Source organism: Streptomyces sp. SID5469, from assembly GCF_009862865.1.
Taxonomy (GTDB): domain Bacteria; phylum Actinomycetota; class Actinomycetes; order Streptomycetales; family Streptomycetaceae; genus Streptomyces; species Streptomyces avermitilis.
Genome location: NZ_WWIN01000001.1, coordinates 8,511,926 through 8,569,596 on the forward strand (window position 1 = coordinate 8,511,926; position 57,671 = coordinate 8,569,596).

Here is a 57,671-nt window from a genome sequence, read left to right on the forward strand (position 1 = left end):
GGGCGACATCCAGTTCGCGGTCGACCAGCAGCCGTACCTTCAGGGCTACTTGGCGGTCGACTCCCTGTGGCTCTACAAGAACAACGGCAATTACAGCGGCGGTGGTGAGCAGCCGGTGCTGACCGGCCCTGCCTTCGTCGACAAGACCAACGTCGAGACGGTCGCCGAGTTCGCCGCGAAGGGCACTCGGTGATCTGAATGACTCAAGCAACGGCACCGGCGACGAGTCCCTCGTCGCCGGCCTCGCCGGCCGCCCCCAAGGACGGCCGTACCGGCGAACGCTCGTTGGGGCGGCGGCTGCTGGCCCGCCCCGAGGTCGGCGCGCTGATCGCCGCCGTCGGTGTGTACGTGTTCTTCTTCGCGGTGGCCCCCTCCTTCCGCGACGCGAGCGCCCTGTCCACCGTGCTCTACCAGGCGTCGGTGATGGGCATCATGGCGCTGCCGGTGGCCCTGCTGATGATCGGCGGCGAGTTCGACCTGTCGGCGGGTGTCGCCGTGACGACCTCGGCGCTCACCGCCGCCATCCTGAGCTTCCAGCTGACGATGAACGTGTGGACCGGCGTCTTCGTCGCGCTCCTCGTGTCCCTCGCCGTCGGCGCGTTCAACGGCTGGCTGCTGATCAAGACCGGCCTGCCCAGCTTCCTGGTCACGCTGGGCTCGTTCCTGGTCCTCCAGGGCGCCAACCTGGCGGTCACCAAGATCTTCACCGACAACGTCGCGAGCGACTCGATCGCCGACATGGACGGCTTCGAGCAGGCCAAGAAGGTCTTCGCCTCCGAGTTCGACATCGGGGGAGTGAGCTTCAAGATCACCATTGTCTACTGGCTGGTGTTCGCCGCCGCCGCCACCTGGCTGCTGCTGCGCACCAAGTTCGGCAACTGGATCTTCGCGGTCGGCGGCAACAAGGACAGCGCCCGCGCGGTCGGCGTCCCGGTCGGCCTCACCAAGATCGCGCTCTTCATGGGCGTCGGTGCCGGCGCCTGGTTCGTCGGCATGCACCTGCTGTTCTCGTTCAACACCGTGCAGTCCGGCGAGGGCGTGGGCAACGAGTTCCTGTACATCATCGCCGCGGTCATCGGCGGCTGTCTGCTCACCGGCGGCTACGGCTCCGCGATCGGCCCGGTCATCGGCGCCTTCATCTTCGGGATGGTGTCCCAGGGCATCGTCTACGCCAACTGGAACCCCGACTGGTTCAAGGCCTTCCTGGGAGCGATGCTCCTCGTCGCCGCCCTCGTCAATCTGTGGGTCCGCCGCCAGGCGACCCGGAGGTGATCTGATCCCATGACAACCAACGGAACCCCGCCCGACGGAACCCCCGTCGAGGAGACCGGGCCCGCGGACGCCGAGCCGATCGTGGAACTGCGCGGCGCAGGCAAGTCGTACGGCAACATCCGCGCCCTGCACGGCGTTGACCTGAGCGTCCGCCCGGGCCGGGTGACCTGCGTCCTGGGTGACAACGGCGCGGGCAAGTCCACCCTCATCAAGATCATCTCAGGGCTGCACCAGCACACCGAGGGCGAGTTCCTCGTCGACGGCGCACCGGTGCACTTCAACACCCCCCGCGAAGCCCTCGACCGCGGCATCGCCACCGTCTACCAGGACCTCGCCACGGTGCCGCTGATGCCGGTGTGGCGGAACTTCTTCCTGGGCTCCGAGCTGACCCGCGGCCCCTGGCCCGTGCGCCGCCTCGACATCGCCCGCATGAAGCGGACCGCCGACGACGAACTGCGCAACATGGGCATCGTCCTCGACGACCTGGACCAGCCCATCGGCACCCTCTCCGGCGGCCAGCGCCAGTCCGTGGCCATCGCGCGCGCCGTCCACTTCGGCGCCCGCGTCCTCATCCTCGACGAGCCCACCGCCGCCCTCGGCGTCAAGCAGTCCGGAGTCGTACTGAAGTACATCGCCGCCGCCCGCGACCGCGGTCTCGGCGTCATCTTCATCACCCACAACCCCCACCACGCCTATATGGTCGGCGACCACTTCAGCGTGCTGCGCCTCGGCACCATGGAACTCAACGCCGCCCGCAGCGAGGTCAGCCTCGAGGAGCTGACCAACCACATGGCCGGCGGTGCCGAACTGGCCGCGCTCAAGCACGAGTTGGCGCAGGTCCGCGGCGTCGACGTCGAGGGGCTGCCGGATGCGGACGACCTCCAGGCACCGGTGGCGGCCGCTTCCGAAGGGACTTCCTGACATGACCCCTGCCCTGGACCGCATCCGGGTCGGATCGGCCCCGGACTCCTGGGGTGTCTGGTTCCCGGACGACCCCCAGCAGGTCCCCTGGCAGCGCTTCCTCGACGAGGTCGCCGAGGCGGGCTACCAGTGGATCGAGCTGGGCCCGTACGGCTATCTGCCGACCGACCCCGCCCGCCTCACCGACGAGGTGGCCCGGCGCAACCTCCAGGTGTCGGCCGGCACGGTCTTCACCTCGCTGCACCGGGGACCGTCCGTGTGGGACGCCACCTGGGAGCACGTCGGGCAGGTCGCCGCGCTCACCCGGGCGATGGGCGCACGGCACCTCGTGGTGATCCCGTCCTTCTGGCGCGACGACAAGACCGCCGAGATCATCGAGCCGCCGGAGCTCACGGGCGAGCAGTGGGCCCATCTCGCCAAGGGCATGGAGCGGCTCGGGCACGAGGTCAAGGAGACCTACGGCCTCGACATCGTCGTCCACCCGCACGCCGACACGCACATCGACACCGAGGCCCATGTCGAGCGCTTCCTCGACTCGACCGACTCCGGACTGGTCAACCTGTGCCTGGACACCGGGCACTACGCCTACTGCGGCGGCGACAGCGTCAAGCTCATCGAGACCTACGGCGAGCGCATCGGCTATCTGCACCTCAAGCAGGTCGACCCCGACATCCTCGCCGAGGTGCGCGCGGGCGAGGTCCCGTTCGGGCCCGCCGTGCAGCGCGGGGTGATGTGTGAACCGCCGTCCGGCGTACCCGAGTTGGCGCCGGTCCTGACGGCGGCGCAGCGCCTCGGGGTGGAGCTGTTCGCCATCGTCGAGCAGGACATGTACCCCTGCCCGCCGGACCAGCCCCTGCCGATCGCCCGGCGCACCCGCACGTTCCTCCGCTCCTGCGGAGCCTGAACCCCCCGAAGGGACCACGCCCACCCACGCCTGGATCTCGCGGTCGTGGGCGTGCCTGCCGCCTGCCGCCTGGCGGGGCGGGCGGGCCCGAGAGCCGACGGAGCCGTCGTCGCGCGAGGATTTCACGCCGGTCTTCCGGCCTCCTCGCGTCGACGACGGCTCCGTCGTGTTGCCGCGTGGTCCGCACCAGGGCGCGCGGTGTCGGCTCCGCGCCCGGGCACCCGACCGTCAGGGCGTCGGCACGTCCACCCAGGCGCGGCTCTCCGCGGACGCGGCCATGGCCTCCAGCACCGCGGCACTGTGCACGGCGTCCGGCAGCGTGGCCCCGTACGGTGTCTCCTCCGCGATCGAGCGCAGGAAGCGGTACGCCTCGATGACCTTCAGGTCGTCGTAGCCCATGCTGGTCGCCGCTCCGGGCTGGAACGCGCCGTACTCGCCATGGCCCGGGCCGACGTGGACGGTGGTGAGGGGCTGGTCCTGGTAGGAGGTGCCGCGGCTGACGCCCAGCTCGTTCATACGGCGGAAGTCCCAGAAGACCGCGCCCCTGGTGCCGTGCACCTCGAAGCCGTAGTTGTTCTGCTCGCCGACCGAGACGCGGCACGCCTCCAGGACACCGCGGGCGCCGGAGGCGAAGCGCAGCAGACAGGAGACGTAGTCCTCGTTCTCCACCGGACCAGGCTCGCCCCCCGTGGCGAGGGTGTGGCCGGCGGTCGCCCCCGTGGGGCGGGCCCGCTCGGGTACGAAGACCGCGGTGTCGGCGGTGAGCGACGCGATGTCGCCGAGCAGGAACCGGGCCAGGTCGACTCCGTGCGAGGCGAGGTCGCCGAGCACGCCGCTGCCGCCGCGCTCGCGCTCGTAGCGCCAGGTCAGGGCGCCATGGGGGTGGGCGGCGTAGTCGCTGAAGAGCCGGATGCGGACATGGGTGACCGTGCCGATCTCGCCGGAGGCGATGAGCTCGCGGGCGGTCTCGACGGCAGGTGCGTTGCGGTAGTTGAAGCCGACCGTGCCCTGGACGCCGGCCTTGGTCACCGCGTCCGACACCGCGCGGGCGTCCTCCAGCGTGAGACCCACCGGCTTCTCGATCCAGATGTGCTTGCCCGCCTCCGCCATCGCGACGCCGATCTCGCGGTGCAGGAAGTTCGGCGCGGTGATGCTCACCGCGTGCACCCGCGGATCCGCGGCCACCTCGCGCCAGTCCCGGGCGGTACGCGCGAACCCGAACTGCGCGGCGGCCTCCTCGGCCCGGCCCGGCACCTCCTCGGCGACCGTCACCAGCTCCGGGCGCACGGCCAGCTGCGGGAAATGGTGCAGCACCCGGGCGTACGCCTGGGTGTGCACGCGCCCCATCCAGCCGAAACCGACGACCGCGACGCCGAGGGGACGGCGTGCGGCTCCACTGCCCTCGTTCTCCATGAGCCACCTTCTTTGGACCGGTCCAAAATCGCTCAGCCCACCCTGTGTGGACGGAAGAGGCAGTGTCAACACCTTTGACAGCGTCAAATTCACTCTGCGAAAGTGCGAGTCTCTGTCGAGACGCGATGTGGAACGGTCCAAGAGATGTCCGAGGCGCAGTCCGAAGGCCGGCCGACGATCCGTACGGTCGCCGAGCGCGCCGGCGTGTCCAAGTCTCTGGTCTCCCTGGTGCTGCGCGGCTCCGAGCAGGTGCGGCCCGAGAAGCGGGAGGCCGTGCTGCGGGCCATGGCGGAGCTCGGCTACCGGCCGAACGCCGCGGCTCGCAGCCTCAGCGAGCAGCGCACCCGCACGGTCGGTGTCCTCCTCAACGACCTGCGCAACCCCTGGTTCGTCGACCTGCTGGACGGCCTGAACTCACTGCTGCACGACAACGGCCTGCACATGATCCTGGCCGACGGGCGCCTCAACCGCCGTATCGGCCAGGACCTCACCCGCCCGTTCCTGGACCTCCAGGTCGACGGACTGATAGCCGTCGGCACCCTGCCCGACCCGGCCGCGCTCGGCACGGCTGCCGCGCGGATCCCGGTGGTCGTCGCGGGCACCCGCGAACCCGTGCTCCCCGGCGTCGACGTGGTCGCGAACGACGACGAGCACGGGGCGCGGCTGGCCACCGAGCACCTCATCGGACTCGGCCACCGCGCCATCGCGCACATCGCGGGCTACGGCGCCGTCGGCGACCTGCGCCGACGCAGCTTCGAGGCCACGATGCACGCACACGGGCTGGCCGACGACGCGCTCGTGGAGCCCAGCGACATGACCGAGGAGGGCGGCTACCGCGCCACCGTGCGGCTGCTCAGCGGCCCCCGGCGCCCCACCGCGGTCTTCGCCGTCAACGACATCGCCTCCGTCGGCGCGCTCTCGGCCGCCGACGAACTCGGCCTGCGGGTACCGCGCGACCTGTCCGTGGTCGGATACGACAACACCAGCATCTCCCGGCTGCGGCACCTGTGGCTCACCACCGTCGACACCGCCAGCCACGACGTCGGCAGACGCGCCGCCCGCTGCCTCCTGGACCGCTTCACCGACCCCGGCCGCCCCGCCGGGGTACACCTGTCGACGCCGACCCTGGAGATCCGCCGCACCACGGCGGCGCCGAGTTGAGCTGCTGACGGGCATCGGGGCCGCGATCGACGCGCTGGGGGGCGGCTTCACGATGCGCTACGCCGCGTTGGCGGTCACCGCGGCGCGAACCGGTGCTGTCTGACCTGGTCGGCATGGTCTGTCCGCGGCCGAAGGGCGGCGGGTTGCGGTCGCGTACGGCGCCGCTGCGGACCGTGACTCCCCGCGGACAATGTGCCACGGTGAGCGGAGCGGCTGTTCCCGTGGCACGGTGCGCCTGACCGCCCCATCGCCGGGTCCGGCCGGGAAGATGAAATACTGATGTCACAGGACAAGGTCTGGGGGTGGAAGCGTGGAGAGCCCACGCCACAGGGATCAGCCCTGCGGTCAGGCGCAGCACACCGCGGCTGACCTCGAGGTTTCTCCCCTGTCCGACCGGCCGGGTGTGCGGGCCGCCGGGGAAGTCACCCTGACCACGCTCACGGAGTGGGAGCGGGCCCTGGACCAACTGGTCCGGCGGCGTGAGGACGCGCTCTACGTAGAGCTCTCAGCGGTCACCTTCATCGATGTGGCTGGTGCGTCGGCCCTGGCGCTGGCAGCCCAGCGGCTCCCCGCCGGCCAGCACATCCATCTGGACCGGCCACCCTTCGGACTGCGGCGCATGTTCGAAATGTTCTGGCCTGACCTGCTGACGATTGAGATGGTGGCGTGATGAGTACGGCCGCCCCTGCCGACCCGTTTGTGCACCCGGCCCTGTTCTACCGAGGCGATCGGCAGTACGTGGCGGGAACGGTTCCGTTCGTCCTGGACGGTCTGTCCGCCGGTGAGCCGGTGGCAGTGGCCGTTCCGGGCCCCCAGCTCAAGCTGATGAAGACGGAACTGGGCGCGGACGCCGATCAGGTGCACTTCCTCGACATGACCCAGGCCGGCCGGAACCCGGGCCGGATCATCCCCGGAGTCCTGCGGGCCTTCGCCGATGCCCGGTCCACGGCACGGGTACGGATCATCGGTGAGCCCATCTGGCCGGGCCGCACCTCCGCGGAATACCCGGCCTGCGTCCAGCACGAGGCGTTGATCAACGCTGCCTTCCGCGGCCGGGAGGTGACCATCCTCTGTCCCTACGACGCGGATGGGCTGGACGAGAAGGTGCTCGCCGACGCCTACGCCACGCATCCCCTGGTGATCGACGAAGGCCGTGAGCTGGCCAGCGCCGCATACAGCCCCGACACCGTCGTCGCCCGCTACAACGAGCCACTGGCGCCCCCGCCCGCGGCCGTGGCAGCCGCCTTCACCGTCGAAGAGCTTTCCGCCGTTCGGCATTTCATGGTCCGGCAGGCCGAAGACCTGGGCCTGTCCGGCGTCAGGCTGCAGGACCTGGCCTTGCTGGTCGCCGAGTTGACGACCAACAGCGCGGTGCATGGCGGCGGTTCAGGAACGGCACGGATATGGACCGAGGGGGACCAGGTGGTGTGCGAGGTCCAGGACGGTGGACGACTCGTGGATCCGCTGGCCGGCCGGCGCCCCGCGGAGCGTGGTCAGATCGGTGGACGTGGACTGCTGCTGGTTCACCAGCTGTCCGACCTCGTACGTATGCACACGAGCGAGAGCGGCACCACTGTCCGCTGTTATCTGAGCCGCTAGCTCAGGCGGGCACCGCGCGGACCTCGGGGAAGCCGGGGCCGCGCGCGGGGGGTCGGCTTCCGGGTGGCCGTCGGTCATCTCGGCGACGGCCCGGCCGATCGGCAGGGCATGACGGTCGTCCCGTCCGTCACCGGAGCGGCACCGCGAGGTACTTGTACTCCAGGAACTCCTCGATGCCGACCCGGCCGCCCTCCCGGCCGAGCCCGGACTGCTTGACGCCGCCGAACGGCGCGGCGGGGTTGGACACCAGCCCCGTGTTCACACCGACCATGCCCACCTCCAGGCGCTCGCTGACCCGCAGGGCGCGGTCCAGGCCTTGCGTGAAGACGTAGCCGACCAGGCCCCATGGGGTGTCGTTGGCCCGGCGCACGACCTCGTCCTCGTCGTCGAAGACGAGAATCGCCGCCACCGGCCCGAAGATCTCCGTCTCCATCAGCCGGCTGCCGGGGTCGACGTCCGCCAGGACGGTCGGCGGGTAGAAGCGGCCGGGGCCGTCCGGCGCCACGCCGCCGACCAGTACCCGGGCGCCCCGCTCCACCGCGTCGGCGACCAGCTCCTCGACCTTGGCTCGACCGGCCTCGTCGATCAGCGGCCCCACGTCCACGCCGTCCCGGGTGCCGGGACCGACGACCAGCGCCCCCATCCGCTCCGCGAGCCGCCTCCCGAACTCGTCCGCCACCGAGCGGTGGACGAAGAAGCGATTGGCGGCGGTGCAGGCCTCGCCCATGTTGCGCATCTTGGCGGTCATCGCCCCGTCGACAGCCGCGCTCAGGTCCGCGTCGTCGAGGACGATGAACGGGGCGTTGCCGCCCAGTTCCATCGACGTGCGTACGACCGCGTCGGCGCACTGCGCGAGCAGCAGCCGCCCGACCCGGGTGGACCCGGTGAAGGACAGCTTGCGGATGCGTCCGCCGGTCAGCAACGGTTCCACGACCTCCCCGGCCCGGGAGGTGGTGACGACGTTGAGTACGCCGTCCGGCAGGCCCGCCTCCTTCAGGATCCCGGCCAGCGCGAGGCTGGACAGCGGAGTCTGCGGGGCCGGCTTGAGCACCATCGTGCAGCCCGCCGCGATCGCCGGGCCGATCTTGCGGGTGCCCATCGCCAACGGGAAGTTCCACGGCGTGACCAGCAGACACGGCCCGACGGGACGGCGCATCAGCAGCATGCGGTTGCGGCCGTCCGGCAGGACGCCGTAGCCGCCGTCGATCCGTACCGCCTCCTCCGAGAACCAGCGGAAGAACTCGGCCGCGTAGGCCACTTCACCCCGGGCCTCGGCCAGCGGCTTGCCCATCTCGCTGGTCATCAGCAGGGCGAGTTCGCCGGTGCGGGAGACGATGATCTCGTACGCGCGGCGCAGGATCTCGCTGCGTTCGCGGGGCGCCGTACGGGCCCAGCCGTCCTGTGCCTCGACGGCGGCGTCCGCCGCGAGCCGGGCGTCCTTGGGTCCGGCGTCGGCGACGTGGCAGAGGATCTCGCCGGTCGCGGGGTCGTCCACCGGCATGGTGGCGCCGTCGGCCGCGTCCGCCCAGGTACCGCCGATGAACAACTGCTTGGGCACGTCGTTGAGGATGCTCACGGTGTTTCTCCTTACTGGTCGGCGGCCGGGGCGAGCAGTTCTGCGAGAGAGACGGCGCGGACACCCTGGCCGCCGGTGAGACGGTCGGTCCGGGGGTCGGCCCGGGGGTCGGTCCGGGTGGCGCAGCCGAAGCCGTCCGCCACGACCACGGTGTTCCCGTCAGCACCCGACGGCGTCGCCCGCCCCGCTGGTGGCGCCGCCCCGCGCGGTGACGGGGATGCCCGACGCGCGACAGGCCCGCGGCGGAGCGGAGATGTCCTCCGCGGGGCGCGGGCAGGCCACCGCACGAGACGCGAGGCGGTAGGTGGCGGCGTCACAGGCGTAGGGGCCGGTCCGGCCCGCACCGGTCCCGGTCCGGCCCGCACCGGTCCCGGTCCGGCCCGCACCGGTCCCGATCCGCGTTCCCGGCGCCGTCCGGCCGATGCCGGCGCGCGGGCGTGTCAGGCCGTGGTCACCCGTCATCGGGCCGGCACGCCTACTTCCACGGCGGCGGACCACGCCCGCAGTCCTTCGTCGACCTCCGCCTCGTCGATCACCAGCGCGGGAATCATCCGCACCACCTGGTTCCACGCGCCGCACAGCAGCAGGAGCAGCCCCTCGTCCACGGCGGCCCGCTGAACCCGGGCGGCGGTCTCGGGGTCGGGGCCGCCGTCCTCGGTGACGAACTCGCTGGCCAGCATCAGCCCGAGGCCCCGTACGTCCCCGATGGCCGGTGTCGTCGCGGCCACCGCCGCCAGCCCGGCGCGCAGCCGTGCGCCCATCGCCTCGGCGTTGTCCACCAGCTTCTCGTCGCGTACGACGTCGAGGGTGGCGCACGCCGCGGCGCAGGCCACCGCGTTGGCGCCGTACGTACCGCCCTGCGAGCCCGGCCATGCCTTGCCCATCAACTCGGCGGAGGCGGCGATCCCGGACAGGGGGAAGCCGCTGGCCAGTCCCTTGGCGGTGATGAGGATGTCCGGCGTGACGCCGAAGTGGTCGTGTCCCCAGAACCGCCCGGTACGGCCCACGCCGGTCTGCACCTCGTCGAGGATCAGCACAAAGCCGTGACGGTCGGCCCGTTCGCGCAGCCCTTCGAGGAAGGCGCGGGTGGCGGGCACGTATCCGCCCTCGCCGAGCACCGGCTCGACGATGATCGCGGCCGTGTCGTCGGGGGAGGAGATCGTCCGGAGTGTGTAGTCGAGTTCCTGGAGGGCGAAGCGGGTCGCGGTCTCCTCGTCCCAGCCGTAGCGGAAGGCCGTCGGGAACGGGGTGACGACCACTCCGCTCATCAGCGGGGAGAAGCCCGAGCGGAAGCGGGTACCGGAGGTGGTCATGGCGGCGGCGGCCACGGTACGGCCGTGGAAGCCGCCGTGACAGACCAGAACGTTGGGACGGCCGGTGGCCTGACGGGCCAGCCGGAGGGCGGCCTCGACGGCCTCGCTGCCGGAGTTGGTGAAGAACAGGCTGTCCAGGCCGGCCGGAAGCACCTCGCCGAGCCGGTCGACCAGGCGCCGCAGCGGAGGGTGCAGCACCGTCGTGTACTGGCCGTGGACGAGCGTGCCCGCCTGCTCCTGGGCGGCGGCGACCACCCTGGGGTGACAGTGCCCGGTGCTGGTGACGCCGATGCCCGCGGTGAAGTCGAGATAGCGGCGGCCGTCCTCGCCGTACAGATGGACGCCCTCGCCCCGGACCGCGACGACGGGTGTGGCCTGGCGGAGGTGCGGTGACAGTGCGCTCATGGTCGTCTCCCAGCCCCGGGTGCGTGCGTCGTGTTTCGCTTCCGCGTCCCGAGCATCTCCGGCGTGCGGGACCACGGCCACGCGCGAACTGTCCGCCCCACGCCCAAGGTTTGGACGTTGTGTCAACCGCTGGTACGCGCGGTCGGCCCCTCCCGGCCCGGGCAGCCCCGACGGGGACGCTCTTGTACAGGTCAGGGACGCTTGTCACAGTGACCAGGCATGTGACCAGGCATGTGACCAGGCATGTGACCAGGCATGTGAGGAGGCACCGTGAGCGAACCCCACCCCGCGGCCCCGCCGCCACCCGCCGACGAACGGGCCGCCGGCCGCCCGCTCACCGTGGCCGGCGCGCTCGCGCTGCCGGTCCTGGCCGCGGGACAGCCCACGGTCGTCACCGGGGAATCCCAACTCGGCCGGCCGGTCCGCTGGGTGCACGTCACCGAGCTCACGGACCCCGCCTCCTTCCTCAAGGGCGGCGAGCTCGTCCTCACCACAGGAATGCCCCTGCCGGAGGAACCGGCCCGGATACGCCGGTACGTCGACGAGCTCGCCGACATCGGGGCCGCCGCCCTGGTCATCGAACTCGTGCGGCGCTACCACCGCCCGCCCGAGGCCCTCGTCGCCGCCTGCCGGACCCGGGACCTGCCGCTCATCACCCTCTCCCAGGACGTCAACTTCCTGGAAGTCACCCAGGTCGTCCATACGCTCGTCCTCGGCGACCAGACCGACGCGATGCGCAGAACCCAGCGGATCCACGAGGCGTTCACCGCCCTGACCCTGCGCGGGGCGGACCCCGAGGACGTGGTGCGCGCGGCGGCGGAGATGAGCGGCCACACCGTCGTACTGGAGAACCTCGTGCACCAGGCGCTGATCTGCGAGCCCGCCGGCGCCACCGTCGAGGACGCGCTCACCGGATGGGAACGGCGCTCCCGGGCGGCCCCGCCCGGCGACCAGGCCGATGTGCGGGGACCCGAGAACTGGTTGGTGGCGCCCGTGGAGTTCAAGGGCGAACGATGGGGGCGGGTCGTCATGCTCCCCACCCGTCGTGGGCGTCCCTTCGGCCCGGAGCAGGTGACCGTCCTGGAACGGACAGCGATGACACTCACGATCGCCCGCCTCGTCCACACCACGACGTGGGAGCGCAGGGCGCACCGCAACACGCTGCGGGACATCGCCGAGCAACGCCACCGCTCGCCCCACGAACTCCGGTCCCGCGCCGCCGCCCTGGGTCTGCCGACCGAAGACTGCCGCTTCCTCGCCGTGCTGGTGGACATCGGTCCCGACGAGGACAGCGCCGAGTTGGAAGCGCGACTGGCCGAGGAACTGACGGCGGCGGGGATTCCCGCACTCACCGGCACATTGCCCCTCGGACGCGTCGGCAGCCTGCTCGCCCTGCGTCCCTCCCGGACGCCCTGGCGGCAGACGGTCGAACGACTGGCCCGCACCACCCTGCGCCTGCACCCGCACGCGATCGTCAGCGTGGGCTGCGAAGTCACGGACCTCCGCCACGCCGCCCGCTCCTTTCGTGAGGCGGCCCGCGTGGCGGAGGCGGCGCCGCCCGATTCCCCGAGGCTGCCCGGCTCCCCGGAGAGGTCCTTCCACGAACTGTCCGACGTCGGTCTGCGGCAACTCCTGTACGCACTGCGCGAGGACACCCGGATCCAGGACTACGCCGAGCGCAGGCTCGGCCGCCTCGCCGACCACGACACCCGGCACCACACCGACCTGCTGACGACTCTGCGGCACTACCTGGAGGCCGCCGGCAACAAGACGACCGCGGCACGCCGTGACGACCTGTCACGCCAGACGCTCTACCAGCGGCTGCAGACAATCGAGAGACTGCTCGGCTGCGACCTCGAATCCGGCGACCGACGCACCGAACTGCACGTGGCTCTCATGGTGTTCGACATCCTCCGGCCGCGCTGACGTGACGCGTGCCGCCCGGGGAAGCAGCGACGCCGGACCGGAGCGCGGCCGGCGCCGTGGACAGAGCACTTAGGTCTTGCGGTCATGGAACTGATGGTGCTGGTTGCCGTGGTGGTCACCGGTCTGCAGATCCAGCGAACGGCCCCACCGGGTCGGCTGCGCGGGGGAGGACGCCCAGGAACCGGCGGCCACATCGTCGGAGTCGAGCACCTCGTCGCCGTAGAGATCCTTCAGCCAGTTGGTCTGGTAAATGGTGTCGAGGTAGCGCTCGCCGAGGTCCGGGCCGACGGCCACCGCGGTGAGTTCACGCGCGTCGTGCCCGGCCAGCCAGTCCGTCGCGCCGCTGACCACCGTGCCGGTGGAGCCGCCGAACAGGAATCCGCGCCTGGCCAGACGATGGCAGGTACGTATGGTGTCCGCCTCCTCGACACGTATCACCTCATCCACATAGGACTCGTCGAGCAGCGGCGGGCGCATGCTCATCCCCAGGCCGGGAATCATCCGGCGGCCCGGCGGACCGCCGAAGGACACCGAGCCGACGCTGTCCACCGCGACGATCCGCACCGGCCGGTGCCACTCCCGGAAGTAGCGCGCGCAGCCCATCAGGGTCCCGGTGGTGCCGGCCCCGACGAACAGCACGTCCAGCCGCGGGAACTGACGGGCGATCTCCGGCGCCGTCTTGCGGTAATGCGCCTTCCAGTTGCTCGGATTGGTGTACTGGCTGAGCCACACGTACCGGTCGTCGGAGGCGCACAGCGCGCGGACGTACGCGATCCGAGCGCCGAGGAAGCCGCCGTTGGCCTCCTGCCCGGCGATCATGTGCACCTCGCTGCCCAAGGCCTCCATCATCATCCTGGTCGACAGGTTGCCGCGGGAGTCCGTCACACACAGGAACCGGTAGCCCTTGCTCGCCGCGATCATGCTCAGCGCCACGCCGAGGTTCCCGGACGAGGACTCGACCAGGATCGATTCCGGCGTCAGGACTCCATCGCGCTCAGCGGCCTCCACCATCTCGGTCGCGGCCTTCAACTTGATCGAGCCGGCGAAGTTGAAGCCCTCACACTTCAGGAAGAGCGAGTGCCCGAAGATCGACCGGAGGTCGACATAGAGCTCCTCTTCGTTGAAGGCGTAGGGAACGGAAATGACGGGCACGATGGTCTCCTCAATCTGGAGCAGGGCTTTCGGAACGTCCGTCCGGGCGTGGGCGGGAGCCTGTGTCCCACCGGGCCGGACGGGGGCCCTGCGTCAGCGGCCGCTGTCTCGTGCGCCTTGACCTGCGGCGACTAGACCGGTGATCTCTGGGGGTTGGCCCTGGACAAGCCTCCTGGGCGTCGGCCGGCTCATCCGTACCGGCTCAGTTCGTGGAAGAAGTCGTCGACCACGTGCAACTCCCCGCGGCGGACCACGTCGTCGTAGACGTACTTGCCCACCGCGAGGTCGAGCACCCCGAGGCCGAAGGGCGAGAACACCACCGGCCGGTCCGCCGGCACCGTCACCCGCCCGGCCAGCACGTCGTCCAATGTGCCGTGCAGGAAGTCCCGGCTGCCCGTGAGCCGCTCGGCCAGATGCGGCGAGGTGTCGGCCTTCAGGCAGTGCTCGATGTCATCGACGATGTTGGTCGAGGCGAGCAGGATCTCCGGCGCGAGGTCACGCAGTGACACGTGCAGCACCAGCGGATTGTGTGCGAACCAGGACAAATCGCCGACATGTGGCTGCCCGGCGACGGTGGCGAAGACCACCAGGTCGCTGCCCCGGATCAACTCCTCGGCGCTGTCGTGCACGGTGATCCGGCCAGGGGTGCCCGACTGCTCCAGGTAGCTCTGGAAGCCTGCCGTGCTGTCGGCGGACAGGTCGTGCACGCCGATCTCGTCGAACGACCAGCCGGTGCCGACGAGGAAGGTGTGGATGTAGCGGGCGATCAGACCCACTCCGAAGAACCCGACCCGCGTCGGTCGCGGCCGGCCGCGGCTGAGCCGGTCGGCCGCCGACGCCGCCGACGCGGCCGTCCTGGTGGCGCTGATGATCGAGCTTTCCAGACAGGCGAACGGGTAGCCGGTGTCATGGTCGTTGAGGATCAGCACGGCCGAGGCCCTCGGGATGCCGGCCGTCACGTTCTCCGGAAAGCTGGAGACCCACTTCAGGCCGTCCACCCGCACCTCGCCGCCGACCGAGGCGGGCAGCGCGATGATCCGGGAGGACGGGCGGTCGGGGAAACGCAGGAAGTACGACGGCGGGTTCACCGAATCACCGGCGCCGTGCACCCGGTAGGTGGCCTCGACCAGCTCCACGATGTGTTTCTCACGTCCGTGCAGTGCGTGCCGGACCTGGGCGCCGGAGATCACCGCGAACGGTGGCACCGTCATCGGCGCGGACGTCGCGGACTCCGTCGTGGTGGAACCGATGGTGGTCATACGGCGGTCACCTCGACGGTCGGCGAGCAGTCGGCCAGACGCACCGGGTCGGCCATGGCGACGAGCACCTCGCGCGGTCCCTCGTAGGGCTCCCTGCTGTGCGCGGTGCGGATGTTGTCGACGAGCATCAGGTCGCCGTCCTGCCACGGCTCACGTGCGGTGTTGGCCTCGTAGACGCCGTTGAGCAACTGCACGACGTCCTCGCCGATCGGGTCGCCGTTGCCGAAGCGGGTGTTGAACGGCAGCCCGTCGGCGCCGTAGACGTCCACCAGGTACTCGCGCACCTCGGGGGCCATCGTCCACTCGTTGAGGAACGCGATCTGGTTGAACCAGCAGCGCCGGCCGGTGACCGGGTGACGCACCACGGCGCTGCGGCGCTGTCTGGTGCGCAGTCCGCCGTCGGGCTGCCACTCGAACATGATCCCGTTGGCGCGGCAGTAGCTCTCGACGGCGCCACGGTCCTCGGTGCCGAACGCCTCGGCGACGGACGCCCCGATCTCGTCGTTGTAGCTGCGGGTGAGCAGCCAGCCCTCTCGCTCGAACCGCTCGGTCAACTCGGCGGGCAGCGCGTCGAGCACGGTCGGTGAGTCGGCCACCGCGGTCGCCCCGCCGTCGCTGGGCGCGCCGAGGCAGGCGAACATCATCAGGCCCGGGAACTCAAGCGTGTAGCTCAGTTCGTGGTGCATGCACATGGGCTGGTTCGTCGGCCACTTCGTTGAGGAGTACACGCCGTCGGAGTAGGTCTCCCGGGGCGCGAAGACCTCCTTCTCGGTCATCAGGCCGGTGGCCAGCTTCGAGAAGACGGCGCCGGTCCCGGCCGCGTCGCGCAGCCCGAGGCCGCGGACCAGGACGCAGCCGTGCTCGGCGACGACAGCGCGCAGCGCGTCCCGGTGCTCGGCCGCCCAGTGCAGCGCGTCGGCGGCGGCCTCGGCCCGCAGGAGCGGAGGTCTGCCCGGTTTCAGTTCCACGTCGACCGATGACGCTGCGGATATGGACGACATCTCGTTTTCCTTTCCGTTGCCACTCGGGTGCCACTCAGGTGCCGCTCAGGAAGAGGCGGACAGTTCGGCGGAGCGCGGCACGGCCTGTGCCGCCTCGGTCGGACGGGTGCGCAGGACGTTGTGGCCGCCGTCGGCGGCGACATCCCCTCCCCTCACGGTCGCCACGGTGCTGTGGACCGCCGGTCAGCGCGGCGTCGCAGGCGCCGTGGTTTTCTCGGCGGATCGGCGGGCCGGCCCTGTCGCTCGGCCGGCGGGGCATGCTGGTCGAGAGGGTTCAGCGCGGCCTTCCGTCCCAGTGCGACGGGCCGATAGGGGGCGTCTCGCCACTCCGTGGCGGGGTTTCCGCCCCATCGAGCGTGCCTCGGGACTTCCTCGCCTTTCATGAGAAAGGAGTCGGGGGCGAGCACCGAGCCGTCGCCCATCGTCACGCCGTAGTGGACGATCGCGCCGACGCCGAGGGTGCAGCCGTCGCCGATCGTGCTGCGGTCGGACTTGAAGGTGCCGTCCTCCTGCGAGTGGCACTGGATCTTGCTTCCGACATTGAGTGTGCTGTCGCTCCCGATGGTGGCGAGCGTCCGCTCCGTCACGAGGCAGCCGTCGTTGAAGACCCTGCTGCCGACCTGAACACCCAGCAGCCGCCAGACCACGTTCATGAAGGGAGTGCCGTTGAAGACATGGAAGTACTCGATGGGCATTTTCCACAGGCGCTCGTGCAGCCAGAAGTTCGGGTCGTAGATGGAGCACAACTGCGGTTGCAGCGGGCGGAACACCGCGATTCCACGCTCCACCAGTACGAGGTAGACGGCGCTGACCACGAGGGCGAGTGCCAGGGACGCGGTGATCACCACCCAGCCGAACACACCGTGCATGTCAACTGCCGCGAGGCCGAGCACGGTGAGCACGAAGAAGTGCAGCCAGCGCACCAACAGGAACAGGCCCATCGAGCGGAGGTTGTACCGATTCTTCGCGGCGAGGTGGCGACGCAGTTGGTCCCCGGACCGGAGCTGGTCGAACCGGCTGTCGCGTTCCACCGACCGGGGAATCTCGAAGCACGGCGAGCCGAGCAGGCCTACTCCCTCGCGGACCTCGCCGTCGAGCGGGACCATCACCTTCGTCGCGAGAAGGCAGTTGTCACCCGTCTTGGCCCCCGAGGGATAGGCGATGTTGTTTCCAAGGAAGTTGTGTGGACCGATCGACGCCTGGGATACACGGAAGGACGTGCTCGAGAAGTCGGCATTGATGACGGAGAGTCCGTCGGCGATCATCGTTCCGCTGCCGACAGAAGTCAGGTACGGCGTCTCGTGCTGCACTTCGGTACCGAAGTTCGACCCGGTCTGCTCGACATGGGACAAGTCGTATCCGAGGCCACGCAAATAGTGGACGATGTAAGAGCTGTCACCGAGAAGCCATTTGAAGAACTTCAGGTTGGTCATGCGCGCGATCGCCCTGTGCGCCGAGTAATGGAGGCCGTACAGCGGATAGACCTTGTCCGGCTTGACCATCAGACTCAGTAGGCGCGGAACGGTGAACAACAGGGCGAGGCCCAGGACGATGAAGCCGAAGAACAGCACGAGGGACAGGACCAGCGCGTCGATGTAGAGCGTCGGCGACGTGAATCCCACCATGTCCGGGCCCAGCAGGTTCCTCAGTTCCGGAACCTCGGTGATCAGCATGTACGCGCCCCCGACGGTCAGCGGCACGTACAGGAAGAACACTTGGAGCACGCTGATGAGGCCGTACCCGGCCCGGCGCAGAGTGCCGCACGCCGCGGGCGCGATGCTCAGGTAGTCGAACTCCGTGCGCTGTGCCGGGGATCCGTGCCACCGCTGGTCTTCCGGTACCACCTGGCCGCTTTGCAGCGCGGAGGTGTGGCCGAGCTGTGCCCTGTCGCCCATCGACGTGTCGATGTCGAGCACGGTCTTCTCGCCGACGAACACGTCCCGGCCGAGGGTGACGTGGCCGGTCTGGATACGCCCGGCGTGCGCCCGGTAGCAGAGGAAGAACGCGTCCTTGCGAATCACCGTACCGGCGCCGATCGTCAGCAGGTCGGTGCAGACCGGAATGGTGCGGGAGAAGATCGTGACGCCCTTACCGATCCGCGCGCCGAGGGCGCGCAGATACAGCACATACAGCGGATTGCCGACGAAGAAGATCATCGGGTTGGCGTGGACCAGTGTCTTGACGGTCCAGAAGCGCAGATAGGTCAGACCCCAGATGGGGAACTCGCGGGATTTCCAGCGGCCGATGAGGATCCATTTCGCCGCGATCGGGAATATGCACAGGCCGACGAGGCCGGCGCCGCCGAAGAGGACCGCCCGCAGGTAGACGTTGCGCAGACCTGAGCCGGCGGAGACCCACTCGTAGCCCCGGCCGGTGACAAGTCCGGCGAGGCAGCAATATCCGACGAAAATAATGAACTGCAGCGTTCCGCAGAGGAGGTACTGCCGCGTGCTCGCCGGTGTCACCACCTCGGTCGGCGCCGGGACCGACGACTCGACAGGGGTGGGCGCGGCGTCCGCGAGACCCGTCGCCAGACTTCGGATCGTCGGGTGCCGGTAGATGTCCTTCATCGACGCCGAGGGGAGGTCCGCCCGCTTCCTGACCCGTGCGCAGAAGTGGGCCATCACCAACGAGTTGGCGCCGAGGTCATCGAAGAAGTGGCTGTCGACCGACACCTGTTCGACGGACATGACGTCAGCCAGCACCTCGGCGAGGTCTCTTTCGATGCCGGCCTTCGGGCCGGAGTCCCTGCTTTTGTCTCTCGCAGATTCATCCGGCCCGGACGCCAGGACTTCGATGGATTTCTCCTCCATACAAGCTCCTTGAGCAACTTTCGAGCGCCACCGGCCGTGAGCGTCGGCGCCCTGCACTCGCGCTTTTCGATGGCCGGAGCGAGCAATCCGGTTGCCCTGAGGTCGTGATCTCTTGTCCGGTTCAAAACGGTGGCCTCAGTCTCTGCTGTCCACCGTCGGGCTGCCACTCGAACTCGATCGCGTCGGCGGGGCAGTAGCGCTCGACGGCGCCCGGGCGTCCTTGCCGCCGGACGCCTGCCATCGGGAGCGCGGAGTGCTCGCCGCCCGGTTCATTCCTCCTCCTCGATCCCGGCCGACGGGACGGCGACGAGCGGCACACGGGTCACGCCCTACTGCATACGAGTGACGTGTTCCTGACCTGGGAGGGAGCCGGGCCGGGGGCACGCAAGGGTCACCCGTCCTGTAGCCGTCGGAGCGCGGCGATCGGCCCAGGGCCGCGAGGACTGCCGTACGCCTCCGGGGGCAGGGCAGGGCAGGGCAGGGCAGGGCAGGGCAGGGCAGGGCAGGGCAGGGCGGCGCGGGGCGGTCCGACGGCGGCACACTCCGTTGTCGGACCGCCCCACTCGGTCACCTGGCCGGGGGCGGTCCATGCCGGCGCGGCCCGGTCGGTGAACACACGCCGGGAGCGGGCGTCCGGCCGCCGACCGGGTGGCCTCTCCCGGGCAATTAGTCCACACCAGTGACGCTCCACAAGACCGGCCGCGCCAGGCAGGAGAACGTACGAGGAGTGGCTTTGACGAACAACTCCCTTGTCCTGGCCACGATGGGCGGCTCCTGGGGAGCCGGCAGCGGTGACGGCGTTCCGCCCCGCGCGACCCATCGCACCCGACGAGACGTGAACTCGACCATCACTGGAGACCCTTTATGCAGAAACCTTTCCCCCGTGCACCGGCCGTGCGATGTCTGTACCGGACGGCGTGCGCGACCGCGGCGGCCGCGCTGGTGGTGCCGCTGCTGGTCACCGGGCCGTCGAGCGACGCCCAGGGTGAGGCGACGACGCGGTTGCAGCGCGCGTTCGCCGACGCGGCGGCCGAGTACCGGGTGCCGCAGAGCGTCCTGCTCGGCGTGTCGTACCTGCAGTCCCGGTGGGACACGCACGACGGTGCCCCGAGCGTCATCGGCGGCTATGGGCCGATGCACCTCACCGACACACGCACGGCCCTCGCCGAGGCCCCGCATCACGGCGTGACCCGCGACACGGCCCCGCCGCTCGCGGTGGCGGCGGGGCCGCAGCAGCCCGCCCCCCGGCTTCCCGGCCAGCTGACGACTCTGGAGCGGGTAGCCGGGCTGATAGGGGTCCCGGCGGCCCGGCTGCGTACGGACGCCGACGTGAACGTACGGGGCGGCGCCGCCCTCCTGGCGGCGACACAGCGCCGGCTCGGCAAGCCGCTGAGTGCCGATCCGGCCGACTGGTGGAGCGCGGTGGCGCGCTTCTCCGGCGCGGACGACAGCGCGACGGCGGCGACGTTTGCGAACGACGTCTTCGCGGTGATCCGCGCCGGCGCGCACCGCACCACGGACACCGGGCAGCGGGTCACGCTCGCGGCGAGCCCGGGTGTGCGGCCCGACTCCAGGCAGGTGCGGGCCATACGGCCACGTGCGACGGCCGACCCCGATGTCGAGTGCCCCGCGACGCTCGCCTGCGATTGGATTCCCGCCCCGCACACGGAGTTCGGCGACGACCAGTACGGCAATCACGACCTGGCCGACCGTCCCAAGGACCAGCGAGTCGAGTACATCGTCATTCATGACACCGAGGCCACCCGGACCTCCATGATCGACACGGTGCAGGACCCCAGCGAGGCGTCCTGGCATTACACCGTCCGTTCCAGCGACGGCCACATAACGCAGCATGTCAAGACCAAGGACGTGGCCTGGCACTCCGGGAGCCAGTTCGTGAACGCCCGCTCGATCGGCGTCGAGCACGAGGGGTTCCTCACGCAGCCGGACGCCTGGTACTCGGAGCAGATGTACCGGTCCTCGGCCCGCCTGGTGGCGTACCTGGCGAAGAAGTACGGCGTCCCGCTGGACCGGCAGCACATCTTCGGCCACGACAATGTGCCGGCCCCGACCGCCTCGTCGATCCCCGACATGCACGACGACCCCGGCCCCTTCTGGGACTGGCGGCACTACTTCGACCTCCTCGGCGCGCCCCTGCGCGCCACGGCCGGGGCGGACAGCGACCTCGTCACCGTGCTGCCGGACTTCCGCACGAATCAGCCGCTGTACACGGGCTGCAACGAGTCGGGCAAGCCCTGCGCACCACATGGCTCCAGCGCGGTCCGCGTCCACACCGAGCCGCACGAGGACGCCCCGCTGATCCAGGACCCGGGGCGGCGCCCGGACGGCGAGGACTCGACGGCCGACGTCAACGACCTGGGCTCGCGCATCTCCACCGGCCAGACGTACGCCGTCGCCGAACGCCGCGGTGACTGGACGGCGATCTGGTACCTGGGCCAGAAGGCCTGGTTCAAGAACCCGAAGAGGAATCCGACGGCCGTCGGAGCCTCAGGTCTGATGGTGACCCCGAAGGACGGCCTGAGGAGCGTGCCGGTCTACGGGCGCGCCCACCCGGAAGAGGAGGCGTACCCCTCGGAGGTGCCCGTGCAGCCCGACTCACCGCTTCCGTACGAACTCCTCGAGGGCCAGCGGTACGCGACGCAGGGCCGTACGAGCGGCTCGTACTTCCAGCCGTCGGCCACCGACGCCGCACTGAACCACGTGGTGAAGGGAGAAGACCTGTACTACGAGATCCAGTTCGGCCATCGGATCGGATTCGTCCGCGCGGCCGATGTGGATGTGGTGCACGCCGACAAGCGGTAGCGCCTCGTCAGGTTCCGGGGTGGGTCAGGGGAATTCGCTCACGGCGTGTTCCTCTGACTCCCACGGCGGGATCAACGCTGGTCCCGCGCAACGGTGTTGGTGACAGGCCGGCCATTTCAAGCCATGGACCACGGCGTCCCGGACGGGAGCGACTTCCCGGCACGTCGGCTGACTGCGTAGCCCCCGATACCGGCCAGGGCCAGCAGGGTCCCGAGGCTCCCGAGAGGCATCAGCACCGTCGGCACGGCGGAGCCCTCCGGCACTCGTCCCCGCACTCCGCACTCCGGACGCCGCGACGCTGCCTGACCGCTCGCTGAGGTGGAAACGCGAGTCGTCGGCGTCGCTCGCGTCAATCCGCTCGACGAAGAGCCGATCCTCCCGGGGGTACGTGGCTCTCATCGAGTCGCCCATGACGGTGGCCGTCCTGTAGTTCGCGAGGGTGTACACGATGGTTCCCGACAGGAGAGCCAACCCGAGTGGTGCCAACACCCGGGCCGCCTTGGTGAACCAGCAGATCGTTCCTCGCTGCCGCATGAGCATCCCTCCCGTTGCACCGCCCGACGGCTGTGCGGGCCGGCGGAGGCTATGCGGCCGCCGGGGCGGAAACGAGCCCAGCTCCGGCCCGCGCCGGCCACCCGCGGCCGGCGCCTCTCCTGGAAGGCCGCGGTGCAGAAGGCCGCGGTGATCTACCCACACTCCGACGAAGGGCGGGAGCAGGGAAGTTGCCGCCGGGCTGGACGCGAGACGGAGCCTGAGTCCGGGAAAGCCCTGCGCTGTCAGGCCGGACGGTCGAGCGCGCCGACGATGAGGACTTCGAGCTGCTGTGCCACCTGGTCCAGGGGGTCCGTGCTGCGCTTGGCGCGGCACATGGCGATGGCGCCCTCGACGGATGCCACGATGAGGGCCGCGAGCCCCGGAGCCTGGTCGGAGTCGGCGCCATGCGCCCGCAGTGCCTGGGCGAGCAGGTGCTCCCACTCCTCGAACGCCTCGGCGGCGGCGACGAGCGCCGGTGGGATCTCGTCGGCCGGCGGCTCCTCGACCGAGACGGCCAGCACGGGGCAGCCGGCACGGAAGTCGCTCTCGACGACGATGCCGCGCCACAGCGCCAGGAAGGCCCGCAGGCCGGCGACCGGGCCCGCGGCCAATTCCTTGCGCAGGATGCGGGCGACCGCTTCTCCCGCGTAGCGCACTGCCTCGGTGGCCAGCTGCTGCTTGCCCTCGGGGAAGAAGTGGTAGGTCGAGCCGAGCGGTGCCTTGGCGTGTTTGGCCAGCTCCCGGATGCTCGTGGCGTTCAGGCCACGCCGGCTGATCAGGTCGGCGGCACCGGCCACGATGCGCTCACGTGACGGCGCGTTGGATCGAGCCAAGACCGTACTCCTCTCTGGCTATAACGCTCGTCATAGTCTAGCGTGACCTCCGGTTATAACGACTGTTATAGATCCTGTGCGCAGAGCTGTGCCCAGAGCTGTGCGCACAGCTGTGCGCAGAACTGTGCACATCCGAAGGGAGACTTCGCCATGCCGATGATCCGGCTCACCGTCCCGCCCGGTTCCCTGACCGAGGAGGGCCGCAGGACCGTCCAGCGCGACCTGGCGGCCGTCCTGCTGCGCTGGGAGGGAGCGCCCGACACCGCGTTCTTCCGCGCCCAGGCGTGGAGCTACCTCGTCGAGCTGCCCGAAGGGGCACAGACGACCGCCGAGGACGACGCACCCCGCTTCCTCGTGGAGGTGACGGTTCCCCGGGGCGCGCTGTCCGAGCGGCGCAGGGCCGGGCTGGTCGAGGACGCCACCAGGACCGTCCTCGACGCCGCCGGGCTCACCCAGTCGGACGCCCCGCGCGTGTGGGCACTGGTGCACGAACAGCCCGACGGCACCTGGGGCGCGGGCGGCTCCGTCATCCGCTACGCCGACCTGGTGGCCTTGGCGAAGGGGCAGCGGGCCGATGCGTGAACTGACCTACACCGGCCGGAACACCGTCGAGTGGCGCGAGGCGCCCGACCCCAAGCTCCAGTCCGACCAGGAGGCGATCGTCGTGCCGGTGGCCGCCACGTCCTGCGACGTCGACTCCATGATCCTGGCCGGTCACGGCTTCATCGACCCGCCCTTCGCCCTCGGTCACGAATGCGTGGGCCGGGTCGTCGAGACCGGCGACGCCGTCACCACCGTCGCCCCCGGTGACCTGGTGGTCGTCCCCTGGTCCATCAACTGCGGCACGTGCGACAACTGCCGCGCCGGACTGACCGCGCACTGCACGGCCGTACCGCACATGGCCATGTACGGCGCGCCGATCGGCGGCAGTTGGGGCGGTCTCTTCTCCGACCTGGTCCGCGTGCCGTGGGCGGACGCCATGCTCGTACCCCTGCCCGCCGGCCTCGACCCGGTCGCCATGGCCTCGGCGAGCGACAACTGGTCCCTGTCGTGGCGCCTGGTGGCCCCCCACCTGAAGAACAAGCCCGGCGCCCGCGTCCTGGTCGTCGCCCGCGGCAGCATCGGCCTGTATGTCTGCGACATCGCCCGCGCGCTCGGCGCCTCCGACATCCTGTACGTCGACCCGGACCCCGAACACCGCGAGATCGCCCGCGGCTACGGCGCCGCCACCGCCGAGACGCTCGAGCCCTTCCCGCATGGCTTCGACATCGCCGTCGAGGCCACCGGACGCGTCGACCAACTCGCCCTGGCCGTCAAGTCCCTTGCCCCGGAAGGCATCTGCGAGTCCGCCGGCAACCACTTCCGGCCCGGCGAGCTGCCCCTGCTCGACATGTACCTCACCGGAGTCACCCTGCGCATCGCCCGCGACAACGTCCGCAACCACATCCCCGACGCCCTCGAACTCGCCGCCTCCGGCAAGGTCGCCCCCGAGCGCGTCGTCTCCCACGTCCTCGACTGGGAGCAACTCCCCGACGCGCTGCCCGAGAAGCACCTCAAGCCCGTCTTCGTCCGCGCCGACAGCTGACCGCGTCCCGACCCCGGCCCTTCACGCCCCGACCGAGAGACCCGCCTGAGCATCCTCCTTCTTCGCAGATGGGCGCCCAAGCCGTCGCGGCCGGGCTCGGCCCGCGCGCCGTTCTCCGGCTCAGCACCGCTCTCATCGCCCTGAGCCTGATCCCGGTGCGCCGCGTGCTGCGGCCCACCCTCCGCCACGACACCGGCGGCGGACCACTCCAGGCCTTCGCCGCGATGTCACGGCGGCCGCCCCCGGTCAGGCGCCCGCCGACCGGTCCGTCGAGCTCGACCTCGCCGGACTGCGCCATCTCGACCATGCCCGCACGAGCGCCTTGCAGAACTGGGCCGACCAGTACAACGCCCGCATCGTCCAGCCCGAGCGCTCCCGCACCCGGGCATGAGTGCCGGCCCGTGGGGCGGTTGTCCCGACCGCCCCACGGGCTCGCGATGACATACGAGGTGAACGGCCACTTGCGTTCACCCGTACCCCCAGCCGTACGCCTGTCCGCTGGTGGGGACAGGAAGAGCGCGGATACGCGGATACGGAGTAGCACGTGCTTCAGCAGCCACGGCAGTCACAGCAGCGATCGCGCGGCCGCGGCGGCCGCGTCACCCGCACGGCCCGCCTGGCGCGCGCTGCCGTACTGGCCGGGAGTCTGGCCCTCCTTCCCCTCAGCACGGCGTGCAGCGGAGGCGAGGACGATGCCGCCAAGAAGAGCAAGGCGTCGCCGACGACAGTGACCGACGCCCCAGCGGCGGGGGCGGTGGCACCGGCGAAGGTCGAGGTGATCGCCAACCTGACCGGCTGCAAGCCCAAGATCCGTATCGACGCGGACGAACTGCGCCAGGGCCTCTGTCACACGAAGGAGATCGACTACCTCATCACCACCTTCCCCGAGGAGAAGTACCAGCAGGCTTGGCTGGACTCCGCCGCCGTCTACGGGGGCAAGTACCTGGTCGGCCTGCGGTGGATCGTCAGCGCGAAGAAACCGGAGATGCTGGAGCAGTTCCGCACCAAGCTCGGCGGGACGATTCGACAACTGCGTGGCATAGGCCCGACCCCGGCCCCGAGCACGTCGTGACAGCCTCCCCGTTCCGGCCCCCGCACTGCGGCGAGTCCGTGGCGGAGGTGTGCCGCCGGACCGTCGCCCGACCTGAGGCTGCCCGCCGATGCCGGTCGGGTGTCGGCCGTGGCCGTGGCGCGCGCTGCGCTGCCGCATGCGCCGGGCGCGCCGCAGCAGTCGTTCCGGCGCGTCGACGTTCCGCTGCTGTCCGCCATTCAGCTCACCGGTCAGTCCGGCCGCTGGAACCCGCGGGCCGGTGCCGTCGGGAGCGGTGAGTCGCGCCGGCCGGGGGTCGGTTCGTAGGAGCTGATCGTGTACAGGGCTTCGTCGTCGATGGAGTTCTTGTCCCAGTCCAGGGAGATCCGCACGGGGTGGCCGTCGGCGGCGTAGTCCGCGTCCGCCGTGTCCGCGTCTTCGCTGCGGGCCTGCTTCAGCGTCTTCAACAGCTCGCCGATCGTGGGTACTTCGGCGCGCAGATCCTGTACCTGCCGCCGGCTGTCCTCGTCGAGCCCGACCACTTCCGCCACCTTGCCGTCGCGTACCTGCACCTGGAAGGTCCCCGCCAGGACCTGGGTGTTCGATGTCAGCGTGTAGGAGTACGAGACAGGTTCCTCCCAGGTGCTCTGTGGCTTGGTCTCGGCGGAACCTGCGGATGTCGAGGAGCCGCAGGCTGTGGTCGCGCACGACAGGGCGGCGAGCAGCACGGCGGCGGACAGGAAACGAGCACGGGCACGTCCGGCGGTCATGGTGACTCCCTCGGGGTCGGTTACCGCTGGGACGCCGGGCGGCTCAAGAACGTTCACGGAGGCCGCGGGCGGGCGCCCCGCTCACTGTCCGACCCGAGCAGGTTCGCCCGCCGGCACACACTTCGGCCGGGACGGCGGGCGGTGCTGTGCTCCAGGGGGGACCTACGGTATGGCCAGCTCGGCCCAGATCGTCTTCCCGGACGAGGTGTACCGCGTGCCCCAGCGCTGGGACACCTGGGCGACGAGGAACAGGCCGCGGCCTCCTTCGTCGTCCCGACGTGCTCGCCGTAGATGGGGTGCGGTGTGCGCGTTGTCGGAGACCTCGCACAGCAGGCAGCGATCCCTGATCAGCCTCAGCATGACGGGCCCGGTGGCGTACCGGATGCCGTTGGTGACCAGCTCGCTCACCACGAGAGAGGCGGTGAACGACAGTTCGGACAGGCCCCAGATCGCCAATTGGCGCTCAGTGAGTGTGCGGGCGTGAGCCACCATGGTCGGCTCAGGCGGCAGCTCCAGGTCCGCCACATGGTCGGCGCCGAGCCGCCGGGTGCGGACGAGCAGCAGCGTGGCATCGTCCGCCTGTGGTCCGGGCGGCATGTCCGACAGCGCCCGGTCGCACAGCTCCTCCAGCGGGCATCGTTGCCAGGTGAGCACCTGGGCCAGACGGTCGATACCGATGTCGATGTCGGTGCGCCGGTCCTCCACGACCCCGTCGGTGAAGAACGCCACCACGCTGCCGCTGGACAGGTTCAGCTCAACGTTCTCGTAGGGCAGGCCCCCCAGCCCCAGGGGCGGTCCCGGCGCCAGCGCGGACAAGGCCACCGAGCCGCTCGCATCGGCCACGATCGGCGGGGGATGGCCCGCGCTCGCCCAGACGCACCGGCTGCTGACCGGGTCGTAGATCGCGTACAGGCAGGTCACCCCGAGCGCCTCGTCGATCGGCCCGCCCTCCGCGTGGGAGTCCGAGTCCTGCGCGACCAGGTCGTCCAGCCGGGTGAGCAGCTCGGCCGGATCCAAGTCCAGCAGGGCCAGGGTCCGTACGGTGGCGCGCAGCCGGCCCATGGTCGCGGCCGCGTGCACACCGTGGCCCACCACGTCGCCGACGGTCAGGCCCACTCGGGCACCGGACAGCGGGATCACGTCGAACCAGTCGCCGCCCACGCCCACGCGGCTGTCGGCAGGCAGGTAGCGGTACGCCACGTCGACGGCGCTCTGCTCAGGCAGGTGCTGTGGCAGCAGGCTGCGCTGCAGTACCAGGGCCGCCGCATGCTGGCTGGTGTAACGGCGGGCGTTGTCGATGCCGACGGCGGCTCGCTCGGCCAGTTCCACGGCGAGCGTCTGCTCCTCGGGGCCGAAGGGATCGGGGTTGCTGCTGCGCCGGAAGGTGACAAGGCCGAGGATCGCATCGCGGGTGAGCAGCGGGACGAACAGGCAGGAGTGCGGGGCGGCCGATCCCTCCCCGCCCGGTGCCTCGGGCGGGGAGGCGTCGACGACGGGGCGGCTGGTGGCCAGGCTCAGTGCCTGCGGTGACGAGGGTGGGTAGGAGACGGGACTGGTCCGGAATCCTTCCGGGGTCCGGCCGTGCATCCGCAGCAGACTGTGCCCCGGCGCCGAGCCCGTCGGCGGCTGCCGTCCCTCGATGACCGCCGGCGGCAGGTCCACGAGCACCTCGTCGGCCAGCTGCGGTACCGCCACGTCGGCAATCTCCGCGGCCGTACGGCGCACGTCCAGCGAGGCACCGATGCGCTTTCCTGCCCGCACCAGCAGCGACAGGCGTTCCTGTGCGCGGTAGCGGTCGGTGATGTCCAGGGACTCCTCGAACAGCCCCAGCGGTTCGCCTCGGGCGTCCAGCATCCGGTGGTACGAGCAGGACCAGACGTGCTCGCGCCCCGGGTCGGCGGGGGCGCGCCCGCGGTAGTGCATGCCGATGATCGGTTCCCCCGTCGTCAGCACGTGCTCCATGATCTGGTCTTCGTCCGGGGGGTGGTGGCGGGAGATGAATTCGCCCTCAGGAAAGAGGTCCGCGGCCGGTCGGCCGGTGTACTGGGCGACTCCCCCGAGTTCCAAGTCGGTGGAGATGTTCCCCCAGACGACGCGCATGTCGCTGTCGAAGATCGTCAGGCCCACGGAAGACTCGGTCGCCAGTCCCTGCAGCATCGCCAACTGCGCTTCCCAGCTGCGTAGCGCCTCCACCTCGGCCGCGACCACGACGGTCGCAGCGACGCCCCGGTCCGAGAGGGGGCTGAACGTCACGGCCGCGCGCAGGGTACGTCCGTCCCGACAGCAGAGGTCCAAGACGGTGCTGCGGGGCTTGTGCGCCTTGCACAGGGCGGACAGCCGCTGGCCCGTGGGCTGGCCCGAGGGAGCGGCCAGCAGCCGGGTGGCCGACTTGCCGAGCACATCCTCGGGTGAATGTCCGAGGAGGCGCTGGGCCGAGAATCCCCACCCGGAAATGCGGCCTTCGTCGTCCAGCACCGCGGCCGCGGCCTTGGAGAGGTCCAGAGGACTATGGAAATCGACGTCGGCCGCATGCGGAAAACGATCCATGACACCGCTTCCCTTCGTGTTTTCTCAGCATCCCGTGCCGCACGACGGACGACAACCGCACGCGCGCTTGTCACCTGCTCACACAGGGCGACCACCGATGGTTTTCCGGACGCGACCCACCAGGCAGCATGCGACGGGGGGCGGCCTGGAAACGGCCCACACGCAACCCCACTCGTCATGGCGCCCGACCCAGCCGCTCGACGAGGTGCCGGCTCATCCCGGCGCCTCCGCCTGCCGCCTGCCGCCGGCCGCCGGCCGTGGTCCGGATGACGGCCGGCCTGCTGAACCGGCTGCCGTGCCTTCGTTCGGCACCGGGGCGAAGCGGCGGTGCCAGGGGGCCGCGGCGGCGGGCTCCGGCCTGGAGGCATGACCCGAGGGTGGCCAGCGGCACGCCGTTCGGACCTCGGTGTGAGCAGCAACAACAGCGGCTGGGCCGCCGGTGACCGCGCGACCGTACGACCAGGCCACCGAGCGCCTCTGCCGACCGGTCCGAACGGCGTACCCCCGTTTGACGTAGACGGGCCTCATCAAGCGGCACTGATCAGGGCTGCAAAAACTGCGCTGTCCACGGCTTGACCAGTGGTGATTGCCCCGCTGTCCACCCGAACGGGCGAGTGGTGAGTAGCACCACAAATACCTCTTCTGGGGGAGATTTTCGACGTGGCGTGCGTCACGATCCTTCTCAAGCCCTCACTGAGGATGGTGAGGCGGTCCGGGTGGACGCCGAATCCTGCCGACGCCCGGATGTCTGACCACACACGGAGATCGGCAGGAGCGGGGGACCCAAGATAAGTGCCGGTCCGCGAACTGACTCTGATGTGACGTCAGTGAATCAGGAGCCGGCTCGGGGTGAAGCCACATGAGTGGGTGTGGCCGGACTTCTTCGCCGTCCGAACCCGACAGCTCACCTCGCAGGCGGCTGACGAAGGTGCGGGAAGCCATGACGGCAACGCAGAACGGCCCGCAGCTCTCGGGGTCCAGGGACGAGCCTCCGAAGAGCAACAAGAAGACGGATGCCTTGATCGCGGTGTTGATCGCGATCATCGGTGGCTGCTTCGCGGGCATCGTCCGTCGGACGATGGAGGGGGTCTCGTACTACGAGGCCATCAGTACAGGAGCCCTTGCGGCACTGGGGCTGGGCGGTTTCATCTTTGTGATCTTGACCTACATCAGGTCTTGATCCAGTAGTACATACGTGGCTTCAACTAGACCCCCACCAACCCTCGGGGGCATCAAGACCAAGGTCTTCACGGAGACCCCGTAGAAGACGTTGAAGGACGCGGGAGAGGTCTTGGCACCCAGACCAAGACCTCTCCTTTCGTGATCATGAAACGGGAACTCATCGTCGCCCGGGCCGTGTGCTTGGCGCCGAGCACTTCTTCTGCCGGAGTTCATGCCTTTGAGGCAGAACACAGGATCGTGCTGCCCGAGCCGTATCGGGCCTTCGTCGCTGAGATAGCGGACGGTTCGTACTCCGGGCCGCCCGAGTATGGACTGCTGTCGGTGGCGGAGCTGCCGGACGACTGGGGCGATGACGAGCAGGAACGCGACCTGAGTAAGCCGTTCCCGCTGGTGGAGGCATGGATGTGGGAGGAGGACTCGGACCCGTCCGAGGATGCCGACGAGCTCCTGGAGCAGGTCTACAACCACGGCTCGATCGTGCTCGGCACCGACGGGTGCGCGATGAACTGGCATCTCATCGTCACCGGACCTCACCGAGGACACGTCTGGCTGATCAGTGACGTCGGCGCTGTCCCCTTCGGTGCGCAGTTCGGGTTCACCACTGCTGAGCCTGGCTTTGCGGGCTGGGTCCGGCATTGGGCAGCGAACAAGCCCTGGCATGACGCTGCGTGACTTTTCAGGAGTGCGGCCTGCGGCGGTTCTCTCCAATCCGATCGACTTCATGGGTTCAGTGAGCGGGACGAAGCTGTCGGCTGGGCGACGGGGCGGCCGACCACGGCCACGGCGCGCAGGATGCCGGTGTCGTCGGCGGCACCGACCGAGAAGACCTGTCCGGCGGGCGGGGGGTGGTGCCGATGCCGGAGGCGGACGAAATCCTCGGCGTCACGGGAGCGGACGGGCACCAGGTGCGGGCGGGACTCGTTCATGCCGCCGTTCCGAAGTCGGACTGCGGCGGCGTGTGTTTCGCTGCGCCGTGCTCGACTTGCGCCCGTGGTGTCTGGAGCCCGGCGCGGCAGAACTGTCTGCGGCGTCCGACCACGCGTCGAAGGTGACCACGCTGGTCGATCCACCGCCCGGCCTCGGTGATCGAGCGGGCCTCTGCTACTTGGCGGGCCTCCGCGAACGAGGCCGAGGTCGTGGCTGGCTTTGATGCGTAGCCGGCGGCTACGCGGCTCGGTAGTCGGCGAGCGGGGACGTGTCCTGATGAGTGCCTGTGTCTGACCCGGCCCTGCCAGGCCGGCGTCCTCATGTCCGGTGCCAGGCGACGTTGTGGAACACCGCGAGGGGCAGCCGGATCCCGGCTGCCCCTCGCACCCGCTTCAGCGGTCCGGCGTCGCGGTCCGGACCTGCTGCCTGGTCATCTGGACAGCGGCGTAGACGACGAGCGGGGTTGCCATCGCGGGCAGGGTGCGGCGGATGACGAGGCCGAGGGCGACGCCCAGGACGAAGGCGAAAGCGGCCTGGGCCATGGGGACGACACCCCGTGCGGCGAAGGTCACGGGGTCGAGCCGCGGGAAGTACGTGTCCGTCGCGCCACCGTCGTTGACAGCCCGGTCGATGGGGCTGCTCCACCAACTCACCGCGAGTGCGGCCAGTCGGGCCGCGGTCAGGGCGGCCGCCGCACCAAGGCCCGGCTTGGTCGCCGGCCGGCGTGTGCGGGTGACGCCCTGGTTCCACGCCAGGTAGTGGGTACCGGTCTCCAGTTCACGGGAGATCAGCGGCGCGCGGCACGGAGTTCACCACCGGGCACCTCGATCCGGAAGCCGGAAGCCGAGCTGACCACACGGGACGCCCGCTGGCAGCTGTGGGCGGGGAACTCCAAGCTCAGTCGTGCGCCCCGGAGGGCGCCTGACGGGCATCTTGCCTGGTCAGGCGCCCTTTTTCGGTGGCTAGAAGAAGCCCAGCTTCTTCGGCGAGTACGACACCAGTAGGTTCTTCGTCTGCTGGTAGTGGTCCAGCATCATCTTGTGGGTCTCGCGGCCGATGCCCGAGCCCTTGTAGCCGCCGAACGCCGCGTGGGCCGGGTAGGCGTGGTAGCAGTTCGTCCAGACGCGGCCCGCCTGGATGGCACGGCCCGCGCGGTACGCGGTGTTGATGTCCCGCGTCCATACGCCCGCGCCGAGCCCGTACAGCGTGTCGTTGGCGATCTTGATGGCGTCGTCGAAGTCATTGAACGACGTCACCGAGACGACCGGACCGAAGATCTCCTCCTGGAAGATCCGCATACGGTTGTCGCCCTCGAAGATGGTCGGCTGGACGTAGTAACCGCCCTTCAACTCACCGTCGTGCTCGATGCGTTCGCCGCCGGTGAGGATCTTCGCGCCCTCCTGCCGGCCGATGTCCAGATAGGAGAGGATCTTCTCCAGCTGGTCGTTGGACGCCTGGGCGCCGATCATCGTGTCCGTGTCGAGCGGGTGACCGGTCTTGATCAGCTCGGTGCGGGCGACCGCCGCCTCCATGAACTCGGCGTACTGGCCGCGCTGGACGAGCGCCCGGGACGGGCAGGTGCACACCTCGCCCTGGTTGAGGGCGAACATCGTGAAGCCTTCGAGCGCCTTGTCACGGAAGTCGTCGTTCGCCGACCAGACGTCGTCGAAGAAGATGTTCGGGGACTTGCCGCCGAGTTCGAGCGTGACCGGGGTGATGTTCTCGGAGGCGTACTGCATGATCAGCCGCCCCGTCGTGGTCTCGCCGGTGAACGCCACCTTCGCCACCCGCGGGCTGGACGCGAGCGGTTTGCCCGCCTCCACCCCGAACCCGTTGACGATGTTCAGCACGCCCGGCGGCAGCAGGTCGGCCACCAGGCTCAGCCAGTAGTGGATGGACGCCGGGGTCTGTTCGGCGGGCTTGAGGACGACCGCGTTGCCCGCCGCGAGGGCCGGGGCGAGCTTCCACGTCGCCATCAGGATCGGGAAGTTCCACGGGATGATCTGCGCGACCACGCCGAGCGGCTCGTGGAAGTGGTACGCGACCGTGTCGTCGTCGACCTCGCCGAGGGAACCCTCCTGCGCGCGGATCGCGCCCGCGAAGTAGCGGAAGTGGTCGATGGCCAGCGGAATGTCCGCGGCCAGCGTCTCACGGACCGGTTTGCCGTTCTCCCAGCTCTCCGCGACCGCCAGCTTCTCCAGGTTCGCCTCCATCCGGTCGGCGATGCGGCGGAGGATGTCGGAGCGCTCCGCCACGGACGTGCGGCCCCAGGCGGGGGCGACCGCGTGCGCGGCGTCGAGCGCGCGCTCCACGTCCTCGGCCGTGCCCCGCGCGATCTCCGTGAACGGCTGCCCGTTCACCGGGCTCGGGTTCTCGAAGTACTGTCCGCGGGCCGGCGGCACGTACTCGCCGCCGATGAAGTGGTCATAGCGCGCCTGGTAGGAGACGATCGCGCCGTCGGTGCCGGGCGCTGCGAAACGGGTCATGCTGGCCTGCCTCCCTCAGAAGCGCTGCCCGCCGTTGGGCAGCTCTCGGCGCGAGGCTAGGGACGAGGACGTTGCAACGACGTTGCGGACCTCGCGCCCCCGGGCGCGGCGGGGCGCGGTGCCTCACCGGGGCGCCGAACGGGCCCAACCCGCCGGCGCCGACAGCTCGTACTCCAGCTCGTCGAGGCGTGCCCTCACCGGCGCCGTCGGCCGCACCGCCGCCAGCGCACGCCATACGTCGAGATCGTCCTCGCCCCACGGCGCGTGCGCCCAGTCCGCCAGCAGATCGGGGTCGCGGCGCGCGATGAGCGCCGTACGCAGTCCGTCGGCGATCCTGCGCCGCAGCCGGGCCACCGCCGGAGCCTGCGAACCGGGCAGCAACGGACCCGCGTACGCCGCCACGGCCGCCGTGACCGCCCCGGTCCCAAGACGCCGCTCCACGACCGCCACGTCGGACTCCACCGCGGCCGTGAGCCGGTAGGGGCGCGAGGCCAGCAGACCGGGACCGAGGAGGCGGCGCAGCCTGGCCAGTTCGGCGCGCAGCGTCACCGGTGTCACCGACTCGTCCTCGTACAGCGCGCACAGCAGCTCGTCGCCGGTCAGCCCCTCGGGATGGTGGGCCAGCAGCACCAGGATCTCGCTGTGCCGGCGGCTGAGCCGGATCTTCCGCCCGCCCGCGAGGAGCTGTGCCTCGTCGCGGCCCAGCGCGGTCAGTTCGAGCGTGTCCGCCGTGCCGCGCGCCGGCGCGAGCAGCGCCAGCTGGGACTCGGCCGCCCGTGCCACCGCCTGTACGAAGCCGAGGCTGTGCGGATGCGCGAGCCCGTCCCCGCCGGTGATGTCGACCGCGCCGAGCACCCGCCCGGTGCGTGGATCGTGCACCGGCGCCGCCGCGCACGTCCATGGCTGGACCCGCCGGATGAAGTGCTCGGCCGCGAACACCTGCACCGGCCGGTCCAACGCCACAGCGGTCCCCGGCGCGTTCGTCCCGACCGCGCTCTCCGCCCAGCGCGCACCCGGCACGAAGTTCATCCCGTCCGCCCGCTGGCGCACCGCCGGATGCCCCTCGACCCACAGCAGCCTGCCCTGCGCGTCGCACACCGCCAGCAGATGCTCCCCGTCCGCCGCGAACGTGCCCATCAGCTCACGGAACAACGGCATCACCGGTGCGAGCGGGTGCTCCGCCCGGTACGAGCCGAGGTCGCCGTCGGTGAGCTCCACGCTCGCGGTGCCGTCCGGGCCCACCCCGGCCCGCGCGGAACGCCGCCAGGAGTCGGCCACCACGGAACGCACCGGCCGTGGCACCGTGCCCGCCGCCGTGCCCGCCGCTGTGAACGTCTCGTGGGCACGGCGCAGCGCCCGCACACGCTCGGCGGGGTCGGCACCCGGCTCCAGTGCCACCCATGGATCGGACAACTCGGCCTCCCCGGAAGGCGATGCGGCGGCGATGCGGCTGAGGACATCGTCACTCCCGGGTTCGGCACGGACAACCGTTTCGACCACGTCGGCCCGAACGAGCGCATCGTCAGGCGAAGTTGACGAGCCTCATGTACCGGACCCAGTCCCAGTTCGGCCCCGGATCGGTGTGGTCCGTCCCCGGCACCTCGTAGTGGCCGATGATGTGCGCCCGGTCCTTCGGAATGCCGTACTGGGCGCAGATCGCCGCCGTCAGCCTGGCGGACTCCTCGTACAGGGCGTCGGTGAAGTACGCGGGCTGGTCCACCCACCCCTCGTGCTCGATGCCGATGCTGCGCGTGTTGTAGTCCCAGTTGCCCGCGTGCCAGGCGATGTCGCGCTCCCGGACGCACTGCGCGACGTGCCCGTCGGCGGACCGTACGACGTAGTGCGCGGACACGCCCTTCTGTGGGTTCCGGAAGATGTCCAGCGTCGTCGGGTACGTCTCCTGCGTCACGTGGATGACCACGTAGTCGAGGGGATAGCTCGAAGGGCGGCTGGACGCCGTGTAGTTGGACGTGCTGGCCGCCGTCCACTCGGCGGACGGATAGTCGACGGCCCGGGGCTCGGCGCCGGCCTGCGCGGCGGGCAATAACGCGTAGGGGACCGCGGCGACGGCCGCGCCCTTCAGCAGCTGCCGTCTGCTGGGCAGCGCTCTGGCTCGCTCCATGGGGGAAGCACCTTTCTGCGTGGGGGAGAGGAAGGGGGAGGGGGAGTCGTGTGCCGGGTGCTCAACGCCGAAGCCCCGCGGCCCTTTCCCGCGGCCGCGCGTGGGTCGGAGCGCTTCCTCCGGCGGGCGAGTCGATGCGGGCGTCGCTCATGGCTGCACGGCTCCGTTCTGCCGAAGGTCGGGCGAGGGGGTCGCGTCGAGACGGACACGGGCGGTCTCGGCTGTGCGCCCGTGGTGGCGCCGCAACGATCAGCACCACGACCCCGGCCATCATCCACGCGCCGACGACCGGTCCCGGGTACGACACGGGCGTGGTCGGCGCCGCTCCGGAACAGGACCTCGCGCGGCCCGGTCACCTCGCGCCGCAGCCCCGGAATCGTCTCCCTCGACATGTGAAACCCCCCATCCACCAGGACACACAGCCGTCCGCCCGACGGCTGCCCCTCACGTGAATGACGGTACGGCGCTTGCCGGTTGGGCAGGAAGAGCGCGGCGTCTTCGGTGGACAACCACGGGACTGTGGACAACTCCGTCACCCACAAGGGGGATGGAGACACCCATGAGAGGGACGGGGCGCCGGCCTACCGGTGCGTCGCCGCGCGGGCACTGTCCTGTGCCCGTTCCGCCACCGCCGCCGGGTCGTCGAGCACCGCCCGCACCACCGCGTGCGCGGCCCCCAGCAGCGGCCCCTCGGAACCGAGCCGCGAGACGGACACCGCGCAGGCGGGACCGGCCGTGCGCCGGGCCAGCTCCCGTTCCAGCGACGGCAGCAGCCAGGGCGCCAGGCCCGCCAGCGCACCGCCCAGCACGACCGTCTCCGGATCCAGCAGATTGACCGCCCCGGTCAGCGCGATACCGAGCGCGGTCCCGGCGTCGCGCAGCGCCCCGCGTACGTCCTCGTCCCCCTGAGCCGCGCGCTCGGCCAGCAGCCCGACGCGGTCCTCGCCGGGCTCCAGACCGGCCGCGCGCAGCACGGCCTCCTCGCCCGCGTACTGCTCCAGACAGCCGTGCCCGCCGCAGGGGCACTCCGGTCCGTCCGGGTGCACGGGCACATGCCCCAGCTCGCCCGCGAAACCGCGGGTCCCGCGCAGCAGCCGCCCGTCCACGACCACCGCGCCGCCGATGCCGATCTCCGCCGACACATGGAGGAAGTCGCGTGGCGTGCCGTCGCCCAGCCAGAGTTCCGCGAGGCCGCCGAAGTTGGCCTCGTTGTCCACGGTCAGCGGCAGCTCGTCGGGCAGCAGCGCGCCGAGGTCCGTGTCGTGCCAGTCGAGGTTCGGGGCACGGACCACGGTCCTGGCGTCCCGCGCGACCAGACCCGGTACGGCCACGGCGAGGCCCGCGGGCCACAGCCCTTCCTGTTCCGCCTCGGCGACGACCCGGCGCACCAGCCGGGTGAGTTCCCCGATCACCGCCGCGGGCTCCCGGCCCCGGTTGGTGCCGTTCCGTACGGCCCGTGCCCGCACCGCGCCGCGCAGATCGACCGCGCACACGGCGAGGTGGTCGACGCCGATCTCCGCACCGATCCCGGCCGGTCCGCGTCCGCTGACCGCGAGGGCCGAACCCGGGCGTCCCACCCGGCCGGGGCGCTCGGGCCCCAGCTCCTCGAGGAGCCCCGAGCGGATCAGTTCGTCGACCAGGGTGGAGACGGCCGCCCGGGTCAGGCCGATGTGCGAGGCGACGGCGGCGCGGGACAGCGGTCCCTCGGCGCTCACGGTGTGCATCACCCGCGCCAGGTTGCGGCGGCGCATGCCCTGTTGCGTGTCGGGCAGCCGACGGCCCCGGCCGGCCGGGTGTGCCTCGTGCAGCGGTGCGGTCATGCCTCCCTCGAATCTCGTCGGCGCGGGCCTCGACGCGTCAGCGCCGGTCCGGTTCCCGCTCCAGCAGCGGCGCCGCGTCGGAGAGTACCCCGGAGATCCTGGCCAGCGTCGCCTCGTCCCGTTCCACGGCATCGAGCACCGGCCCGTGAGCCGTGTCCCAGCGCCGGGCCACCGCCGCCGGATCCTCGCCCGTCAGCACCCCGGCGGCCTGCGCCGCGGCGCCGAGCGCGACCAGCTCCCTGGCCTCGGGCACCTGAACGGGACGCCCCGACAGCCGGCGTACCGTCTGCTGCCACGCCGTGCCCCGTGCCCCGCCCCCGATGAGCAGCAGCGGAGCCGAGCGGTCCGCGTCCGCGTCGAGTACCAGGTCGAGGGCGCCCAGCAGTGCGTGGACCGCTCCGTCGTAGGCCGCCTGGAGCAGCTGTCCGCCCGTCGTGTCGTGCCGCAGTCCGTGCAGCAGACCCGAGGCGTGCGGCAGATCCGGGGTGCGCTCGCCGTCCAGGTAAGGGAGCAGGGTCACGCCCGTGCCCGGCTCCACCGCCTCCCGGTCCAGGCCGAGCAGCGCGGCGACGCGGTCGACGGCGAGGGTGCAGTTGAGCGTGCAGGCCAGCGGCAGCCAGTCGCCGCGCGCGTCGGCGAAGCCCGCCACGGTCCCGGTGGGGTCGGCGGGGCGCCGGGTCGAGACCGCGTACACCGTGCCGGAGGTGCCGAGGCTCAGTACCGGCGTGCCCGGGCGCAGGCCGAGGCCCAGCGCGGCGGCCGCGTTGTCGCCGGTGCCCGGGGCGACCAGAGTGCCCTTGGAGAACGGCAGGTCATGGCTGTCGCGCACGGTGCCGACGACCTCACCCGGGCGCACCACGCGGGGCAGCAGCGCCGGATCGAGGCCCACATGCGTGAGGACCTCCTCGTCGTACGACTCCGTCGCGGACGCCCACCAGCCCGTACCGGAGACATCACCGCGGTCGGTCGTGCCCTGTCCCGTGAGGCGTTCGGTGAGGTAGTCGTGCGGCAGGCGTACCGCGGCGGTCGCGCGGACCGCCTCGGGCTCGTGCTCCGTCAGCCAGGCCCACTTCGTGACCGTGAACGAGGGGCCCGGCACGCTGCCCGTGCGCTCGGCCCAGGCCTTCGGGCCGCCCAGTTCCTCGATCAGCCGGCGGGCTTGCGGCGCCGAGCGCACGTCGTTCCACAGCAGTGCCGGGCGCACCGGGTCGCCGTGCGCGTCGAGGGTGACGAGGCCGTGCTGCTGGCCGCCGACCGAGATCGCCGCCGCCTCGTGTGCCGCGTCGCCGCACTGGTGCAGGGCCTCGCACAGGGCGTCCCACCACTGCCGCGGATCACTCTCGCGGCCCGCCCCGGCGGAGACGGTGTGGGGCGCCTGGCCGCTCGCCACCACCCGTCCGGTCGATGCGTCGACCACCAGGGCCTTGGTGGACTGGGTGGATGTGTCCACACCGACGACGAGCGGACCCTCGGCTGCTGACATCGGGCTCTCCCTCTTCCGCGGCTCGCGGGATCTGGCCTGTTGGGAACGGAAACACCTCTGGGACCACAACGCCTCTGGGCACCCAGTACCTCTGGAACGAAAACACCTCGTCTCCCGGCGGAGACACATCCTCTCTTCCCAGAGATGCCTCCGCATACTAATTTGTTAACCGCCATGACGAAATAGTCGGAGCAAGCAAGGAGCCGCGACATGAACTACCAGCCCACCCCCGAGGACAGGTTCACCTTCGGCCTGTGGACCGTCGGCTGGCAGGGAAGGGACCCGTTCGGCGACGCCACCCGGCGCGCCCTGGACCCGGTCGAGACGGTGCAGCGCCTCGCCGGGCTCGGTGCCCACGGAGTGACCTTCCACGACGACGACCTGATCCCCTTCGGGTCCTCGGACACCGAGCGCGAGTCGCACATCAAGCGCTTCCGGCAGGCCCTCGACGCCACCGGCATGGCCGTGCCGATGGCCACCACCAACCTCTTCACGCACCCCGTCTTCAAGGACGGGGCGTTCACCGCCAACGACCGGGACGTCCGCCGTTACGCCCTGCGCAAGACGATCCGCAACATCGACCTCGCGGCCGAGCTGGGGGCGAAGACGTACGTCGCCTGGGGCGGCCGGGAGGGTGCCGAGTCCGGCGCCGCCAAGGACGTACGCGTCGCACTCGACCGGATGAAGGAGGCCTTCGACCTCCTCGGCGAGTACGTCACCGCCCAGGGCTACGACCTGCGTTTCGCCATCGAGCCCAAGCCGAACGAGCCGCGCGGCGACATCCTGCTGCCGACCGTCGGCCACGCGCTGGCGTTCATCGAGCGCCTGGAACGCCCGGAGCTGTACGGCGTCAACCCCGAGGTGGGTCACGAGCAGATGGCCGGGCTGAACTTCCCGCACGGCATCGCCCAGGCCCTGTGGGCGGGCAAGCTCTTCCACATCGACCTCAACGGCCAGTCCGGCATCAAGTACGACCAGGACCTGCGCTTCGGGGCGGGCGATCTGCGCGCCGCCTTCTGGCTGGTCGACCTTCTGGAGAGCGCCGGCTACGAGGGCCCGAAGCACTTCGACTTCAAGCCGCCGCGGACGGAGGACCTCGACGGCGTGTGGGCCTCGGCCGCGGGCTGCATGCGCAACTACCTCATCCTCAAGGAGCGTACGGCCGCCTTCCGCGCCGACCCCGAGGTCCAGGAGGCGCTGCGCGCCGCGCGGCTGGACGAGCTGGCGCAGCCCACCGCCGGGGACGGTCTGACGGCGCTGCTCGCCGACCGTACGGCGTTCGAGGACTTCGACGTGGAGGCGGCCGCCGCGCGGGGGATGGCCTTCGAGCAGTTGGACCAGCTGGCGATGGACCACCTGCTGGGGGCGCGTGGCTGATCGCGTTGCGGAGCGGCCATGCGATCGGTCTCCGCGCGGAATTGCTCCGGAATCGTGCGGTCCATGGCATCGGTCCGTATCAACTTCCGCGCGGGGGTCGCGTCATGACCGGTTCGAGGCGACTCTGGACGGTATGGCCATGCCGCCCGTACCGCCTCAGCCGCCGGGAGAGAACCCGCATCCCCACAACGGGGGCTTCGGGCCGCCGCCGGGTGTGCCGCCCGGCGGCCATGGACCACCGACCGATGACTACGGGACGTCGTCCGGGGGGTACGTCTCCAGCGGATACGGTCCGCCGCAGGGCGGCGGGAACTGGTCGTCGGGGCAGGGCGGGGGAGAAGGATGGCCACCCGGACAGGGCGGGGGAGAAGGATGGCCACCCGGGCAGGGCGGGGGAGAAGGATGGCCACCCGGACAGGGCGGGGGCGGAGGATGGCCGCCGCCGCCCTCGGGACCGCCCGGCGGTCCGGGGCGCCGCCGCAACGTGCTCTTCATCGTGCTCGCCGTGGTCGTGACCTTGGGAGCCGTGACCGCCGTGGTGCTGATGGCCAATGGCAGGGGTGACGGCTCGACCGACAAGAAGTCACCCGCCGAGAGCAGCAAGGGCACGGGCCGCTCGCCCACGCCGTCGCTGAGCATCCCGTCCGCGATTCCCAGCGAGATTCCCACGGAACTGCCCTCCGGGTTCCCCTCGAAACTGCCCAGCGGCTTCCCCAGTGGCCTTCCCAGCGACTTTCCCAGCGACTTCCCGAGTGAGTTGCCGAGCGGCCTCGAGTCGCTCTTCGCGGCCCCGGCGGGCGACGAAGTGCCGTACTACATGCTGAAGAAGGGCGACTGCTTCGACACCAGCGTCAGCCGGCCCGGCCAGGCCGCCAAGCGCTCCTGCCGCACGCCGCACGACGCGGAAGTCGTGAAAGTGACGGAGTTGAAGGGCGGTTACGCGACCGACGCCGCGCTGAAGAAGGCGGCGGCGGGCCTGTGCGAGGCGTCGCTGGCGCGCACGGAGGCCCAGCACGCCGCCGGTACCGTGCGTGGCACGCTCGTGCAGTATCCGGACACGGCGGGATACAAGCTCGGCATCGACAAGGTCGCGTGCAGCCTGACCGCGGACGTCGGTGGTGGGGACCGCAAGTTCACCGCGCCGCTGAAGTGAGCCGAAACGAACGCCACGCGCGCGTGGAGGTCCGACAGGAACGGCACGCACGCGTGGAGGCCGAAAACGCGGCTCGGACCACTCCGGCGCGGTCTCTGTCTCTCCTCTCTCCTCCGCCGGATGCGCGCTTCCCAGGGGCAGACGCCCTGGGAACGGCCCCGCCACGCGAGACGTGTGCCGGGGCCGTGGACCTGCGCGGAGCGGACCGTTCAGAGGGCGGCCGGGTGCTCACCGCGGCGTCCGGCGTGGCGGGCCGGGGCCGCGGTGAGCGTCCGAGGAGCGGCCTCGGTCATGATCCAGCCGGCGCCGTGGGCCGTGCCTGTTCCAGACGCTTGCCGATGAACTCGCCGAGCACCGCGGCGCTCGGGTAGTCGAAGGCCATCGTGAGGGGCAACGGGATCCGGAAGGCCGCTTCCAGGGCGTTCTTCAGTTCCACCGCCACCAGGGAGTCCAGGCCCAGTTGCACGAACTCGGTGTACGGACTGATGTCGTCGGCGTCGTCGATGTGCAGCACGTCGGCGACCCGGTGCCGGATGAAGTCGGTGATCTTCTCGACGCGTTCTCCGTCCGGGGACGCCAGCAGCGCATCGAGGTCGAGGGTCCGCGAGGAGGTCCCGTCGGCGCCGACCAGCTCCTGGTAGAAGGCGTTGACCACCGGCTTGGCGGCGGAGAAGCGGTCCCAGTCGCACTCGCCGGCCAGCACCTGCGTCACCGGCTCCCCGAGCAGGGAGACCATGGTGTCCAGGGCCTGCCGCGGTGGAATGAAGACGATGCCCTCGCGTTCCAGCGCCTCGATGTGCCGTGCGTTCAGGCGGGCCGACATACCGGCCTCGGACCACGGCCCCCAGTTGACGCCCAGGGCGGGCAGGTTCTGCGCGGCCCGCCAGTGCAGCAACTGGTCCAGATACGCGTTGGCAGCCGCGTAGTTGGACTGCGACGCCCCGCCGACCACCGCCGCGGCGGAGGAGTAGGCGACGAAGAAGTCCAGCTCGTCGAAGCCCTGAGCGGCCTCGTGCAGCATCCAGCTTCCGTACACCTTCGCCGAGAACAGCGCGTCGATGCTCTCCCACGTCTGTGCGGCGACCGGGGCGTCGTCCAGGCCACCGGCCGTGTGCACGATGCCGCCGAGCGGCTGCGGCGCCGCGTGCAGCGACTCGACGATCCGGTGGACGTCGCCGCTGTCGCCGACGTCGCCGCGCAGGACCGTCACCTCGGCCCTGTCCCGCAGCCGCTCCCACAGCCCGGCGGCGTCCGCGGCCGGCTCCGCCCGCCGGCTGACCAGCGTCAGATACCGGGCACCCTCGTCCACCAGGCGGTGGGCGGTGAGCAGACCGAGCGCGCCGAGACCACCGGTGATCAGATAGTTCCGGTCGGGGCGTACGGGTGCGGTGCCGGGTTCGGCGGGCTGCTCAGGGGAGTCGAAGGCGCTGGGCAGCAGCCTGTGGACGTGGCGGCCGGTCCGGTCGCGGTAGGCCACCTGGAACTCGCCGGTGTCGGCGGCCAGCCACTCCCCGAGCAGCATCTCCTCGGCAGTGCGGCCACCGCCCGCCGGCAGGTCCACCAGGGTGACCCGGTACGACGGGTACTCGTTCAGCAGCACATGGCCGAAGCCCCAGAGAGTGGCGGCCGCGAGGTGTGCGCCGCTGCCCGGCTCGTCACCCGGCAGGACTTGGGCCGCTTCGGTGACCAGCCACAGACGCCTGGCCAGGCCGCCTTCCTCCTGCTCCAACAGGCCGAGCAGCGTGAGCAGATCGCGGTAGTTGTGCTCGCACTCCGCCCGGAGGGACTCGGCACTCACCGGGCCGTCGTCCGACTGCCAGAACCAGCACACGTCCGTCGGCTCACCCGCGCGCACCACGTCCAGTGCCTGCTCGGGGTCCGCCGCGAAGGACAGCCGTACGTCCTGTCCGGCGGCCTGTTCCACGAGCCCGGTGACGTCCTGGGCGGCGCGGTTCACCACCAGAACGTGCCGGGGGCCCGCCACCGTCCGGGCCGTCGGGGGCTGCTCGACCCAACGCGGTTCGTGCAGGAACGCCGACCGGGGACCGGCCGCCTCGTCCTGTGCGCTGGGACCGGTGCCGTTCGGCAGCCAGTAACGCTTGCGGTCGAAGGCGTACAGCGGCAGGTCCACGCGTCGGCCCGGACGACCGTCGTGGAAGCCGTTCCAGTCCACCCGCACTCCGGCGGAGTACAGCTTGGCCACCGCCTGGAGGATGGTGAGCCCCTGCTTCTCCTTCGGGTGCAGGCTGTTGAGCCAGCGGTGCTCCCCGGCGTCGACGCAACTCCGTGCCAGACCGGTCAGCGCGATGGACGGCCCGATCTCCACGAAGACGTGCCTGCCCCGCCGTTCGATGGCCCGCATCCCCGCCTCGAAGTTCACCGGCTCCACGATGTGGCGGACCCAGTACTCCGGCTTCGAGATCTCGGCGACCCGGGCGACCTTGCCGGTGATGTTGGAGACCAGGGTGAGCTGGGGCTGCCGGAACGTGATGTCCTTCAAGGCCTCGCGGAACTCGTCGAGCACCTCTGCCATGAGCGGGGAGTGGAAGGCGTGCGACACCCTCAGCTGTTTGACGTCCAGGCCGCGGCCTCGGAGCGTTTCGCTCACCTCGGCCAGCGAGTCCGTTCCGCCGGATATCACGCACTGACGGGGCGAGTTGACGGCGGCCATGGTGAGGTCCGGGTACGACTCGAGCAACGGGGCGACCTGTTCGGCGGCCTCCGGCACCGCGGCCATCCCACCCGGGGCGGACACGGACTGCATCAGACGGGCGCGAGCGGCCACCAGCGTCACCGCGTCCTCGAGGCTGAACAGCCCCGCGACGGCCGCGGCGACGACCTCACCGATGCTGTGGCCGATCAGCACGCTCGGACGCGCGCCCCACGACAACCACAGCTGCGCCAGGGAGTACTCCAGCGAGAACAACGCGGGCTGGGTGAAACGGGTCTGGTGGATGGCGTCCGGATCGTCGTCCTCGCCGAGCACCAGCGCTCGGATGGAGCGGCCCAGGAGCGGGGCGAACAGCCGGTCGCACTCGTCAAGATGCTCGCGGAAGACGACGAAGCGTTCGTACAGCGGTCGTCCCATCCCGGCATGCTGCGAGCCCTGGCCGGTGAAGAGGAAGGCGGTCTTGCGGGCCCGCTCCGCGGCGATGGACCGTTTCTCGATCTGGCCGAGACCCTTCTTGAGCAGTGCGTCCAGGTCCTCCCGGCCGCCGACGACACCCGCCAGCCGCAGGGGGTGGTGCGCGCGGCCCACGTTGCCCGTGTAGCACAGACTGCCCAGGTCGGTGGAGGGGGAGTCGTCCAGGTGTCGCTGGTACCGCTCGATGAGCTGCTTCAGCGAGCGGTGGTTCTTGGCGGACACCGTGAACACGTGCTGCTCGACCGCCGAGGCGCTGTCCGTGCGGTCCGCCTGGACGGCGGCCGGGGCGGTGGCCGGCTGCTCGGGCACCGGGGGCTCTTCGAGGACGACGGCGGCGATGGTGCCCCCGAAGCCGAAGCTGTTCACCACGGCCCGCCGGGTGTCGGCCTTCCAGGGCCGGTTCTCGGTGGGGACGGTGACGGGGTAGCTGTCCCACGGGATGCGGCCGGAGGGGGTGGTGAAGTTCAGGTGCGGGAAGATGGTCTGCTCGCGCATCTGGAGCAGCGTCTTGATGACGCCCACGAGGCCGGCGACCGGTTCCATGTGCCCGAGGTTCGTCTTGACCGAGCCGACCGTCAGCGGGCGTTCCTTGTCGTGCGACGTGGCGAAGACATCGCTGATGGCGCCCATCTCGATGGGGTCTCCGAGCGGGGTGCCGGTTCCGTGCGCCTCGACGTACTGGATGTCGCTCGGCTGGAGCGACGCCCGCTGGATGGCCGCCCGCATGACCGCTTCCTGGGCGGGCCCGTTGGGCACGGTCAGCCCGGCGCTGTCCCCGTCCTGGCCCACCGCGGAGCCCCGGATGAGGCCGAGGACGGTGTCGCCGTCCCGCTGGGCGTCCGAGAGCCGCTTGAGCACCGCGACGGCGCATCCCTCGGCGCGTACGTAGCCGTCCGCCGACTCGTCGAAGGTCTTGCACTGGGCGTCGGGCGCGAGCATGTTGGCGGCCGAGAAGATCACCGGGATGCGGGGGTGGTGCAGGGCGTTGACCGCGCCGGCCAGCGCGATGTCGCACTCACCTCGGCGCAGCCCCTCGGCCGCGGAGTGCAGCGCGGTGAGCGAGGAGGCGCAGGCGGTGTCCAGGCTCATGCACGGTCCGCGCCAGCCGAGGAAGTACGACAGCCGCCCCGAGAGCGGGAAGAAGGTGATTCCGGAGGCCAGGTGGCCGTCGAGCTCCTCGTACGGGAGGGAGTCCAGTTCCAGGGCGTAGTCGATGGAGCTGGCCCCGATGTAGACCCCTCCGTTGGCGCGGCGCAGCGGGGTCGGGTCGATGTTGGCGTGCTCCAGGGCTTCCCAGGCCGTTTCCAGCAGCAGGCGCTGCTGGGGGTCCATGTACTGCGCCTCTTTGGGCGAGATGTTGAAGAACGGCGCGTCGAACTGGTCTATCCGGTCGAGGAAGCCGCCACCTATGGTGCGGATGCGGCCCGGTTCGTCGTCCTCCCCGCTGCCGTCCGCCACGTAGGTGTCGGTGTCGAAGCGGTCCGTCGGGAAGGGGCCGATGCCCGACCTTCCCTCGCGGAGGAACTCGGCGAACTCGTCAGGTGTGTTGCTGCCACCCGGGAAGCGCAGTCCGATGCCCACCACGGCGATGGGCTCGTGCTTCTCCCGCAGGAGCTTGCTGATGGTCTGCTGCTGCTCCTCGACGGTGTCGAGGGCGGAGCGGAGGCGTTCTTCGACGGGCACGGAGCTGTCGGGCACGGGTGTTCCCTTCCTTGGGCGATGGCGGAGCTGCCCGCCTTGTGGCTGCGGTCGGTCTCAGGACCGGTACAGGTCCTCGAGGGCGTCGCCGGTCAGGTCGTCTTCCAGCGAGCCGTTTTCCGGCGCAGTGCGCCCGTCGGACGCTCCGGGGGTCGCTCTGTCCCGGTCAGCCGCGGGGAGTTCGGATGCGGGTCGAAGCAGGTGCGGTCCGGTGGGAGTTCCTCGTGGTCCTCCGACTGCGGGCCGACCCTGGACGGGGCCGCCACCACGGCCCGCGGGGTGTCGCGGTGTGCGGGCCAGGGCACCGACAGCAGTCCGCGGACGTCGGGGGTCGGTGTGTGCTGCTCAGTCACGGGGTGGCCTCCAACACTTGCGGACTGTCCGGCCGGCACGGGGGCGTGGGTCCATACGAGCACTGCGGACTGATCCGGGCCTGACATTGCACTGACCCTGCGGGTGCCGCGCGCGTCCCGCCCTGCGGGCGGCGCGTCCTGGCGTTCCGCGGCCCGGGAGAGGCTCTGTCCGAGGGCGTGGCGGCTCCGGCGCACACCGGGCCGCGGTCCGGTGACGGCCACCCGCCGGTACGGCACGCGCGGCCGCCCGCATGGCTGTCGCGGCCCCGATGAGGGGGACGGCGGACGGGCGACGGCGCACCGCGCACGGCGGATGGGCGTGCCGCGCACCGCGTACCGGGAAGGGAAGAGCGTCGGGGCGGGTCAACGGCCCGGGGACGGCGGATCGAGGAGACCGCCGGCGGGGCAACCGGCCGTGCGCGGCAGTTCAGCGGCACCGGTGCCGCTGAACTGCCGCCGGTCGGTACCGTTCACCCAACTCAGTACCGATCAGGACCAGTCGGTACCGGTCAGTGTCGGCCGGCGATCTCACCGATCAGCCGGACGGCCGCGCTCACTCCGTCCTCGGCTCGCAGCCGCTCGCCGATCGCGGCCGCCCGCCGCCGTACGTCCTCGCCGACCAGCTGACCGAGCACGCCGGTGAGGTGATCCAGGTCGAACTCCAGGAAGTTGCTGTAGCCGCCGGCACCGAGCCGGGCGACCCGGTCACCCCAGAACGGCTGGTCGCTGAAGACGGTGTAGATCCAGGTGGGCAGGCCGGCCGTCAGGCCCGCGGCGGTGGTGCCCGCGCCTCCGTGGTGCACCACCGCCCGGCACCGCGGGAACAGCCAGTCGTGGTCGATGGCACCGATCAGGCGCACGGTGTCCGGCAGTTCGCCGGTCAGCCCCGACAGGTCGGACCAGCCCGCTCCGACCAGCAGACGCAGCCCGGTTCGCTCCGCGGCGCGCACGATCAGGTCGAGGAGCTTCGGCGGATCCAGCACCGGCATGCTGCCGAATCCCAGGAACACCGGGGGAGGCCCGATGGCGAGCCAGCCGGCCAGCCACTCGGGTATCTCGGCCTCCCCCACACGGCGGCGCACCTCGGACTGGAGCCGCCAGAATCCGGTCATGACGTTCCGCGGCCCCCAGTCGTGCGGTCGGGGGACCACCTCCTCGCTGAACGCCTGGAGCGTCGGCAGACCGAGTTCGACGGTCCAGGTCAGTGCGGCGCTGGGGGCCGGTGGCAGGCCGAGCGACCCTCGGAACTCGTTGATGTCGTCCCGCTTGCCCTGCCAGTACACGTCTTCGGCCACCTGGTGGGTCCCCAGGTTGTACTGCTCGGCGGACTGGTCGGCCGGTACGACCTGCGGAGTCAGCGGCTGAGGGAACTCGTCGGTCAGCAACCACGGCGTCAGATGGCCGAGGACGATGGGCGTTCCGCGGGCCTGGGAGACTGCCAGCGCGTAGTCCTCGGTGTTGACGCCGGTCACCAGGATGTCGGCGCCGTCGGCCGCGGCCAGCACCGACGTGCCGATGGTGTGCCGGGCGTCCGACAGCATCTTCGTGATGCCCCCGAGATACGCCTCCACATTGCCGGCGGCCAGCCACTGCTGGCCCTCCTCGGACCGCAGTACCTCGCGTACTTCCAGGTCCATCTCGATGAACTTGGCGTCCGTCCCGGCCACCAGGCGGCGCGCGTCGCGAGGGGCGGCGAAGGTGACCTCGTGCCCAGCGCTGATCAGCGCCTGGGTGAGCGCGACATACGGTTCGAAGTCACCGCGGCTGCCGGCCGTCGACACACTTACCTTCACGCCGGCACCTCCGCCCTGTCGGACCCGGCCGTGCCGCCGCTGCGGGTTGTCGGCTGCTTCATCTCGGACCTCACTTCGGGTTGGGGGATGAACGGTGCTCGGCCTCGCGCTACCAGGTCACCGGCAGGCACTCCAGGCCGTACACGAGCGTGTCGGTGTGGACCGGGACCTGGTCGCGTCCGATGGCCAGACGCAGGTCGGGGAAGCGGCGGAACACGCTGGTGATGGCGATCTCCAGCTCGGTCCGGGCCAGCGGTCCGCCGGGGCAGAAGTGGGGTCCGTGCCCAAAGGCCAGATGGCGGCTGTTGTCCCGGTGGATGTCGAAGTCCGCCGCGTCGGGGAAGACGGCCTCGTCGTGATTGGCGCCCGGGACAGAGATGACGACGGCGTCGCCGGCCGCGATGCGGGCGTCCCCGACGGACAGGTCCTCGGTGGCCGTTCTGACAACGTTATCCTGGGCTATGGACCAGTACCGCAGCAGTTCGTCGACCACGGGAGTGAGCAGGCGCGGGTCGGCGCGGAGTTCGGCGAGTACCCCGGGTCTGTCGAGCAGGGTGAAGATGCTGAGGGCGATCTGGTTCGCCGTCGTCTCGTGCCCGGCGACGAGCATCAGCCGGACCATGGCCACCAGGTCGTCGTGGGACAGCTGCCCGGGGCGGACGAAATTCACCACCAACCGGCTCAACAGGTCGTCTTTCGGCTCCCGTTCCTTGGCCCGCGCCAACCCGTCGAGGTAGGCGGTGGTGGCGAGAAACGCCTGGACGGCCTTTTCCGGTTCCTTCTGGTTGAGCAGGGCGCTGGTATTTTCCTTGAATTCGCTCATGTCTTCGTCCGGCACTCCGAAGATACGGGCGATCGCGATACAGGGAAGTGGCAGGGCGAACACCGAATGGAAATCGACCGGCTTGGGCATCGCGGCCATCTCGTCGAGTAACTCGTCGGTTATCGACTGAAGGAGTGGGCGAAGGGCCTGCGTGCGGTGGGCGATGAACTCCGCCGCGACCATCTTGCGGTAGGCCCCGTGTTCCGGCGGGTCCATCCGCCAGAACGACACGGCCCGCGGCGGCACGGGAAACAGCAGTCGGTTCGGCCAGTTGGGGTGCTGGTCGTTGACGCTCAGGCGCGGGTCGGCGAGTGCCTGGCGTACGTCCGCGTAGCGGGTGATGAGCCAGGCGGGCTGGTCGCCGCGGAGTAGTACCTGGCGGGGCGGGCCGTCGCGGAACGCGGCGAGGGCGGGTGGTTGGGACATCGGACAGGTGCGGTGCAGCGGCCATGCGGTGGTAACCGCAGCGGTCTGGGTCATGATCCCCCTTCTAGTCTCGCAATTACGCGGATGGCGCGGTGCTCGGCATCAGAAGTTGAATCTGGATACAAACTATTCTGCGTAACTGGGCTGACACGGCGCTGACATGGCGTGGACGTGGTGCGTCAGATTCCGGAACGGGTCCGAAAATGCGTCCAACGCAATGGACAGGACTGCTTACTTGGGCAAGAATCCATGGGGCCGACGCGTCGGCTGTGCGTGCGGACAAACCCAACGGAGGGCTATCCATGACTACCGAGGAGTTATCCGAGTCGGAGCTCGCCGGGGCACCTGCCGCGACTGTCGCGGAACCGCCGCCGCGATGGAGCCCGCTCATTCTCGTGTCGCTCGGCACATTCATCACCGTGCTGGATTTCTTCATCGTGAACGTCGCGGTGCCCGACATTCAGCAGAGTCTGCACGCGAGCTCGGTCGCGGTTCAGTTCGTCCTGGCCGGTTACGGCCTTCCGCTGGCCACCTTGATGATCACTTCGGGCCGGATGGGGGACCTGTACGGCCGGCGGCGGTTGTTCGTGACCGGCCTGGCGTTGTTCACAGCCGCCTCCGCCTGTGCCGGGCTGGCGCAGAGCCCCGCCCAACTCGTGGCGGCGCGGGTGTTCCAGGGCATCGCGGCCTCCCTCGTCACTCCGCAGGTACTGGCCCTGCTGGGCGCCATGTACCAGGGCAGGGCCCGCGCGGTGGCGTTCAACGTCTACGGTCTGGCGATCGGTCTGGCCGCGGTGTTCGGACAGCTGATCGGCGGATCTCTGATCGCGCTGGACCCGGGCGGGCTGGGCTGGCGCGCGATCTTCCTGGTCAACGTTCCGGTCGGGCTGGTCGCCGTGGCGCTGGTGCCGAGGCTGGTTCCCGAGTCCCGTGGGGGCGGGCGGACCAGGCTGGACGTGATCGGCATGCTCCTGGTGATGCTCGGACTTGTGGCGGTCGTGCTGCCGTTGACCGAGGGGCGGGAGCTCGGATGGCCGCTGTGGTCGGTGCTGTGCCTGATCGCGGCGGTGCCGGTGCTGGCCGTCTTCGCGGTGCAGCAGCACCGCGGCACGGTCCGGGGTGGGGCGCCGCTGGTGAACACCACTCTGTTCCGCTCGCGGGCGTTCTCCGTCGGACTGTTCGCCATGATGTTCTACTACGCCACGATGGGCGCGTGCTTCCTGGTGCTCTCCCTGTATCTCCAGCAGGGGCGCGGCATGTCCCCGTTGGGTTCCGGTCTGCTGTACCTGCCGCTGGGTGCCGGCTTCTTCGCGGCGACGGCACTGGCCGGCCGCCTGGTCGGGCGACTGGGGCGGCAGGCTCCGGCGGTCGGCGCGCTGCTCGTCGTCGTCGGCTACGGCACGCTGGCTGTTCTGGTCTCGGGGATCGGCGTCGGCGGGCGGGTCGAGTGGCTCGCGGGACCGTTGCTGGTGGCCGGTCTGGGGATGGGGCTGACCATGGCGCCCCTGTCCTCGATGGTGCTCGCCCCCATCACCGCGGACCATGCGGCCGCCGCCTCGGGTGTACTCACCACCGCTCAGGAGATCGGCGCGACCGTGGGCACGGCGCTGATCGGCAGCATCTTCTTCCGGATGGTCGGCGACCACACACAAGCCCCCGCGACGTCGCATGCCTTCAGCGTCTGCCTGGCGGTGCTGGTGGCGTTCGACCTGCTGGTCGTGGTGCTGGTGCAGCTCATGGGCAAGGCCTCGGAACCGGCGTCCGACTGAGGACGGGGACGGTGAGACGGGGGGTGCGGCACCCAGGCGTTGGGTCAGTCCTGGAACCACTGACGGCCGCCCTTGAGGGACGGCCGCCGAGGAGCGCCCGTAGGGGCGCGGGAAAGCGCGCGATCAGCCACAGGCTGCCCGCACCTTACGACTGCCGCCGCACCTCCTCGACCGTCACCGGCCGATGCGAGTGCAGCGACAGCGTGCACGCCTCGGCGATCCAGCCCGCCTCCAGGGCGTCGGCGACCGTGCAGGGGGAGGGGCGCCGACCGGCGACGACCTCGGTGAACGCGGTGAGTTCGGCGCGGTAGGCGGCGGCGAAGCGGTCCATGAAGAAGTCGTGCGGGGTGCCGGCCGGGAACGAGGTGCCGGGCTCGACGGAGCGCAGCGGCAGCCGGTCCTCCAGGCCCACGGCGATGCTGTCCCGGAAGCCGTGCAGCTCCATGCGGACGTCGTGACCCCGGGCGTTGTGGCGGCTGTTGGAGACGACGGCCAGCGTGCCGTCGTCGAGGGTGAGGACCGCGGCCGTGGTGTCGGCGTCACCCGCGGCGGCGATGTAGTCGGCACCGCGGTTGCCGCCGGTGGCGTACACCTCGACGACCTCGCGCCCGGTCACCCAGCGGATGATGTCGAAGTCGTGCACCGAGCAGTCGCGGAAGATGCCTCCGGAGGCGGCGACGTACGCGGGCGGCGGCGGGGCCGGGTCGAGCGTGGTGGACCGTACGGTGTGCAGTGCGCCCAGTTCACCGCTCGCGACGGCGGCGCGCGCGGCCACGAACCCGGCGTCGAAACGGCGGTTGTAGCCGATCTGGATCTCGACCCCGGCATCCCGGACCGCTTCGAGCACCGCGACGCCTTCGCGCATGGTGCGCGCGACGGGCTTCTCGCAGAAGACCGGTACGCCCGCCTCGACCGCGGCCAGGACGAGACCCGGGTGGGCGTCGGTCGCCGCGGCGACCACCACCCCGTCCACGCCCGCGGCCAGGACGGCCTCCGGCGAGTCCGCCACCTCGGCGCCGAACCGCTCGGCGGCGCTCTTCGCCGCGTCCGTGAAGGGGTCGGTGACCACGAGGGACGTGACCGCCGGCAGACCCGAGAGGGTCTCGGCGTGGAACGCGCCGATCCGGCCAAGACCCATGATGCCGATACGCATGTGCTGCCTTTCGATGGTGCTGTGGTGGTGTTCAGTCCAGGGCGCCGAGCACGTTCTGGTCCCAGTCGATGACCGATCCGGTGACGACACCGCTGCGGTCGGAGAGGAGCAGGACGACGAAGTCGGCGATCTCGTCCGGATCGCCGAGCCTGCCCATCGGCAGCCCCCGGCCCGCCCTCTCGCGCCAGTCGTCGCCCGCGCCGTGGAAGGCCCGCTGGGTCGCGTCCTCGCCCTCGGTGGCCGTCCAGCCGATGTTCAGCGCGTTGACGCGGATACGGTCCCAGCGGTGGGCGTGCGCCGCGTTGCGGGTCAGCCCCGCGAGCCCGGCCTTGGCGGTGGAATAGGCGGTCAGGTTGGGTGGGCCGCCGTGGGCGCAGTTCGAGCCGATGTTGACGATGGTGCCCGGCGCCTCGCGCTCCAGCATGTCCGCGACGGCGGCCTGCATGGCGAAGAACGGGCCCTTGAGATTGATCGCCAGATGGGCGTCGAACAGCTCGGGCGTCGTCTCCAGCAGGGTTCCGCGCGAGGTGAGCCCCGCCGCGTTGACCAGACAGTCGATCCGGCCGTGCGCCTCGATCACCCGGGCCACGCTCCCGCGCGCCTGCCCGGCGTCGGCGAGGTCGACCCGCACGTACGCCGCCTCGCACCCGGCCGCGCGCAGCTCGCCCACCAGCGCCTCGCCGGGTTCCGGGCGCCGCCCGGTGACGGTCACCGCGGCGCCCTCGCGGGCGGCGGCCCGGGCGACCGCGGCGCCGATGCCCTGGCTGCCCCCGTTGACCAGAACGATCTTGCCGTCGAGGAGGCCGCCCGTGTCGTCCAGAAGTCTCTTGCCGCTGTCGTGGAGATGTCCCATGTCGCTCGTTTCCTCAGCTGGTGCGGCGCTCGGCGCCGGCGTTCAGTGCCTCGCGCAGCGCGTCCGCCGTCCACTCCTCGCGCAGCGCACGCCGTACGAGGTCGGCTTGCGACGGCGGAGCCAGCCCGCCGACGGGCGGGTCGCGGTCGAGGTTGGTGGGGAAGGGGTAGCCCTCGGCGCAGGCCGCCACGACGGTGTCCAGCCACTCCACGCTCGCGCCCCCGGCCTTGCGGGTGAGCAGCGCGGGGTAGACCGCGTTCACCACGGTCGCGCGGTCGACGGTCTCCATGGCCCGCCCGAAGGCGGACGAGACCTGGAGAAGATTGGCCATGCGCCTGATGTCCGACGACCGGTTCGTCCCGGCCGCGTGGAACAGCGCCGGGTTGAAGAACACCGCATCGCCCTCGGCCAGCGGAAGCTGGACGTGACGGGACTCGAAGTACGCCTGGAAATCGGGCAGTCGCCAGGCCAGATAGCCGGGCTCGTACGTCTGCGAGTACGGCAGGTACATCGTCGGCCCGGACTCGACAGGCATGGCGCAGTGCGCGACCGCGCCCTGGAGGGTCAGCGCGGGGGAGAGGCGGTGGACGTGCGCCGGGTACGTGGCCGCCACCGCGTTGGACAGGAGGCCCAGGTGGTAGTCGCGGTGGACGGACTGGGCGGCGCCGCCGGGGTTGACCACGTTGATCTGCGAGGTGATCTGGTAGCCGGGCCCGAGCCACGCCTGCGAGACAAGGGCGATGACGTCGTTGGCGTAGTAGTCGGCGAACGCCTCCGGCGCGTGGACGGCCAGCTTCTGCAGCGCGTTCCAGACCCGGTCGTTCGCACCCGGTGCGGCGAAGTGGTCGCCGGCGACCGTGCCGGATGCCCGCTGGGCAGTGATGAGCGCGTCGAAGGCGGCGGTGGCGCGCGCCACGACCGACGGGTCGGGGAAGGCGCGCCGGAACACGACGACGCCGGGCCCCTCACTGAAGGCACGGACCAACTCGGCCTGGACGTGACGGAGTTCGTGGGCGGCGACGGCGGACCGCAGCCGGTCGCTGTCGTAGAAGAGGACGTTGCGCTCCACGGCGTCGGCGTACGGATAGTCGTCCGCGTCGGTCGTGCGCTCGACCAGGACACGGAAGGCGTCGAGGTCGCAGTCCTCCTCGGCGAGCCAGGACGGGCGTACGTCGGTGGTGGGGGACATCGTCGTCCTTTCGTGCCGGGTGCTGCCATTCTTGTGAGCCGGAACCCCTCGAACAACCAGCAGTGACCCGTCAAAAACCCCTCAAGGAGTCCCTTCCATGGGCCACCCCTATCCGCTGCGGGAGATCGCCCGCCAGGCGGGCCTGAGCGAGGCCACCGTCGACCGGGTCCTCAACGGCCGGGGCGGGGTGCGCGAGAGCACCGCGCGCGAGGTGCACCGGGCGATCGCCGACCTGGACCGGCAGCGGACCCAGGTCAGGCTGGTCGGCCGCACCTTCATGATCGACATAGTGATGCAGACGCCCGAACGGTTCTCCACCGCCGTGCGCGCCGCGCTGGAGGCCGAGCTGCCCGCCCTGCGCCCGGCCGTCATGCGGTCGCGCTTCCACTTCCGTGAGACGGGCCCGGTGGCCGAGCTGGTCGCGACCCTGGATCGGATCGCCCGACGCGGCTCCCAGGGCGTGATCCTCAAGGCGCCGGACGTCCCCGACGTCACCGCGGCGGTCGGCCGGCTCGTGTCCGCGGGCATCCCCGTGGTGACCCTGGTGACCGATCTGCCGGCCAGCGGACGGCTCGCGTACGTCGGCATCGACGACCGGGCCGCGGGCGCCACGGCCGCGTATCTGATGGGCCAGTGGCTCGGTGACCGTTCCGGCAATGTGCTCACCAGCATCAGCAGCGGCTTCTTCCGTAACGAGGAGGAGCGCGAGATGGGCTTCCGCGCCGCCATGCGGGCCCTGCACCCGCGCCGCACGCTGGTCGAGGTCGCCGAGGGGCAGGGCCTGGACGCCACGCAGTACGACCTGGTCGTCGCCGCCCTCGAACGCGATCCGGAGATCCGCGCGGTCTACTCGATGGGCGGCGGCAATGTCGCCACGCTGCGGGCGTTCGAGGCGACGGGCCGCCGCTGCCAGGTGTTCATCGCGCACGACCTCGACCACGACAACACCCGGCTGCTGAGGGAACACCGACTGTCCGCCGTGCTCCACCACGACCTGCGCCAGGACATGCGCGAGGCCTGCCGCACCGTGATGCGGGCCCATGGCGCCCTGCCGCCCGCGGGGCCCGTGCTGCCGTCGCCGATCCAGGTGGTGACCCCGTACAACATGCCGACTGTGGCCGAGGCGACTCCCGCCGCCGCGGACTGAGACACCTGCGGCTCGTGCGCCGCGAGGCCGTGGCCGAGAGTGCTGGCCGGCTCCCGTTTCGACGGTGACCGCGGGGTACCCGCGAGGGGAGAGGAACCATGAGGGATACGGGGGACACGGGGGATCCGGGGGACACGAGGGAGAGGATGCGCCGTGAACACGCAATCGCCGCCGGCTTCGGAAGTCCAGGTGGTACTCACCGACTGCTCCGCCACGGACGCCGGACATCTCTTCGACGCCCTGCGCAGGCGCTTCGAATGTGACCGCGAGGACAGCGACAGCCCTGCTGAGACCCCGACCGCCTGGACGGCCACGTTCGACACGGCCGCCGTGTGCCCGCCCGCGTCGGGGGCGTCGGTGCCCCTCTCGGGTCCGGTGACGGCCGAGGTCCAGGGCAGCCCGCACGCCGTACGAGAGCTGGAGGACGCCCTGGCGGACGTCTTCACCGTGCACGAGGTGGGCTCGGTCTCCGGCGATCAGGAGGTCGAGGTGGAGCTGCGGCTGGAACCGCGCGGGTGAGAGGACGGGCCTCCTGACGGCGGCGCACCCGACGGGCCGACGGGCGCAGCCGATGCGCCGCCGCGGCTCGGCCAGGGACCCGGCCGCGCCCGGTGGCCTCCTGCCCGGCACGATGCTGTCGCCGCCCGGTGGCCCCTGGGGCCACCTGCCCCTGCCCGGGGCGATGGCGTCGCCCGCCGCACCGTCGTGCGATCCGCTCTGCCCCGCCTCCTCGGTTCTTCTCGCCTTGGCCGACCGGACCGGTCGCCGTCGGCCCCGCCGCGGGCCCTGTGGGGAACGCATGGCCCTGAGGTCGGCGGAGCGGCAGCCGCACCGTGCGGCCGCCGGCCTCCCCGCGGGCCCTGTGGGGAACCCCGCGGACCCTCAGCTAGGCGGAGCCGCCACCCGCAGTGGCACGGGGGCTGCCGTCGGTGGGAGTTCGGCGGCGCGGTCGGTGATGTCCGCCCACCAGGCGGCGCCGTCCTCGATGTACCGCAGCAGTACGCCTTCCCGGATGGCCCACGGACAGAGGGTCACCCTGCTGACCCCGGTCGTCTTCATCACCGTGTGCCCCACGATCGCCCCGGCCAGGCTCTGCCGGGCCCGCGGCGCGGAGATGCCCGGCAGCAGGTAGCGCTCGGCCGCCGGCAGCGCGGTCAGCCGGTCGAGACAGCCGCGCAGCTCGCGGCGCTCCAGATGCCGGTCCACGAACGGCCCCTGACGGCCGGGCGCCGCCCCGCACAGCCGGCCCAGCTGCTGAAACGTCCGCGAGGTCGCCACGACGGTACGCGGCCCCTCCCACCGGATCCGCGCGGCCACATCCCGCAGCTGATGCCGGACCTTGCGGCGCAGCGCCTTGACCATCGCGGCGGACGGCAGATCCTCGCCCTCGAAGAACTCCCGGGTCAGCCGGCCCGCGCCGAGCGGCAGCGAGGCCACGAAGTCCGGCAGCCGCCCGCGACCGAAGGCCACTTCCAGTGAGCCGCCCCCGATGTCGAACAGCGCGAGCGGCCCCGCGCGCCAGCCCATCCACCGCCGGGCCCCCAGGAAGGTGAGCTCGGCCTCCTCCTCCCCGGGCAGCGTGCACAGCCGCACCCCGGTCTCCGCCCGGACGGCGCGCAGCACCTCCAGCCGGTTCGGCGCACCGCGCACCACCGCCGTCGCGAAGGCCAGCGGTCCGGCGGCGCCCCACTTCCGCGCCGTCTCATCGGCCGCGGCGACCGCCCCGACGAGTCTGTGCACGGCTTCCTCGGGAATCCTCCCGTCGGGCCCCACCACTTCGGACAGCCGTAACCTCCACTTGGCCGTGTGCACCGGCAGCGGTACGCCGCCCTCCGCGTCCGCCACCACCAGCCGCACCGTGTTCGAACCCACGTCCACCACACTCATCCGCATGCGCGGGACGTACCCGCCCCCACGCTCCGGACACCCTGATCG

Annotated in this window: 45 protein-coding genes and 1 riboswitch (1 of these 46 cut by a window edge); of the genes, 19 read left to right on the top strand and 26 right to left on the bottom strand. The window is 70.9% G+C overall.

Annotation, left to right across the window (positions count from 1 at the left end; all coding sequences use genetic code 11):
• The 4 genes in view from GTY58_RS37100 to GTY58_RS37115 are tightly spaced (at most 9 nt apart) and all read left to right on the top strand, a layout consistent with a single transcriptional unit that may run on beyond the window.
• Positions 1–193, top strand: partial view of a sugar ABC transporter substrate-binding protein gene (locus GTY58_RS37100; RefSeq protein ID WP_010988546.1) — the final stretch only. The gene continues 827 nt to the left of window position 1, outside the view; 193 of the gene's 1,020 nt are visible here — the last part of the coding sequence; its start codon lies beyond the left edge, outside the window; the stop codon is at positions 191–193.
• Between the two features lie 5 nt (positions 194–198).
• Positions 199–1,272: an ABC transporter permease gene (locus GTY58_RS37105; RefSeq protein WP_010988547.1), complete on the top strand. Its 1,074-nt coding sequence runs from the start codon at positions 199–201 to the stop codon at positions 1,270–1,272.
• 9 nt (positions 1,273–1,281) lie between these two features.
• Positions 1,282–2,193, top strand: coding sequence for an ATP-binding cassette domain-containing protein (locus tag GTY58_RS37110; protein ID WP_010988548.1), 912 nt, complete (start codon positions 1,282–1,284; stop codon positions 2,191–2,193).
• A gap of 1 nt (position 2,194) precedes the next feature.
• Positions 2,195–3,097: a sugar phosphate isomerase/epimerase gene (locus GTY58_RS37115; RefSeq protein WP_010988549.1), complete on the top strand. Its 903-nt coding sequence runs from the start codon at positions 2,195–2,197 to the stop codon at positions 3,095–3,097.
• Positions 3,098–3,325: 228 nt separating this feature from the next.
• On the opposite strand, the gene GTY58_RS37120 is transcribed toward GTY58_RS37115, so the two are convergent.
• Positions 3,326–4,510 carry a Gfo/Idh/MocA family oxidoreductase gene (locus tag GTY58_RS37120; RefSeq protein ID WP_010988550.1) on the bottom strand — a complete coding sequence of 395 codons (1,185 nt, stop codon included), beginning with the start codon at positions 4,508–4,510 and terminating at the stop codon, positions 3,326–3,328.
• 144 nt (positions 4,511–4,654) lie between these two features.
• Here GTY58_RS37120 and GTY58_RS37125 point away from each other — a divergent pair, with 144 nt between their 5' ends.
• From GTY58_RS37125 to GTY58_RS37135, 3 genes are all read left to right on the top strand, one after another.
• The gene (locus GTY58_RS37125) at positions 4,655–5,671 is read left to right on the top strand and encodes a LacI family DNA-binding transcriptional regulator (RefSeq protein ID WP_010988551.1); all 1,017 of its coding nucleotides are present in this window, start codon (positions 4,655–4,657) and stop codon (positions 5,669–5,671) included.
• Between the two features lie 310 nt (positions 5,672–5,981).
• On the top strand, positions 5,982–6,341 hold the full coding sequence (locus GTY58_RS37130; RefSeq protein WP_010988552.1) for an STAS domain-containing protein: 360 nt from the start codon (positions 5,982–5,984) through the stop codon (positions 6,339–6,341).
• Positions 6,341–7,270, top strand: coding sequence for an anti-sigma factor RsbA family regulatory protein (locus tag GTY58_RS37135; protein WP_107083149.1), 930 nt, complete (start codon positions 6,341–6,343; stop codon positions 7,268–7,270). Before GTY58_RS37130 ends, GTY58_RS37135 begins: the two co-directional genes overlap by 1 nt.
• A gap of 127 nt (positions 7,271–7,397) precedes the next feature.
• Here the strand turns inward: GTY58_RS37135 and GTY58_RS37140 are convergent, their stop codons facing one another.
• The 3 genes from GTY58_RS37140 to GTY58_RS37155 all read right to left on the bottom strand — a co-directional run bounded on the left by GTY58_RS37140 (position 7,398) and on the right by GTY58_RS37155 (position 10,564).
• The gene (locus GTY58_RS37140; RefSeq protein WP_010988554.1) at positions 7,398–8,846 is read right to left on the bottom strand and encodes an NAD-dependent succinate-semialdehyde dehydrogenase; all 1,449 of its coding nucleotides are present in this window, start codon (positions 8,844–8,846) and stop codon (positions 7,398–7,400) included.
• A gap of 11 nt (positions 8,847–8,857) precedes the next feature.
• On the bottom strand, positions 8,858–8,995 hold the full coding sequence (locus GTY58_RS37145) for a hypothetical protein (RefSeq protein WP_154696743.1): 138 nt from the start codon (positions 8,993–8,995) through the stop codon (positions 8,858–8,860).
• Between the two features lie 309 nt (positions 8,996–9,304).
• Positions 9,305–10,564 carry an aminotransferase class III-fold pyridoxal phosphate-dependent enzyme gene (locus tag GTY58_RS37155; RefSeq protein ID WP_010988555.1) on the bottom strand — a complete coding sequence of 420 codons (1,260 nt, stop codon included), beginning with the start codon at positions 10,562–10,564 and terminating at the stop codon, positions 9,305–9,307.
• Positions 10,565–10,834: 270 nt separating this feature from the next.
• Here GTY58_RS37155 and GTY58_RS37160 point away from each other — a divergent pair, with 270 nt between their 5' ends.
• Positions 10,835–12,490: a PucR family transcriptional regulator gene (locus GTY58_RS37160; RefSeq protein WP_010988556.1), complete on the top strand. Its 1,656-nt coding sequence runs from the start codon at positions 10,835–10,837 to the stop codon at positions 12,488–12,490.
• Positions 12,491–12,559: 69 nt separating this feature from the next.
• On the opposite strand, the gene sbnA is transcribed toward GTY58_RS37160, so the two are convergent.
• From sbnA to GTY58_RS37180, 4 genes are all read right to left on the bottom strand, one after another.
• Positions 12,560–13,642 (bottom strand): 2,3-diaminopropionate biosynthesis protein SbnA, encoded by a 1,083-nt coding sequence (gene sbnA / locus GTY58_RS37165; protein ID WP_010988557.1) that lies wholly within the window; start codon positions 13,640–13,642, stop codon positions 12,560–12,562.
• Between the two features lie 188 nt (positions 13,643–13,830).
• The gene (gene sbnB, locus GTY58_RS37170; RefSeq protein WP_010988558.1) at positions 13,831–14,901 is read right to left on the bottom strand and encodes a 2,3-diaminopropionate biosynthesis protein SbnB; all 1,071 of its coding nucleotides are present in this window, start codon (positions 14,899–14,901) and stop codon (positions 13,831–13,833) included.
• Positions 14,898–15,902 (bottom strand): TauD/TfdA family dioxygenase, encoded by a 1,005-nt coding sequence (locus GTY58_RS37175; RefSeq protein ID WP_037647052.1) that lies wholly within the window; start codon positions 15,900–15,902, stop codon positions 14,898–14,900. The genes sbnB and GTY58_RS37175 overlap by 4 nt, the downstream gene beginning before the upstream one ends.
• Positions 15,903–16,054: 152 nt before the next feature.
• Complete coding sequence (locus tag GTY58_RS37180) at positions 16,055–18,715, bottom strand: Pls/PosA family non-ribosomal peptide synthetase (RefSeq protein WP_078234632.1); 2,661 nt, start codon at positions 18,713–18,715, stop codon at positions 16,055–16,057.
• 864 nt (positions 18,716–19,579) lie between these two features.
• Between GTY58_RS37180 and GTY58_RS37185 the strand changes: the two genes are divergently transcribed.
• Positions 19,580–21,538 carry a peptidoglycan recognition family protein gene (locus tag GTY58_RS37185; RefSeq protein WP_010988561.1) on the top strand — a complete coding sequence of 653 codons (1,959 nt, stop codon included), beginning with the start codon at positions 19,580–19,582 and terminating at the stop codon, positions 21,536–21,538.
• 776 nt (positions 21,539–22,314) lie between these two features.
• Here the strand turns inward: GTY58_RS37185 and GTY58_RS37190 are convergent.
• A complete protein-coding gene (locus tag GTY58_RS37190; RefSeq protein ID WP_010988562.1) occupies positions 22,315–22,905 on the bottom strand; it encodes a TetR/AcrR family transcriptional regulator in 591 nt (196 codons plus the stop codon).
• A gap of 150 nt (positions 22,906–23,055) precedes the next feature.
• Here GTY58_RS37190 and GTY58_RS37195 point away from each other — a divergent pair, with 150 nt between their 5' ends.
• The 3 genes from GTY58_RS37195 to GTY58_RS37205 all read left to right on the top strand — a co-directional run bounded on the left by GTY58_RS37195 (position 23,056) and on the right by GTY58_RS37205 (position 25,562).
• Positions 23,056–23,487, top strand: coding sequence for a tautomerase family protein (locus tag GTY58_RS37195; RefSeq protein ID WP_037647054.1), 432 nt, complete (start codon positions 23,056–23,058; stop codon positions 23,485–23,487).
• A complete protein-coding gene (locus tag GTY58_RS37200) occupies positions 23,480–24,490 on the top strand; it encodes an alcohol dehydrogenase catalytic domain-containing protein (protein ID WP_010988564.1) in 1,011 nt (336 codons plus the stop codon). The genes GTY58_RS37195 and GTY58_RS37200 overlap by 8 nt, the downstream gene beginning before the upstream one ends.
• Before the next feature lie 616 nt (positions 24,491–25,106).
• Complete coding sequence (locus tag GTY58_RS37205; RefSeq protein WP_107083156.1) at positions 25,107–25,562, top strand: hypothetical protein; 456 nt, start codon at positions 25,107–25,109, stop codon at positions 25,560–25,562.
• A gap of 209 nt (positions 25,563–25,771) precedes the next feature.
• Here the strand turns inward: GTY58_RS37205 and GTY58_RS37210 are convergent, their stop codons facing one another.
• Positions 25,772–26,290 (bottom strand): DUF6174 domain-containing protein, encoded by a 519-nt coding sequence (locus GTY58_RS37210; protein ID WP_042493996.1) that lies wholly within the window; start codon positions 26,288–26,290, stop codon positions 25,772–25,774.
• A 162-nt stretch (positions 26,291–26,452) separates the two neighbouring features.
• On the bottom strand, positions 26,453–28,837 hold the full coding sequence (locus GTY58_RS37215) for a SpoIIE family protein phosphatase (RefSeq protein ID WP_010988567.1): 2,385 nt from the start codon (positions 28,835–28,837) through the stop codon (positions 26,453–26,455).
• A gap of 711 nt (positions 28,838–29,548) precedes the next feature.
• A riboswitch (cyclic di-AMP (ydaO/yuaA leader) is annotated at positions 29,549–29,770 on the top strand.
• Between the two features lie 7 nt (positions 29,771–29,777).
• Here GTY58_RS37215 and GTY58_RS37220 point away from each other — a divergent pair.
• The gene (locus tag GTY58_RS37220; protein ID WP_037647056.1) at positions 29,778–30,017 is read left to right on the top strand and encodes a hypothetical protein; all 240 of its coding nucleotides are present in this window, start codon (positions 29,778–29,780) and stop codon (positions 30,015–30,017) included.
• A 146-nt stretch (positions 30,018–30,163) separates the two neighbouring features.
• Positions 30,164–30,691, top strand: a complete 528-nt coding sequence (locus tag GTY58_RS37225; RefSeq protein WP_042494641.1) for an SMI1/KNR4 family protein — start codon at positions 30,164–30,166, stop codon at positions 30,689–30,691.
• Between the two features lie 47 nt (positions 30,692–30,738).
• On the opposite strand, the gene GTY58_RS39920 is transcribed toward GTY58_RS37225, so the two are convergent.
• The 7 genes from GTY58_RS39920 to xylB all read right to left on the bottom strand — a co-directional run bounded on the left by GTY58_RS39920 (position 30,739) and on the right by xylB (position 38,857).
• Positions 30,739–30,945: an XF1762 family protein gene (locus tag GTY58_RS39920; protein ID WP_010988570.1), complete on the bottom strand. Its 207-nt coding sequence runs from the start codon at positions 30,943–30,945 to the stop codon at positions 30,739–30,741.
• Between the two features lie 393 nt (positions 30,946–31,338).
• Entirely contained in the window at positions 31,339–31,599 is a 261-nt protein-coding gene (locus tag GTY58_RS41105) for a hypothetical protein (protein ID WP_010988571.1), read from the bottom strand.
• Positions 31,600–31,908: 309 nt separating this feature from the next.
• A complete protein-coding gene (locus tag GTY58_RS37235; RefSeq protein ID WP_010988572.1) occupies positions 31,909–33,432 on the bottom strand; it encodes an aldehyde dehydrogenase family protein in 1,524 nt (507 codons plus the stop codon).
• Between the two features lie 123 nt (positions 33,433–33,555).
• Positions 33,556–34,845 (bottom strand): helix-turn-helix domain-containing protein, encoded by a 1,290-nt coding sequence (locus GTY58_RS37240; RefSeq protein ID WP_010988573.1) that lies wholly within the window; start codon positions 34,843–34,845, stop codon positions 33,556–33,558.
• A 109-nt stretch (positions 34,846–34,954) separates the two neighbouring features.
• Positions 34,955–35,554 (bottom strand): N-acetylmuramoyl-L-alanine amidase, encoded by a 600-nt coding sequence (locus tag GTY58_RS37245; RefSeq protein WP_010988574.1) that lies wholly within the window; start codon positions 35,552–35,554, stop codon positions 34,955–34,957.
• 581 nt (positions 35,555–36,135) lie between these two features.
• Complete coding sequence (locus GTY58_RS37255; protein WP_010988575.1) at positions 36,136–37,374, bottom strand: ROK family transcriptional regulator; 1,239 nt, start codon at positions 37,372–37,374, stop codon at positions 36,136–36,138.
• A 37-nt stretch (positions 37,375–37,411) separates the two neighbouring features.
• Positions 37,412–38,857: a xylulokinase gene (xylB, locus tag GTY58_RS37260; RefSeq protein ID WP_010988576.1), complete on the bottom strand. Its 1,446-nt coding sequence runs from the start codon at positions 38,855–38,857 to the stop codon at positions 37,412–37,414.
• Positions 38,858–39,067: 210 nt separating this feature from the next.
• Between xylB and xylA the strand changes: the two genes are divergently transcribed.
• Together xylA and GTY58_RS39925 are read left to right on the top strand one after the other, a co-directional pair.
• On the top strand, positions 39,068–40,234 hold the full coding sequence (gene xylA / locus GTY58_RS37265; RefSeq protein ID WP_010988577.1) for a xylose isomerase: 1,167 nt from the start codon (positions 39,068–39,070) through the stop codon (positions 40,232–40,234).
• A 484-nt stretch (positions 40,235–40,718) separates the two neighbouring features.
• Entirely contained in the window at positions 40,719–41,387 is a 669-nt protein-coding gene (locus GTY58_RS39925) for a hypothetical protein (protein ID WP_063774021.1), read from the top strand.
• Between the two features lie 289 nt (positions 41,388–41,676).
• Here GTY58_RS39925 and GTY58_RS37275 read toward each other — a convergent pair whose 3' ends face one another.
• The 4 genes from GTY58_RS37275 to GTY58_RS37290 all read right to left on the bottom strand — a co-directional run bounded on the left by GTY58_RS37275 (position 41,677) and on the right by GTY58_RS37290 (position 49,679).
• A complete protein-coding gene (locus GTY58_RS37275; RefSeq protein WP_010988579.1) occupies positions 41,677–46,230 on the bottom strand; it encodes a type I polyketide synthase in 4,554 nt (1,517 codons plus the stop codon).
• A gap of 92 nt (positions 46,231–46,322) precedes the next feature.
• Positions 46,323–46,583 (bottom strand): hypothetical protein, encoded by a 261-nt coding sequence (locus tag GTY58_RS37280; protein WP_037647058.1) that lies wholly within the window; start codon positions 46,581–46,583, stop codon positions 46,323–46,325.
• A gap of 509 nt (positions 46,584–47,092) precedes the next feature.
• Positions 47,093–48,376: a glycosyltransferase gene (locus GTY58_RS37285; protein ID WP_010988580.1), complete on the bottom strand. Its 1,284-nt coding sequence runs from the start codon at positions 48,374–48,376 to the stop codon at positions 47,093–47,095.
• A 109-nt stretch (positions 48,377–48,485) separates the two neighbouring features.
• A complete protein-coding gene (locus tag GTY58_RS37290; RefSeq protein WP_010988581.1) occupies positions 48,486–49,679 on the bottom strand; it encodes a cytochrome P450 in 1,194 nt (397 codons plus the stop codon).
• Positions 49,680–50,020: 341 nt separating this feature from the next.
• Between GTY58_RS37290 and GTY58_RS37295 the strand changes: the two genes are divergently transcribed.
• Entirely contained in the window at positions 50,021–51,394 is a 1,374-nt protein-coding gene (locus tag GTY58_RS37295) for an MFS transporter (RefSeq protein ID WP_159045183.1), read from the top strand.
• A gap of 145 nt (positions 51,395–51,539) precedes the next feature.
• Here GTY58_RS37295 and GTY58_RS37300 read toward each other — a convergent pair whose 3' ends face one another.
• From GTY58_RS37300 to GTY58_RS37310, 3 genes are read right to left on the bottom strand one after another with little or no spacing between them, the layout of a single operon-like run.
• Positions 51,540–52,547 carry a Gfo/Idh/MocA family oxidoreductase gene (locus GTY58_RS37300; protein ID WP_010988583.1) on the bottom strand — a complete coding sequence of 336 codons (1,008 nt, stop codon included), beginning with the start codon at positions 52,545–52,547 and terminating at the stop codon, positions 51,540–51,542.
• Positions 52,548–52,578: 31 nt separating this feature from the next.
• The gene (locus GTY58_RS37305) at positions 52,579–53,400 is read right to left on the bottom strand and encodes an SDR family oxidoreductase (RefSeq protein WP_010988584.1); all 822 of its coding nucleotides are present in this window, start codon (positions 53,398–53,400) and stop codon (positions 52,579–52,581) included.
• Positions 53,401–53,413: 13 nt separating this feature from the next.
• Positions 53,414–54,589 carry a phytanoyl-CoA dioxygenase family protein gene (locus GTY58_RS37310; protein WP_010988585.1) on the bottom strand — a complete coding sequence of 392 codons (1,176 nt, stop codon included), beginning with the start codon at positions 54,587–54,589 and terminating at the stop codon, positions 53,414–53,416.
• A gap of 97 nt (positions 54,590–54,686) precedes the next feature.
• Here GTY58_RS37310 and GTY58_RS37315 point away from each other — a divergent pair, with 97 nt between their 5' ends.
• Positions 54,687–55,736: a LacI family DNA-binding transcriptional regulator gene (locus tag GTY58_RS37315; protein WP_010988586.1), complete on the top strand. Its 1,050-nt coding sequence runs from the start codon at positions 54,687–54,689 to the stop codon at positions 55,734–55,736.
• Between the two features lie 153 nt (positions 55,737–55,889).
• Positions 55,890–56,255, top strand: a complete 366-nt coding sequence (locus GTY58_RS37320) for a hypothetical protein (RefSeq protein ID WP_010988587.1) — start codon at positions 55,890–55,892, stop codon at positions 56,253–56,255.
• Between the two features lie 363 nt (positions 56,256–56,618).
• Here the strand turns inward: GTY58_RS37320 and GTY58_RS37325 are convergent, their stop codons facing one another.
• Positions 56,619–57,629 carry a hypothetical protein gene (locus tag GTY58_RS37325; RefSeq protein ID WP_010988588.1) on the bottom strand — a complete coding sequence of 337 codons (1,011 nt, stop codon included), beginning with the start codon at positions 57,627–57,629 and terminating at the stop codon, positions 56,619–56,621.
• Positions 57,630–57,671: the final 42 nt, after the last annotated feature.

Excerpts from the sequence above, each read along its gene's own strand:
- GTY58_RS37105 (WP_010988547.1), top strand. The coding sequence starts at position 199 with ATGACTCAAGCAACGGCACCGGCGACGAGTCCCTCGTCGCCGGCCTCG.
- GTY58_RS37110 (WP_010988548.1), top strand. The coding sequence starts at position 1,282 with ATGACAACCAACGGAACCCCGCCCGACGGAACCCCCGTCGAGGAGACC.
- GTY58_RS37115 (WP_010988549.1), top strand. The coding sequence starts at position 2,195 with ATGACCCCTGCCCTGGACCGCATCCGGGTCGGATCGGCCCCGGACTCC.
- GTY58_RS37120 (WP_010988550.1), bottom strand. The coding sequence starts at position 4,510 with ATGGAGAACGAGGGCAGTGGAGCCGCACGCCGTCCCCTCGGCGTCGCG.
- GTY58_RS37125 (WP_010988551.1), top strand. The coding sequence starts at position 4,655 with ATGTCCGAGGCGCAGTCCGAAGGCCGGCCGACGATCCGTACGGTCGCC.
- GTY58_RS37135 (WP_107083149.1), top strand. The coding sequence starts at position 6,341 with ATGAGTACGGCCGCCCCTGCCGACCCGTTTGTGCACCCGGCCCTGTTC.
- GTY58_RS37155 (WP_010988555.1), bottom strand. The coding sequence starts at position 10,564 with ATGAGCGCACTGTCACCGCACCTCCGCCAGGCCACACCCGTCGTCGCG.
- sbnB (WP_010988558.1), bottom strand. The coding sequence starts at position 14,901 with ATGACCACCATCGGTTCCACCACGACGGAGTCCGCGACGTCCGCGCCG.
- GTY58_RS37175 (WP_037647052.1), bottom strand. The coding sequence starts at position 15,902 with ATGTCGTCCATATCCGCAGCGTCATCGGTCGACGTGGAACTGAAACCG.
- GTY58_RS37180 (WP_078234632.1), bottom strand. The coding sequence starts at position 18,715 with ATGGAGGAGAAATCCATCGAAGTCCTGGCGTCCGGGCCGGATGAATCT.
- GTY58_RS37185 (WP_010988561.1), top strand. The coding sequence starts at position 19,580 with ATGCAGAAACCTTTCCCCCGTGCACCGGCCGTGCGATGTCTGTACCGG.
- GTY58_RS37195 (WP_037647054.1), top strand. The coding sequence starts at position 23,056 with ATGCCGATGATCCGGCTCACCGTCCCGCCCGGTTCCCTGACCGAGGAG.
- GTY58_RS37200 (WP_010988564.1), top strand. The coding sequence starts at position 23,480 with ATGCGTGAACTGACCTACACCGGCCGGAACACCGTCGAGTGGCGCGAG.
- GTY58_RS37210 (WP_042493996.1), bottom strand. The coding sequence starts at position 26,290 with ATGACCGCCGGACGTGCCCGTGCTCGTTTCCTGTCCGCCGCCGTGCTG.
- GTY58_RS37215 (WP_010988567.1), bottom strand. The coding sequence starts at position 28,837 with ATGGATCGTTTTCCGCATGCGGCCGACGTCGATTTCCATAGTCCTCTG.
- GTY58_RS37220 (WP_037647056.1), top strand. The coding sequence starts at position 29,778 with ATGACGGCAACGCAGAACGGCCCGCAGCTCTCGGGGTCCAGGGACGAG.
- GTY58_RS37225 (WP_042494641.1), top strand. The coding sequence starts at position 30,164 with ATGAAACGGGAACTCATCGTCGCCCGGGCCGTGTGCTTGGCGCCGAGC.
- GTY58_RS39920 (WP_010988570.1), bottom strand. The coding sequence starts at position 30,945 with ATGAACGAGTCCCGCCCGCACCTGGTGCCCGTCCGCTCCCGTGACGCC.
- GTY58_RS37235 (WP_010988572.1), bottom strand. The coding sequence starts at position 33,432 with ATGACCCGTTTCGCAGCGCCCGGCACCGACGGCGCGATCGTCTCCTAC.
- GTY58_RS37245 (WP_010988574.1), bottom strand. The coding sequence starts at position 35,554 with ATGGAGCGAGCCAGAGCGCTGCCCAGCAGACGGCAGCTGCTGAAGGGC.
- GTY58_RS37255 (WP_010988575.1), bottom strand. The coding sequence starts at position 37,374 with ATGACCGCACCGCTGCACGAGGCACACCCGGCCGGCCGGGGCCGTCGG.
- xylB (WP_010988576.1), bottom strand. The coding sequence starts at position 38,857 with ATGTCAGCAGCCGAGGGTCCGCTCGTCGTCGGTGTGGACACATCCACC.
- xylA (WP_010988577.1), top strand. The coding sequence starts at position 39,068 with ATGAACTACCAGCCCACCCCCGAGGACAGGTTCACCTTCGGCCTGTGG.
- GTY58_RS37290 (WP_010988581.1), bottom strand. The coding sequence starts at position 49,679 with ATGACCCAGACCGCTGCGGTTACCACCGCATGGCCGCTGCACCGCACC.
- GTY58_RS37300 (WP_010988583.1), bottom strand. The coding sequence starts at position 52,547 with ATGCGTATCGGCATCATGGGTCTTGGCCGGATCGGCGCGTTCCACGCC.
- GTY58_RS37305 (WP_010988584.1), bottom strand. The coding sequence starts at position 53,400 with ATGGGACATCTCCACGACAGCGGCAAGAGACTTCTGGACGACACGGGC.
- GTY58_RS37310 (WP_010988585.1), bottom strand. The coding sequence starts at position 54,589 with ATGTCCCCCACCACCGACGTACGCCCGTCCTGGCTCGCCGAGGAGGAC.
- GTY58_RS37315 (WP_010988586.1), top strand. The coding sequence starts at position 54,687 with ATGGGCCACCCCTATCCGCTGCGGGAGATCGCCCGCCAGGCGGGCCTG.
- GTY58_RS37325 (WP_010988588.1), bottom strand. The coding sequence starts at position 57,629 with ATGCGGATGAGTGTGGTGGACGTGGGTTCGAACACGGTGCGGCTGGTG.